The sequence below is a fragment of the Amycolatopsis sp. NPDC023774 genome (genome assembly GCF_040639695.1).
GTDB lineage: Bacteria > Actinomycetota > Actinomycetes > Mycobacteriales > Pseudonocardiaceae > Amycolatopsis.
Map to the genome: position 1 here is coordinate 1 of NZ_JBFAAJ010000021.1, position 56,621 is coordinate 56,621.

At 70.5% G+C, this 56,621-nt stretch carries 50 protein-coding genes, 1 tRNA gene and 2 pseudogenes; 28 read left to right on the top strand and 25 right to left on the bottom strand.

Annotation, left to right across the window (positions count from 1 at the left end; all coding sequences use genetic code 11):
• The first annotated feature begins 203 nt into the window (after positions 1-203).
• Positions 204-1,607, top strand: a complete 1,404-nt coding sequence (locus AB0F91_RS32310; protein ID WP_360603667.1) for a S28 family serine protease — start codon at positions 204-206, stop codon at positions 1,605-1,607.
• Positions 1,608-1,711: 104 nt separating this feature from the next.
• Positions 1,712-2,107, top strand: a complete 396-nt coding sequence (locus tag AB0F91_RS32315; RefSeq protein ID WP_360603669.1) for a VOC family protein — start codon at positions 1,712-1,714, stop codon at positions 2,105-2,107.
• A 63-nt stretch (positions 2,108-2,170) separates the two neighbouring features.
• Here AB0F91_RS32315 and AB0F91_RS32320 read toward each other — a convergent pair whose 3' ends face one another.
• The 3 genes from AB0F91_RS32320 to AB0F91_RS32330 form a co-directional block, all read right to left on the bottom strand.
• A complete protein-coding gene (locus AB0F91_RS32320) occupies positions 2,171-2,530 on the bottom strand; it encodes an MmcQ/YjbR family DNA-binding protein (RefSeq protein WP_360603671.1) in 360 nt (119 codons plus the stop codon).
• A gap of 124 nt (positions 2,531-2,654) precedes the next feature.
• Positions 2,655-4,814, bottom strand: coding sequence for an excinuclease ABC subunit UvrB (gene uvrB / locus AB0F91_RS32325; protein WP_360603673.1), 2,160 nt, complete (start codon positions 4,812-4,814; stop codon positions 2,655-2,657).
• A 432-nt stretch (positions 4,815-5,246) separates the two neighbouring features.
• On the bottom strand, positions 5,247-5,420 hold the full coding sequence (locus AB0F91_RS32330; protein WP_360603675.1) for a hypothetical protein: 174 nt from the start codon (positions 5,418-5,420) through the stop codon (positions 5,247-5,249).
• An 85-nt stretch (positions 5,421-5,505) separates the two neighbouring features.
• Here AB0F91_RS32330 and AB0F91_RS32335 point away from each other — a divergent pair, with 85 nt between their 5' ends.
• From AB0F91_RS32335 to AB0F91_RS32355, 5 genes and pseudogenes are all read left to right on the top strand, one after another.
• Positions 5,506-5,982: a hypothetical protein gene (locus AB0F91_RS32335; protein ID WP_360603677.1), complete on the top strand. Its 477-nt coding sequence runs from the start codon at positions 5,506-5,508 to the stop codon at positions 5,980-5,982.
• Between the two features lie 284 nt (positions 5,983-6,266).
• Entirely contained in the window at positions 6,267-6,785 is a 519-nt protein-coding gene (locus AB0F91_RS32340) for a DUF402 domain-containing protein (protein WP_360603679.1), read from the top strand.
• A 141-nt stretch (positions 6,786-6,926) separates the two neighbouring features.
• Positions 6,927-7,832, top strand: coding sequence for an ABC transporter ATP-binding protein (locus tag AB0F91_RS32345; protein ID WP_360603681.1), 906 nt, complete (start codon positions 6,927-6,929; stop codon positions 7,830-7,832).
• 25 nt (positions 7,833-7,857) lie between these two features.
• Complete coding sequence (locus AB0F91_RS32350; protein WP_360603683.1) at positions 7,858-8,583, top strand: ABC transporter permease; 726 nt, start codon at positions 7,858-7,860, stop codon at positions 8,581-8,583.
• Between the two features lie 89 nt (positions 8,584-8,672).
• A pseudogene (locus AB0F91_RS32355) lies at positions 8,673-9,027 on the top strand (glycosyl transferase, family 39); the annotation flags it as partial.
• Positions 9,028-9,069: 42 nt separating this feature from the next.
• Here AB0F91_RS32355 and AB0F91_RS32360 read toward each other — a convergent pair.
• Positions 9,070-9,273, bottom strand: coding sequence for a hypothetical protein (locus AB0F91_RS32360; protein ID WP_360603685.1), 204 nt, complete (start codon positions 9,271-9,273; stop codon positions 9,070-9,072).
• A 60-nt stretch (positions 9,274-9,333) separates the two neighbouring features.
• Here AB0F91_RS32360 and AB0F91_RS32365 point away from each other — a divergent pair, with 60 nt between their 5' ends.
• From AB0F91_RS32365 to AB0F91_RS32380, 4 genes are all read left to right on the top strand, one after another.
• Entirely contained in the window at positions 9,334-10,860 is a 1,527-nt protein-coding gene (locus AB0F91_RS32365; protein WP_360603687.1) for a glycosyltransferase family 39 protein, read from the top strand.
• Entirely contained in the window at positions 10,857-12,203 is a 1,347-nt protein-coding gene (locus AB0F91_RS32370) for a sensor histidine kinase (RefSeq protein ID WP_360603689.1), read from the top strand. Before AB0F91_RS32365 ends, AB0F91_RS32370 begins: the two co-directional genes overlap by 4 nt.
• Positions 12,200-12,826 carry a response regulator transcription factor gene (locus AB0F91_RS32375; protein ID WP_360603691.1) on the top strand — a complete coding sequence of 209 codons (627 nt, stop codon included), beginning with the start codon at positions 12,200-12,202 and terminating at the stop codon, positions 12,824-12,826. The genes AB0F91_RS32370 and AB0F91_RS32375 overlap by 4 nt, the downstream gene beginning before the upstream one ends.
• 166 nt (positions 12,827-12,992) lie before the next feature.
• Positions 12,993-13,151 carry a hypothetical protein gene (locus AB0F91_RS32380; RefSeq protein WP_360603693.1) on the top strand — a complete coding sequence of 53 codons (159 nt, stop codon included), beginning with the start codon at positions 12,993-12,995 and terminating at the stop codon, positions 13,149-13,151.
• A 4-nt stretch (positions 13,152-13,155) separates the two neighbouring features.
• Here the strand turns inward: AB0F91_RS32380 and thrS are convergent, their stop codons facing one another.
• Complete coding sequence (gene thrS / locus AB0F91_RS32385; RefSeq protein WP_360603695.1) at positions 13,156-14,364, bottom strand: threonine--tRNA ligase; 1,209 nt, start codon at positions 14,362-14,364, stop codon at positions 13,156-13,158.
• Between the two features lie 187 nt (positions 14,365-14,551).
• Positions 14,552-15,739 (bottom strand): dephospho-CoA kinase, encoded by a 1,188-nt coding sequence (gene coaE / locus AB0F91_RS32390; protein WP_360603697.1) that lies wholly within the window; start codon positions 15,737-15,739, stop codon positions 14,552-14,554.
• A gap of 215 nt (positions 15,740-15,954) precedes the next feature.
• On the opposite strand from coaE, the gene AB0F91_RS32395 reads away from it, so the two are divergent.
• Complete coding sequence (locus tag AB0F91_RS32395) at positions 15,955-16,170, top strand: hypothetical protein (protein ID WP_360603699.1); 216 nt, start codon at positions 15,955-15,957, stop codon at positions 16,168-16,170.
• Between the two features lie 41 nt (positions 16,171-16,211).
• On the opposite strand, the gene AB0F91_RS32400 is transcribed toward AB0F91_RS32395, so the two are convergent.
• Both AB0F91_RS32400 and AB0F91_RS32405 read right to left on the bottom strand, forming a co-directional pair.
• Positions 16,212-17,201, bottom strand: a complete 990-nt coding sequence (locus tag AB0F91_RS32400; RefSeq protein ID WP_360603701.1) for a DJ-1/PfpI family protein — start codon at positions 17,199-17,201, stop codon at positions 16,212-16,214.
• 18 nt (positions 17,202-17,219) lie between these two features.
• A complete protein-coding gene (locus AB0F91_RS32405) occupies positions 17,220-17,660 on the bottom strand; it encodes an OsmC family protein (RefSeq protein WP_360603703.1) in 441 nt (146 codons plus the stop codon).
• 224 nt (positions 17,661-17,884) lie between these two features.
• Between AB0F91_RS32405 and AB0F91_RS32410 the strand changes: the two genes are divergently transcribed.
• Positions 17,885-18,517, top strand: coding sequence for a TetR/AcrR family transcriptional regulator (locus AB0F91_RS32410; protein ID WP_360603705.1), 633 nt, complete (start codon positions 17,885-17,887; stop codon positions 18,515-18,517).
• A gap of 162 nt (positions 18,518-18,679) precedes the next feature.
• Here AB0F91_RS32410 and rpsA read toward each other — a convergent pair whose 3' ends face one another.
• Positions 18,680-20,182: a 30S ribosomal protein S1 gene (gene rpsA, locus AB0F91_RS32415; RefSeq protein WP_360603707.1), complete on the bottom strand. Its 1,503-nt coding sequence runs from the start codon at positions 20,180-20,182 to the stop codon at positions 18,680-18,682.
• Between the two features lie 303 nt (positions 20,183-20,485).
• Here rpsA and AB0F91_RS32420 point away from each other — a divergent pair, with 303 nt between their 5' ends.
• The 6 genes from AB0F91_RS32420 to AB0F91_RS32445 all read left to right on the top strand — a co-directional run bounded on the left by AB0F91_RS32420 (position 20,486) and on the right by AB0F91_RS32445 (position 26,736).
• Positions 20,486-21,349 carry a class I SAM-dependent methyltransferase gene (locus AB0F91_RS32420; protein ID WP_360603709.1) on the top strand — a complete coding sequence of 288 codons (864 nt, stop codon included), beginning with the start codon at positions 20,486-20,488 and terminating at the stop codon, positions 21,347-21,349.
• A gap of 19 nt (positions 21,350-21,368) precedes the next feature.
• Positions 21,369-22,286 carry a GNAT family N-acetyltransferase gene (locus AB0F91_RS32425; protein WP_360603711.1) on the top strand — a complete coding sequence of 306 codons (918 nt, stop codon included), beginning with the start codon at positions 21,369-21,371 and terminating at the stop codon, positions 22,284-22,286.
• A 137-nt stretch (positions 22,287-22,423) separates the two neighbouring features.
• Positions 22,424-23,140: an ABC transporter ATP-binding protein gene (locus tag AB0F91_RS32430; RefSeq protein WP_360603713.1), complete on the top strand. Its 717-nt coding sequence runs from the start codon at positions 22,424-22,426 to the stop codon at positions 23,138-23,140.
• Positions 23,141-23,166: 26 nt separating this feature from the next.
• Positions 23,167-25,062 (top strand): YhgE/Pip domain-containing protein, encoded by a 1,896-nt coding sequence (locus AB0F91_RS32435; protein WP_360603931.1) that lies wholly within the window; start codon positions 23,167-23,169, stop codon positions 25,060-25,062.
• The gene (locus AB0F91_RS32440) at positions 25,059-25,631 is read left to right on the top strand and encodes a TetR/AcrR family transcriptional regulator (RefSeq protein ID WP_360603715.1); all 573 of its coding nucleotides are present in this window, start codon (positions 25,059-25,061) and stop codon (positions 25,629-25,631) included. Before AB0F91_RS32435 ends, AB0F91_RS32440 begins: the two co-directional genes overlap by 4 nt.
• Positions 25,632-25,908: 277 nt before the next feature.
• A complete protein-coding gene (locus tag AB0F91_RS32445) occupies positions 25,909-26,736 on the top strand; it encodes a DUF72 domain-containing protein (RefSeq protein ID WP_360603933.1) in 828 nt (275 codons plus the stop codon).
• Between the two features lie 434 nt (positions 26,737-27,170).
• On the opposite strand, the gene AB0F91_RS32450 is transcribed toward AB0F91_RS32445, so the two are convergent.
• The 3 genes from AB0F91_RS32450 to polA all read right to left on the bottom strand — a co-directional run bounded on the left by AB0F91_RS32450 (position 27,171) and on the right by polA (position 31,217).
• Positions 27,171-27,668 (bottom strand): MarR family transcriptional regulator, encoded by a 498-nt coding sequence (locus AB0F91_RS32450; protein WP_360603717.1) that lies wholly within the window; start codon positions 27,666-27,668, stop codon positions 27,171-27,173.
• A 58-nt stretch (positions 27,669-27,726) separates the two neighbouring features.
• On the bottom strand, positions 27,727-28,281 hold the full coding sequence (locus AB0F91_RS32455) for an EF-hand domain-containing protein (RefSeq protein WP_360603719.1): 555 nt from the start codon (positions 28,279-28,281) through the stop codon (positions 27,727-27,729).
• 194 nt (positions 28,282-28,475) lie between these two features.
• A complete protein-coding gene (polA, locus tag AB0F91_RS32460; RefSeq protein ID WP_360603721.1) occupies positions 28,476-31,217 on the bottom strand; it encodes a DNA polymerase I in 2,742 nt (913 codons plus the stop codon).
• 62 nt (positions 31,218-31,279) lie between these two features.
• Between polA and AB0F91_RS32465 the strand changes: the two genes are divergently transcribed.
• Positions 31,280-31,717, top strand: a complete 438-nt coding sequence (locus AB0F91_RS32465) for a hotdog fold thioesterase (RefSeq protein ID WP_360603723.1) — start codon at positions 31,280-31,282, stop codon at positions 31,715-31,717.
• A 172-nt stretch (positions 31,718-31,889) separates the two neighbouring features.
• Here the strand turns inward: AB0F91_RS32465 and AB0F91_RS32470 are convergent, their stop codons facing one another.
• The 6 genes from AB0F91_RS32470 to AB0F91_RS32495 form a co-directional block, all read right to left on the bottom strand.
• The gene (locus AB0F91_RS32470) at positions 31,890-32,603 is read right to left on the bottom strand and encodes an ABC transporter ATP-binding protein (protein ID WP_360603725.1); all 714 of its coding nucleotides are present in this window, start codon (positions 32,601-32,603) and stop codon (positions 31,890-31,892) included.
• Positions 32,590-33,519: an ABC transporter ATP-binding protein gene (locus AB0F91_RS32475; RefSeq protein ID WP_360603727.1), complete on the bottom strand. Its 930-nt coding sequence runs from the start codon at positions 33,517-33,519 to the stop codon at positions 32,590-32,592. The genes AB0F91_RS32470 and AB0F91_RS32475 overlap by 14 nt, the downstream gene beginning before the upstream one ends.
• Positions 33,516-34,664, bottom strand: coding sequence for a branched-chain amino acid ABC transporter permease (locus tag AB0F91_RS32480; RefSeq protein ID WP_360603729.1), 1,149 nt, complete (start codon positions 34,662-34,664; stop codon positions 33,516-33,518). The genes AB0F91_RS32475 and AB0F91_RS32480 overlap by 4 nt, the downstream gene beginning before the upstream one ends.
• Positions 34,661-35,671: a branched-chain amino acid ABC transporter permease gene (locus AB0F91_RS32485; protein WP_360603731.1), complete on the bottom strand. Its 1,011-nt coding sequence runs from the start codon at positions 35,669-35,671 to the stop codon at positions 34,661-34,663. The genes AB0F91_RS32480 and AB0F91_RS32485 overlap by 4 nt, the downstream gene beginning before the upstream one ends.
• Before the next feature lie 93 nt (positions 35,672-35,764).
• Positions 35,765-36,943, bottom strand: coding sequence for a branched-chain amino acid ABC transporter substrate-binding protein (locus tag AB0F91_RS32490; protein ID WP_360603935.1), 1,179 nt, complete (start codon positions 36,941-36,943; stop codon positions 35,765-35,767).
• A 447-nt stretch (positions 36,944-37,390) separates the two neighbouring features.
• Positions 37,391-38,002: a response regulator gene (locus AB0F91_RS32495; RefSeq protein ID WP_220242049.1), complete on the bottom strand. Its 612-nt coding sequence runs from the start codon at positions 38,000-38,002 to the stop codon at positions 37,391-37,393.
• A 171-nt stretch (positions 38,003-38,173) separates the two neighbouring features.
• Here AB0F91_RS32495 and AB0F91_RS32500 point away from each other — a divergent pair.
• Positions 38,174-38,247 (top strand) — tRNA-Leu (locus AB0F91_RS32500).
• 815 nt (positions 38,248-39,062) lie between these two features.
• Here the strand turns inward: AB0F91_RS32500 and AB0F91_RS32505 are convergent.
• Positions 39,063-44,075, bottom strand: a complete 5,013-nt coding sequence (locus tag AB0F91_RS32505) for an AAA family ATPase (protein WP_360603733.1) — start codon at positions 44,073-44,075, stop codon at positions 39,063-39,065.
• Positions 44,076-44,306: 231 nt separating this feature from the next.
• Here AB0F91_RS32505 and AB0F91_RS32510 point away from each other — a divergent pair, with 231 nt between their 5' ends.
• The 3 genes from AB0F91_RS32510 (at position 44,307) to AB0F91_RS32520 (ending at position 46,099) form a co-directional block, all read left to right on the top strand.
• Positions 44,307-44,537: a hypothetical protein gene (locus AB0F91_RS32510; protein ID WP_360603735.1), complete on the top strand. Its 231-nt coding sequence runs from the start codon at positions 44,307-44,309 to the stop codon at positions 44,535-44,537.
• A 790-nt stretch (positions 44,538-45,327) separates the two neighbouring features.
• Positions 45,328-45,795, top strand: coding sequence for a GNAT family N-acetyltransferase (locus AB0F91_RS32515; RefSeq protein ID WP_360603737.1), 468 nt, complete (start codon positions 45,328-45,330; stop codon positions 45,793-45,795).
• A gap of 157 nt (positions 45,796-45,952) precedes the next feature.
• Positions 45,953-46,099, top strand: coding sequence for a hypothetical protein (locus AB0F91_RS32520; protein WP_360603739.1), 147 nt, complete (start codon positions 45,953-45,955; stop codon positions 46,097-46,099).
• 214 nt (positions 46,100-46,313) lie between these two features.
• Here AB0F91_RS32520 and AB0F91_RS32525 read toward each other — a convergent pair.
• Both AB0F91_RS32525 and AB0F91_RS32530 read right to left on the bottom strand, forming a co-directional pair.
• Positions 46,314-46,451 (bottom strand): annotated as a pseudogene (locus AB0F91_RS32525) (leucine zipper domain-containing protein); the annotation flags it as partial.
• Between the two features lie 280 nt (positions 46,452-46,731).
• Positions 46,732-47,592, bottom strand: coding sequence for an SDR family oxidoreductase (locus AB0F91_RS32530; protein WP_360603741.1), 861 nt, complete (start codon positions 47,590-47,592; stop codon positions 46,732-46,734).
• A gap of 88 nt (positions 47,593-47,680) precedes the next feature.
• On the opposite strand from AB0F91_RS32530, the gene AB0F91_RS32535 reads away from it, so the two are divergent.
• Together AB0F91_RS32535 and AB0F91_RS32540 are read left to right on the top strand one after the other, a co-directional pair.
• Positions 47,681-48,409 (top strand): TetR/AcrR family transcriptional regulator, encoded by a 729-nt coding sequence (locus AB0F91_RS32535; protein WP_360603743.1) that lies wholly within the window; start codon positions 47,681-47,683, stop codon positions 48,407-48,409.
• A 287-nt stretch (positions 48,410-48,696) separates the two neighbouring features.
• The gene (locus AB0F91_RS32540) at positions 48,697-48,888 is read left to right on the top strand and encodes a hypothetical protein (protein ID WP_360603745.1); all 192 of its coding nucleotides are present in this window, start codon (positions 48,697-48,699) and stop codon (positions 48,886-48,888) included.
• A gap of 33 nt (positions 48,889-48,921) precedes the next feature.
• On the opposite strand, the gene AB0F91_RS32545 is transcribed toward AB0F91_RS32540, so the two are convergent.
• Together AB0F91_RS32545 and AB0F91_RS32550 are read right to left on the bottom strand one after the other, a co-directional pair.
• Positions 48,922-49,821: an AraC family transcriptional regulator gene (locus AB0F91_RS32545; RefSeq protein ID WP_360603747.1), complete on the bottom strand. Its 900-nt coding sequence runs from the start codon at positions 49,819-49,821 to the stop codon at positions 48,922-48,924.
• Between the two features lie 189 nt (positions 49,822-50,010).
• Positions 50,011-50,769 carry an SDR family oxidoreductase gene (locus AB0F91_RS32550; protein ID WP_360603749.1) on the bottom strand — a complete coding sequence of 253 codons (759 nt, stop codon included), beginning with the start codon at positions 50,767-50,769 and terminating at the stop codon, positions 50,011-50,013.
• Between the two features lie 354 nt (positions 50,770-51,123).
• On the opposite strand from AB0F91_RS32550, the gene AB0F91_RS32555 reads away from it, so the two are divergent.
• Positions 51,124-51,585: a nitroreductase/quinone reductase family protein gene (locus tag AB0F91_RS32555; RefSeq protein WP_360603751.1), complete on the top strand. Its 462-nt coding sequence runs from the start codon at positions 51,124-51,126 to the stop codon at positions 51,583-51,585.
• A gap of 797 nt (positions 51,586-52,382) precedes the next feature.
• Here AB0F91_RS32555 and AB0F91_RS32560 read toward each other — a convergent pair.
• Together AB0F91_RS32560 and AB0F91_RS32565 are read right to left on the bottom strand one after the other, a co-directional pair.
• The gene (locus AB0F91_RS32560; protein ID WP_360603753.1) at positions 52,383-52,616 is read right to left on the bottom strand and encodes a DUF2180 family protein; all 234 of its coding nucleotides are present in this window, start codon (positions 52,614-52,616) and stop codon (positions 52,383-52,385) included.
• Between the two features lie 855 nt (positions 52,617-53,471).
• Entirely contained in the window at positions 53,472-54,980 is a 1,509-nt protein-coding gene (locus AB0F91_RS32565; RefSeq protein ID WP_360603755.1) for an MFS transporter, read from the bottom strand.
• Positions 54,981-55,079: 99 nt separating this feature from the next.
• Between AB0F91_RS32565 and AB0F91_RS32570 the strand changes: the two genes are divergently transcribed.
• A complete protein-coding gene (locus AB0F91_RS32570) occupies positions 55,080-56,165 on the top strand; it encodes a helix-turn-helix domain-containing protein (RefSeq protein ID WP_360603757.1) in 1,086 nt (361 codons plus the stop codon).
• The last annotated feature ends 456 nt before the right edge of the window (positions 56,166-56,621 follow it).

Here is a 56,621-nt window from a genome sequence, read left to right on the forward strand (position 1 = left end):
ACAACCCCAGGCCTTTCATCTGGACCAAGACCGCCGCTGAGATCCTCGAGTCACTCGCCAACTTCTGCCGACGAATTTCTGACGCAGGACACTAGTGCCGGCCCTACGGAAGGCGGCGCCCGACCGGATGGTGCGCCTTGCCGGGGGCGGCCGGGTCTGTGAGGATCCGGAAGTTGATCTCGGGGCCGTCGAGGGGGAACCACGTGCGCAGGCTGCTCACCGTCTTGTCCACCGCCGTGCTGGCGGCCGTGGGGCTCACGCCGGCCGTGAGTGCGGCCGGCGACGGGGACATCGCGGCCGCGCTGGCCACGATCCCGGGCCTCACGGTGGTGAAGGAGGACCCGGCGCCGGCGGGGTACCGGTTCTTCGAGCTCACGTTCATGCAGCCGGCCGACCACCGCCGCCCCGACGGGCCGAAGTTCGAGCAGCGGTACACACTGCTGCACCGCGACTTCGCCGCGCCGACGGTCGTGTTCACCAGCGGGTACAACGTGTCCCTGTCGCCGAACCGCTCCGAGCCGACGCGGATCGTGGACGGCAACCAGCTTTCGATGGAGTACCGCTACTTCACGCCTTCGCGGCCGCAGCCGGCGAACTGGTCGCGCGACCTCACGATCTGGCAGGCCGCGGCCGACGAGCACGATGCCGTGCAGGCGTTCAAGAAGATCTACCCGGGCAAGTGGCTCGCGACCGGCGGCAGCAAGGGCGGCATGACCGCCACGTACTTCCGCCGGTTCTTCCCGGACGACGTGAACGGCACGATCCCCTACGTCGCGCCCAACGACGTGATCGACCCGCTCGACAAGTACAACCACTTCCTCGCGACCGTCGGCGACCCCGCGTGCCGTGCGTCGCTCAAGGCGATCCAGCGCGACGCGCTGAAGCGGCGTGACGAGCTGGGTGTGTTGGCTGCGGACGAAGCTGCTCGCAAGGGCTACACGTTCACCACGGTGGGCTCGATCGACGAGTCGATGGAGATCTCGGTGATCGACTCGTACTTCGCGTTCTGGCAGTACCAGCCGGCGTCCGCGTGCGGGTCGATCCCGAAGCCGGGCGCACCGGCGGCCGACGTGTGGGCGTGGTTCGAGCAGGTGGAGAGCCTCAACACGTACTCCGACCAGGAGCTCGAGCCGTTCGTGCCGTACTACTACCAGGCCGCGGTGCAGCTGGGCTCGCCCGAGGCGTACGACAGCTACCTGCGCGACCTGCTGCGCTACCCGGGCACCGACGCGCCTTCGACGTTCGTGCCCGCGTCGGTGAAGCTGCCGCGCTTCGACCACCTGGCGATGCCGGACGTCGACTTCTGGGTGAAGGCGCACGGACGGCAGCTGCTGTTCGTGTACGGCTCCAACGACCCGTGGAGCGCCGAGCCCTTCGAGCTCGGGTACGGCTCGCGCGATTCCTACCGCTACTTCGTGCCGGGTGGCAACCACGATTCCACCATCGCGCAGCTACCGGCCGCGCAGGCCGCGGAGGCGACCGCGACGATCCGCCGCTGGGCCGGCCTGCCGGCCGCTTCTTCGCGGTCGCTGGCTTCGGTCGCGGCTCCGGCGGGGTTCCCGGACTTCGACGCGAACCAGGTCATGGCGGACCGCCCGCGCCTGTGAGTCCTTTGTGGATCTTGACGGTTCCGCTCTTCGCGTGACGGCGGGCGGGGGCGCGAGGGCGTAGTGTCGGGCGCGCCCTGTCGGCCCGGTCTGAGGAGGCAGCCATGCCCCGGCCCGTCCACTTCGAAATCCACGCCGGCGACCCGCAGCGCGCGGTCGCCTTCTACACCGCCGTGTTCGGCTGGAAGATCGAACAGTGGGGCGAGGTCCCGTACTGGATCGTCTCCACCGGCGACGGCGAAGGCATCGACGGCGGCCTCCTCCCCCGTCGCGGCACCGCCCCCGCCGAGGACGCCCCGGTCTCCGGCTTCGTCAACACGATCGAGGTCGCCGACGTCGACGCCACCATCGACGCCGTCGCCAAGGCGGGCGGCACCATGGCGCTGGCGAAGGACCCCGTCCCGGGCGTCGGCTGGCTCGCCTACTGCAAGGACACCGAGGGCAACATCTTCGGCGTGCTCCAGCCGGACGAGAACGCTCCCGCTCCCTCCCGCCCCTGACTGCCCGGCCTCTGACCGGCCCCGTCGTGACCGCGCAGACGTGAGCTCGCGGTCCTGATTCGCTCAGGGCCGGCGCGCCTCGGGCAGCTTCGCCCGCACAGCCGCATAGGAAGCGTCGAGCAGCTCCTTCAGCTCCTCGCCGGGCACCGCGGCTTCCCGGTGCGCGCCCAGATCCACGCGGTTCCAGCCGTAGCGACCGAGGTAGTCCAGCACGCTCACCGACTCCGGGTAGCGTTCCCGCAGCTCGGCCGCCTCCTCACGCGTGTCACCGCACTTGAGCCCGACTGAGCCCGGCCGCTCCAGCCCGATGAACGCGAAGGCCTTGCCCGCGACCTTCACCACGAGCACGTGCTCCCCGAAAAGGTAAGTCTCCACGGCCCCGGGCTTGCCCAGGCAGTGCTCGATCACCTCGTCGAGCCGCACCGCCGCTCACCTCCGTCCCGCCGCCGCGAGACCCGGCCTGAGCCGCCCCGCTGGCCGGGCTCCGCCGGACCGCGAAACTTCCCACGGCCCGCCGCATCCGGGGCCGCGGGCCGCGGGAGGGGCGTCAGCGGATGCCGGCCGCGTCCATGCCGCGCAGTTCCTTCTTCAAGTCCGACACCTCGTCGCGCAGGCGGGCGGCGAGCTCGAACTGGAGGTCGCGGGCGGCCTGCATCATCTGGTCGGTCATCTGCTGGATGAGGTCGGCCAGCTCGGCGCGCGGCATGCCCGACACGTCCTTGTCCACGAGCATGCCGGAGCTGCGCACGCGGTCGCCCTGCTCGGGTTTCTTGCCGCGCGAGGTGTTGCGGCCCGAGCCGCCGACGGCGACCGCCTGGTCGGAGTCGTCGGCTTCGCTGTAGACGCGGTCGAGGATGTCGGCGATCTTCTTGCGCAGCGGCTGTGGGTCGACGCCGCGTTCCTCGTTGTAGGCGACCTGTTTGGCGCGGCGGCGGTCGGTCTCGTCGATGGCGCGCTGCATCGAGTCGGTGATTTTGTCCGCGTACATGTGGACCTCACCGGACACGTTTCGCGCCGCGCGGCCGATCGTCTGGATCAGCGAAGTGCCGCTGCGCAGGAAGCCTTCCTTGTCCGCGTCGAGGATCGCCACCAGCGACACCTCCGGTAGGTCGAGGCCCTCGCGCAGCAGGTTGATGCCGACCAGCACGTCGAAGTCGCCCGCGCGCAGCTGGCGCAGCAGCTCGACGCGGCGCAGCGTGTCGACCTCCGAGTGCAGGTAGCGCACCCGGATGCCGAGCTCCAGCAGGTAGTCGGTGAGGTCCTCGGCCATCTTCTTGGTGAGCGTGGTGACCAGCACCCGCTCGTCCTTCTCGGCGCGCTCGCGGATCTCGTGCACCAAGTCGTCGATCTGGCCCTCCGTGGGCTTCACGACCACCTTCGGGTCGACCAGACCGGTCGGCCGGATGACCTGCTCGACGAACTCGCCGCCCGTCTGCCCCATCTCGTACGGCCCCGGCGTGGCCGACAGGTACACCGTCTGCCCGATGCGGTCGGAGAACTCCTCCCACGTCAGCGGCCGGTTGTCGACCGCGCTCGGCAGCCTGAACCCGTAGTCGACGAGGTTGCGCTTGCGCGACATGTCGCCCTCGAACATGCCGCCGATCTGCGGCACGGTCTGGTGCGACTCGTCGATCACGAGCAGGAAGTCGTCCGGGAAGTAGTCGATCAGCGTTGCGGGCGCGGACCCGGCCTCGCGGCCGTCGATGTGGCGCGAGTAGTTCTCGATGCCTGAGCAGAACCCGACCTGGCGCATCATCTCGATGTCGTAGGCCGTGCGCATGCGCAGCCGCTGCGCCTCCAGCAGCTTGCCCTGCTTCTCCAGCTCCGCGAGGCGCTGCTCTAGCTCCTCCTCGATACTCTTGATCGCCTTCTCCATACGCTCCGGCCCCGCGACGTAGTGCGTGGCCGGGAAGATCCGCACCTCGTCGACCTCGCGCACGATGTCGCCGGTGAGCGGGTGCAGGTAGTAGAGCTTCTCGATCTCGTCGCCGAAGAACTCGACCCGGATCGCCAGCTCCTCGTACGCCGGGATGATCTCCACCGTGTCGCCTCGCGCGCGGAAGGTGCCGCGCGCGAACGCGATGTCGTTGCGCGTGTACTGCACGTCGACCAGCGCGCGCAGCAGCACGTCGCGGTCCACCTGCGCGCCGACCGCGAGCTTGGTCGAGCGGTCGAGGTAGGACTGCGGGGTGCCGAGGCCGTAGATGCAGGACACGCTGGCCACCACGATCACGTCGCGGCGCGAGAGCAGGTTCATCGTGGCCGAGTGGCGCAGCCGCTCGACGTCGTCGTTGATCGACGAGTCCTTCTCGATGTAGGTGTCCGTCTGCGCGATGTACGCCTCGGGCTGGTAGTAGTCGTAGTAGCTGACGAAGTACTCGACCGCGTTGTTCGGGAAGAGCTCCCGCAGCTCGTTGGCCAGCTGCGCGGCCAGGGTCTTGTTCGGCGCCATGACCAGCGTGGGGCGCTGCACGCGCTCGATCAGCCACGCGGTGGTGGCCGACTTGCCCGTGCCCGTGGCGCCCAGCAGCACGACGTCCTTCTCGCCCGCCTTGATCCGGCGTTCGAGCTCGTCGATGGCCGCCGGCTGGTCGCCGGCGGGCGTGTACTCGCTGATCACTTCGAACCGGCCGCCGGAACGGGGGACGTCGGAAACCGGCCGGAAGTCGGACTGCGCGAGGACGGGGTGTTCGGTTGCGAAAGCCACGTCCACCAGAGTAGGCCGACTCCCCGACAGTTTTCAGCCGAGGCGCCACCACAAGCCCGCTGACCTGCGCCGGGATCGGGCCAGCAGCCGTCACAGCAGGCGCCGAGCAGCGCACACGGGTCGCAAGCGCAGTGGTTCTGCCGCACCTTCCCGCTCCACGGCCCCGGAAACGGGTCACGGCAGCAGAACTGGCAGCTGCAGCACATGTAGGTCGCGATCGCGCAGCCCTCGAAGAACCCCCGCGGCCGGGGCGGCACGGCGAACCTCGGCACCCAGCAGCCACCGCCGTCCCCGTCCTCGGGCCCCTCCCGAGCTTGCGCTTCTTCTTCGGGGGCTTCGGCGGAGGCGGGGCGGCCCCCACCCGGGCTGACCGCTCGGCCAGGAGCCGCCCGGGGAGGGCGGCAAGCCAGGCGGAACCGGTCCCGGCCCGAGTCATCCGGGAGGCGGCTCCTGCCGGTGCCCGAACCCCCGGTTCACGGCCTGGCGCAACTCGTGCACCAGCAGCGCGTGGACCAGCAGCGCGTGGACCAGCGCCGGCTGGGCGAACGACGCCGCCCGCATCGCGAGCTCGACCCCGAGCACCGCGTCCACGGCACCGCCGCGCATCGGCGAGCCCGGTTCCGGTGACGATCAGCGGGTTCCAGCTCCCCGCCGCGTCGTCCGCGGGCTGGTCCTCCACCGCGTCGAGCAGGTGCGCGACCCGCCCGAACAGCCGCCCGGCCTCGGCGAGCGGCGCCACGTTGCCGGGCCGCCCCGCCAGCACGGCCGTCTGCGCGAACGCCGCCGACGCGGCCGCCTCGGCCGGCTCGGTCACCAGCAGCAGCGAGTCGCCCGCGGTCACCTCGTGCTCCAGCGTGCCCTGCCGCGCCACAGCGTCCACCAGCACCGTCGGGTCGAAGCCAATGCGCGCGCCCTGCGCGGCCCACCGGGCCGCGACCCTCTTCGCCGGTGTTCGCGGCGCCGCCCGGCCGAACGCCCCATCGCCGTCGGCCACGTGGTCACCGACCTTGGCCGACGCGAGCACCAGCGACACCGCCGCGGCGAGCTGTGCCCTTCGCCTCGCGCGGCGGACGCCGAACGCGTCCCGCGCAACGCGCACGGCCCCGCGTTGCGGCGCCGGCCCGCGGCCTGTGCCTCCACGAGAGCGGAGATCACCAGCGAGTCGTAGTTCGTCACCACTCGCGCGAGGTGCCCGTGCCCGTCGCGCAACGCGAGGCAGAGCCGGCACAGGTGCGCGAGCCAGTCGGCGTGCAAGCGTGCGGACAGGCGGTGCCGGCAAGGCCGGATGATTCCGAACACGATCCCTCCCCAGGTCCGGGTCAACTTAAGCGGCGAACCGGACTTCCGGTGCGGAAGTGGCCGAGCCGTATCAACCCCGGCAACCGGGTGGATTTCGCGGACACCCGGCCGCGCGAACCGCTCCGGGCGCCCCGCGCCCGGCAGGATGGGCGGATGACCGACGTGCACCCGCCGAAGGTGGAGAGCTTCGACCCGGCCGCCGGCGTCAACGTGGACCCCAAGGGCATCGAACGGCAGGTGGAGGAGTTCCGGACCGAGCCGTTCGGGCTGTACCTCGCCCGCCCGGCGCCGGGGCGTGAGCAGTTCCGCTACCTGGAATCCTGGCTGCTGCCGGGCCTCGGCCTGCGCATCACCGACTTCTGGTTCAATCCCGGCCACGAACGCGACCAGACCTTCTACCTCGACGTGGTGCGCGTGCGCCGCGAAGGCACCCGGTGGTTCTCCACGGACCTCTACCTCGACCTCGTGCTCAAGGACAAGGTCGCCGTGCGGGTGATCGACTCCGATGAGCTGCTCGCCGCCGTCTCCGCGGGCCTGCTGCCTCAGGCCGAAGGCGAGTACGCGCTCGAAACCGCCTACGCCACCGTGGAAGGGCTGGCCGCGCACGGCTACGACCTCGCCGCTTGGCTGTCCACAAAGGACATCACCGCGACCTGGCGCCGGTACCCCTAGGGTTCCGGGCGTCCACCGATCGGCGGATGCCCGCCGCCTGGCGGTGGATGCCGGTTCTGGCCATTCCGGCGATCCGCCGCGCCACGTCCCCGCGGGACTCTTCTTCACGACGGAAGAAGAGCTCGAGAGGGGACGGCGGACATGCCGGTGATCGAGGTCCAGCACCTCCACAAGACCTACGGGGACAAAGTAGCGGTGGACGACGTGTCGTTCACCGTCGAGCGGGGCGAGACCTTCGGGCTCCTCGGCCCGAACGGGTCGGGCAAGACGACCACGGTCGAATGTCTGGAAGGCCTGCGCACGCCCGACGGCGGCACGTTGTCGGTGCTCGGGCTCGACCCGCGGCGCGACCGGCACGAGCTGCGCCAGCGCCTCGGCGTGCAGCTGCAGGCGAGCCGGCTGCCCGACCGGCTGCGCGTGGACGAGGCGCTGGAGCTGTACCCGTCCTTCTACCGCAAGCCGGCGCACACCGAGCGGCTGCTCGATCTGCTCGGGCTCACGCACCAGCGCGACACCGCCTACAAGAAGCTCTCGGGCGGGCAGCAGCAGCGCCTGTCGATCGCGCTCGCGCTCGTCGGCAGTCCCGAGATCGCGGTGCTCGACGAGCTCACCACGGGCCTGGACCCGCAGGCCCGGCGCGACACCTGGAACCTGGTCGAGGCGGTGCGCGACGAGGGCGTGACGGTCGTGCTCGTCACCCACTTCATGGCGGAGGCCGAGCGCCTCTGCGACCGGATCGCCGTGATCGACACGGGCCGCGTCGTCGCCATCGACACACCCGCCGGGCTCGTCCGCCAGGTCGGTGACGAGCAGCGCATCCGGTTCCGCCCGTCGGCGCCGGTCGACCTGGCCCAGCTCGCGGCGCTGCCCGACGTGCTCGAGGTCGAGCGCCACGGCTCGCAGCTCGTGGTCACGGGGCGCGCCACCGCGCTGCAGACCGTCACGTCGTTCCTGGCCCGCCACCAGGTGCTCGCGGGCGACCTGCGCGTGGACCAGGCGAACCTCGACGACGCCTTCGTCGCGCTGACCGGCCGGAAACTGGACTGAGGGACTCGAGGACATGCTCACGAAGATGACCGCCGTCGAGGCGAAGCTGTTCCTGCGCGACCCGGCGGCACCCGTCACCGTGGTCGGCATCCCGCTCGCGCTGCTGCTCGTGTTCGGCCTGATGCCGGGTTCGAGCAAGCCCAGCGCCGCGTTCGGCGGCCACGCGCCGCTGCCGACGCTGATCGCGCCGATGGCCGTGGCGATCCTCATCGCGATGCTCGCGGTGATGATGTTCCCGGCCGCTGTGGCCACCTACCGCGAGAAGGGCATGCTCAAGCGCCTTTCGGCCAGCCCGGTGCCGCCCGGGCGGCTGCTCGCCGCGCAATTGCTCGTGAACCTCGCCGCCGCCGCGGTCGCGATCCTGCTCGTCCTGGGGGTGGGCAGGATCGCGCTCGGCATGGCGTTGCCGGAGAACCTCGGCGGGTTCCTGCTCGTGATGGTGCTCGGCGCCCTGGCGCTGTTCTCCGTCGGGACGCTCATCGCGGCGCTCGCCCCGACCAACCGCGCGGCCAGCGGCATCGGCGCCGCGGCGTTCTTCCCGATGCTCGCGCTCGGCGGGGTCTGGGTGCCGAAGGAGCAGCTGCCTCCGGTGCTGCAGCACGTGGCCGACGTCCTGCCCCTCGGCGCGACCATCAACGGCCTGCGCGAGGCGGCTGCCGGGAACTCGCCCGAGCTGCTGCAGCTCGGTTCGCTCGTCGCCATCGCCGTGGTCTGCTCGGCGATCGCGGCCCGTACCTTTCGGTGGGAGTGACCGTGTCCGTGACGACGGTGCCGGCCGCGCAGCGCGTGGCCGCCCCGTTCGCCCGCGTCCCGGTGTTCGTGCTCGCCGGCCTGCTCGGCATGGCCTTGCTGCTCACCGCCGGCCGCTTCGGCTACCTGGGCGACGAGCTCTACTTCCTCGCCGCCGGCAAGCACCTGGCCTGGGGTTACGTGGACCAGCCGCCGATGCTGCCGTTGCCGGCGCGCGCCATGGACACGATCGCGCCCGGCTCGGTCTTCGTGCTGCGGCTCCCGGCGATGCTCGTGATGGTCGCGGCGGTGGTGTTCGCTGCCCTGTTCGCCCGCGAGCTCGGCGGCCGCGCGAAGGCCCAGGCCCTGCCCGCGGCCACGTGCGGTGAGCACGCACTTCATCGCGTCGGGCCACTACCTGGCCACCTCGACGCTGGACCCGTCCCTGTGGACCGTGCTGATCTGGTGGTCAGCTGTGCGTGTTCACTAGGTGCGGCCCGATCTGCTGTCACGGCTGCCGGCGCCCCGTGGCGAGCCACAGCGGCGTGTCGTCGGCGACGCTCGGCAGGGCCGTGCCGGTGCCGACCTTCCCGATCCGGCGCAGGTCGGTGAAGTGGCCGAGCAGCGGGCGGGGGTCCGCGCCGATGCGCGTGTGCCCGGCGCCACACACCAGCCGGTGGCGCCGGGCCCGGGGCCGTAGGGTGCCGCGCAACGGGCCCGACCGGCGACTGTGCCCGAACGACGACTGTGCCCGAACGACGACAGGAGCACGATGGAAGCCGTGACCACGGCAGGCGCACCCACCAGGCCGGGCACGGCCGTCGCCGGGTTCGCCCGGCGGCCGGTGGCGCTGCTCGCGGCCGGGACCGCGGCGGTCCTGCTGGCCACGGCCGGCCGGTACGGCTACTTCGGCGACGAGCTGTACTTCCTCGCCGCCGGCAAGCACCTGTCCTTCGGGTACGCCGACCAGCCCCCGGTGCTTCCGCTGCTCGCCGCGCTGATGGACGCGATCGCGCCGGGCTCGCTTGTCGTCTTCCGGCTGCCCGCGATCCTCGCCACGGCGGCCGGGGTCGTGGTGACGGCGCTGATCGCGCGGGAGCTCGGCGGTGGCCGCAAGGCCCAGACACGAGCTGCCGCCGCGTACGCGATCTGCGGACAGTTCGTGGGCAGCGGCCATTACCTCGCGACCTCCACCGTGGATCCGCTGCTGTGGACGCTGGTGCTGTGGCTGCTCGTCCGCTGGCTGCGGACCCGCGACGACAACCTCCTGCTGTGGCTGGGCCTGGTCACCGCCGTCGCGCTGAACGTCAAGTTCCTCCTCGGCGCGTTCTGGGCGATCACCGCCGTGACGGCGCTCGTCTTCGGCCCGCGCGAACTGCCGCGCCGGCCCAAGCTCTGGGCCGGCGCGGGGATCGCCGCGCTCGCGTGCGTGCCGACGCTGTTGTGGCAGTCGCTCAACGGTTGGCCGCAGCTGGGCATGGGCGACGCGGTCTCGCGCGAAGTCACCGAAGGCGGCGGCCGCACCGAGTTCCTGCCGGGCCTGCTCGCCGGCGCCGGGCTCGTGATCGGAGCCCTCGGCGTCTGCTACGGCCTCGCAGTGCTGCTCGCCGCGCGAAGCCTGCGGCCGTACCGGTTCCTCGGCTGGACGACGATCGGCGTGGTCGCGGTGTTCCTCGTCGCCAACGGCCGCTTCTACTACGCCGCCGGCATGTTCCCCATCCTCTGGGCCGCGGCGGCCGTGCACCTGCAGGACCGCCGGCCCGCCCTGTGGTGGCGCTGGGTGCCGACGTGGCCGGTGTTCGTGCTGTCGGCGCTCTACAGCCTCCCGTACGCGCTGCCGGTGTGGCCGGCGCAGTGGCTCGTGGAGCACCCCGACGCGCCACATCCCGCCTACGCGACCGAAGAAGTCGGCTGGCCGGACCTGGCGACCTCCGTCGCGGACGTCTACCGGCTGCTGCCATCCGGGCAGCGCTCGCACACCACCCTGGTGACCGCGGGCTACTGGCAGGCGGGCGCGCTCGACCGTTACGGGCCGGAAGCCGGTCTGCCGGAGGCATACAGCGGCAGCCGCGGCTTCTGGTACTTCGGGAGGCCGGCCGACGACGCAGACACCGTGTTGTTCGTGGGCGCCGACCCCGCCAAGCTCGCGCCGCACTTCCGCGACGCCCGAGTCGTCGGCTCGGTGCGGAACCGCCTGGGCGTGCTCAACGCGAGCGAGCACCTGCCGATCTGGCTGCTGACCGGCCGCACCGAAAGCTGGCCCGTGATCTGGCTCCAGGTGAAAGATCTGAAGGCATGAGGCCCGAAGACGCGCGGGACGTGAGGCTCGACTGGCGGGGCTCGCTCCTGGCACCCCGGTCACCGCGCGAAGGGGACCCCCCACTGCGGTGGCACTCGTGGTTCGACCGCACCGAGACGACCGCCCCGTTCGTGCTGCTGGCGATCCCCACGGTGCTGAGCCTGCTGCGGGTTGACCAGACGGGCGCCCACCGGCTCACCACGCTCGCGATCGCCGCAGGCGCCGCGGTGTGGCTCCTGTTGACCCACAAGCTGCCCGGCGCCCGGGTGCACGAGAACGCCGCCTTCGCGGCGCTGAGCTTCGCCGGCGTCGTGAGCTTCGGCTCGGCGCTCGAAGCGCGCGAGACCTACTTCCTGATCTTCATGGTCCACGGCTTCTTCGCGGCCATGCGCCTGCGGCCGTTGGTCTTGTCGCTCCTCGGGGTGGCCGTCACGTCGCTGCTCATCAACACCGTCGCCAACGGCGGCCCGATCGAGGCGCTGGCCACGGCCCCGGCGATCTGGGTGACGCTGGTGATCGTGCAGACGGCCGCGATCGGCGGCGGCGGTGCGGTGTTCGCGGCCGTCGGCAGGCAGAGCGCGGAACGCAAGCGGGCGCTCGACAAGCTCGCCGCCGCCGAGGCCGAAAACCGCGGCCTGCAACGGCAATTGCTCACGCAGGCGCGCGAAGCCGGCGTCCTCGACGAGCGCCAGCGGCTGAGCCAGGAGATCCACGACACGCTCGCGCAGGGCTTCACCGGGATCATCACGCAGCTCGAAGCCGCCGCCCAGGCCCGGGAAAATCCCGCCGAGTGGCAGCGGCACCTCGACACCGCGAAGGCGCTCGCGCGGGAGAACCTGACGGCGGCGCGGCGGTCCGTGCACGAGTTGCGGCCGGAGCCGCTGGAGTCGGCGACGCTGCCCGACGCGCTCGCCGAGGTGACCCGGCTGTGGAGCGAGCGCACCACCGTGTCCGCCACGTTCTCGACCACGGGCACGGCCGAGGCGCTGCACCCCGAGATCGAGGCGACACTGCTGCGGATCACGCAGGAAGCACTGTCCAATGTGGCCAAACATGCCCGGGCCGGCCGCGTGGGGCTCACGCTGTCGTACATGGGCGACGAGGTCACGCTCGACGTGGTCGACGACGGCGTCGGCTTCGATCCCGAAAACCCGCCCCCGAGCGAAGGCGGCTTCGGGCTGCCCGGCATGCGAAGGCGCGTGCAGCGGCTCGCGGGCACGCTGCACGTGGAGTCGGAACCCGGTGGCGGCACGGCGATCTCGGTGAACCTGCTCGCCGTACCGGCTGCCACACTGGGCGGGCTGAAGGACGGCGGGACCGACCACGAGAGGGCGTCAGCATGACCGTCAGGCTGCTCATCGCCGACGACCACCCGATCGTCCGCGACGGCCTGCGCGGCATCTTCACCGGCGAGCACGGCTTCGCAGTGCTGGGCGAGGCCGCGAACGGCGCCGAGGCCGTGGCCCTCGTGGTGTCGCTCAAGCCCGACGTGGTGCTGATGGACCTGCGCATGCCGGGCACCGACGGCGTCTCCGCCATCACGGAGCTCGCCCGCCTCGGCAACCCGGCGCGTGTGCTGGTGCTGACCACGTACGACACCGACTCCGATGTGCTGCCGGCCATCGAGGCCGGCGCCACGGGCTACCTGCTCAAGGACGCGCCGCGCGAGGAGCTGTTCCGTGCCGTACGCGCGGCCGCCCGGGGCGAGGCTGTGCTCTCCCCCGCCGTCGCGAGCCGGCTCATGGGGCAGATGCGCGCGCCGGCGAAGGAACCGCTGTCGCAGCGCGAGATCGAGGTGCTCACGCTCGTCGCGCGCGGGTCCACGAACAAGGACGCGGCGAAGAAGCTGTTCATCAGCGAGGCGACGGTGAAGACGCACCTGATCCACGCGTACGCGAAGCTCGGCGTGAAAGACCGGGCCGCCGCTGTGGCCGTGGCGTTCGAGCGCGGCCTGCTCGGCTCGTGACGTACCTCGGGCTGCCACTCACCGGCGCCCGACGTACGCATGGTCCTGCGTGGGGGGCATGACAGTCGAAGAACGCCATCCTGCGTGAGATCTCGCCGGTTTCCGGACCGGGTGATTTCGCGCGGCCGACCCCTCCGGCCCGTGCCGGAGGAGTCGGCCGCTCGAGGTGCGGGCGGAAGTCCTCACCGCCTGTCCGCGGCCTGGACTTCGGCACGGGGTTCCTGGCGGCTTCGAAGACCAGGCGGCGCGCAAGCCCGACTGCGCGGCGGGCGGCGCCGTCGCGAACGGCGTCGAGAGCCGGCTCGCCGCGAACCCGCTCGGCTGAGGCGTCACGGCCACAGCACCGCCCCCCGCGCCGCGACTCGCTCGGCGACCGCGACCACGAACTCCGCCGCCGGCAAGGGATCCAGCCGCCGGGCGTCCCGCAGCCGGAGCGCGACGAGGTCCGCCTCGGCCTCCCGGGCGCCGATCACCGCCTGGTAGGGCACGAGCCGATGGTCGCGGATCCGGGCACCGAGGCTCCCGCGATCGGGGCCGGCGAGCGCCACGCGCAGGCCGGCTTCCTGACCGCGCCGCACGAGCGCGTCCGCCTTCGGGAGCTCCGCGTCGGACACCGGCAGCACCACCACCTGCACCGGCGCGAGCCACGGCGGCAGGGCCCCGCCGTGCTCTTCGAGCAGCTGCGCCATCGCGCGTTCCAGGCTGCCGAGCAGGCTGCGGTGCACCAGCACCGGCCGGTGGACGGCGCCGTCGGGGCCGACGTATCCCAGGTCGAACCGCTCGGGCTGGTGAAAGTCCACCTGCACGGTGGAGAGGGTGGCCGAGCGCCCGGCGCTGTCGGTGACCTGGACGTCGACCTTCGGGCCGTAGAACGCCGCTTCACCCGGCGCCACGTCGTAGTCGAAGCCCTTGAGCGCCACGACGAGCAGCGCTTCGGCGCGCGCCCAGTGCTCGGCGGAGCCCACGTAGTCCCCCGAGCCGCCGGCGAGGGAGAGCCGGTAGCGCGCCGGGCGCAGCCCCAGGTCCGCGTGGACGCGGCGGATGAGCTCCAGCGCGCCGCGGGCCTCGTCGGCGACCTGCTCGAGACGGCAGAACAGGTGGGCGTCGTTGAGCTGGATCGCGCGCACGCGGCCCAGGCCGCCGAGCACCCCGGACAGCTCCGCGCGGTACATCCCGCCCAGCTCGGCGATCCGCAGCGGCAGCTCGCGGTGGCTGCGTGACCGGGAGCGGTAGATCAGCGCGTGGTGCGGGCACAGGCTGGGCCGCAGCACGAGCTGCTCGCCGCCGACGTCCAGCGGCGGGAACATGTCGTCGCGGTAGTGCGCCCAGTGCCCCGAAATCTCGTACAGCTCGCGTTTGCCGAGCACCGGCGAGTACACGTGGCGGTAGCCCGCGCGCCGCTCGACGTCGCGGACGTACTCCTCCAGCTCGTGCCGGACCACGGCACCGTCGGGCAGCAGGTAGGGCAGGCCGGCGCCGATCAGCGGGTCGGTGGCGAACAGGCCGAGCTCACGGCCGATCCTGCGGTGATCGGGCATCGGGGGTCTCCTCGTGGACGGCCGAGGCGGAAACCCCTGGGACACGACGAAGCCCCGGGGTGACCACCCCGGGGCTTGGTTCGCTCAGGTTTCAGCGCGCCGGGACGGTGTCCGGCGTCGTCGTGCTGACCGAGAGCTGCATGCCGGCGACGCTAACAGCGCCACCGCCGGCCGCGCACCCGGTTTTTCACGGCTGCCACGACGTCTGCCCGGCCCAGACCTCGGCGCGCGTGAACGCGTCGTTGATCCAGCCCTGCTTGGCGTCGGCGTAGTCCGCGACGGTGCCGTCGGCCGAGTGCTCGCGCGCGAGCTGCTCTTTCACCGCCGCGTACGCGTCACGCTCGGCCGGGTGCGCGCGGATCCAGTCGCGGAACAGCAGCGCGAGGCGCCACGCTGGGGTCTCGACGGTGCGGACGTGCAGGTTCACCGGGCGCTTCGGGTCGGCACCGACGTGAAGGCGCTTAGGCCACAGCGCGGCGGAGCCGTCCTGCGGATCGTCCCACCAGTCGCCCTCCAGCCGGGGGAAACCCGCGTCTGCCAGCGGTTCGGCGAGCGCGTCGGCGTCGGCCGGCGTGGGGACGGTGAGCTGCAGGTCCAGGACGTCCTTCGCGGGCAGCCCGGGCACGGCGGTGGACCCGATGTGGTCGGCGCGCAGCAGCCGTTCCCCCGCGATCTGCCGCAGGCGCGCGAGCCGGCGCTCCGCCTGCAGCGGCCACGTCGAATCGTAGGGCGCGATCACGGGCGACATCGGCGGGCGGGGCTTCCGCAGCCGCAGGTTGGCCTCGAACGGCACGAGCCGGTCGGCCCACAGCGCGTCGACCTCGGCGAGCACGGCGTCCTGCGCGCCGCCGTTGTCGAGCCAGACGTCGGCGACCGCGCGACGCTGCTCGTCGCTGGCCTGCGCGCGAATCCGCGCCCGCGCGTCGGCCTCCGCCATGCCGCGCGCCTCCACGAGCCGGCGCACACGGACCTCCACGGGCGCGTCGACGATCACCACGAGGTGGTACGCCGGCGCCAGGTTGCTCTCCACGAGCAGCGGGATGTCGTGGACGATCACGGCGTCGTCGGCGGCCTCGGCCATCAGCTCGGCCGTGCGCTTGCCGACGAGCGGGTGCACGATCCCGTTGAGGCGCTTGCGCGACACGTCGTCGGCGAACGCCTTCGCGGCCAGCGCCGGACGGTCGAGCGAGCCGTCGGCGGCGAGGATGTCCTCGCCGAACGCCTCCACCAAGGCCGCCAGCCCGGGCGTGCCCGGCTCCACGACTTCGCGCGCGATCCGGTCGGAATCCACGAGCACGGCGCCGTGCTCCGCGAACCGGTTCGCCACCGTCGATTTCCCCGCGCCGATCCCGCCCGTCAGACCCACTCGCAGCATGACCTCACCCTAGCCATCGCCGCCCGCCACTCGATCAGGGGACGTCAGAGCCCTGCACGTGCACTCGCACGGGTAAAGGCACACCCCAAGTCGAAAATCAAGAGCATTGTCCGGAACTGGCTGACTGATCCGGGTGACACGCCGGGCGGATACCCGGTTTTACCGGCGCGATTGCGTACCGTGCGCGGCGGAAGGGTCGCCCACACGGAGGAACGATGGCGGAAAAGCACGTCGGGAAGCACCGGCTCGGAACGCCGGGACTGGTGCACTGCGTCGGCTACCGCCCAGTGGCGGAAGCCCTCGCCGAATACCGGCGCACGTGGCTCAGCGCCCTCCTCGTACCCGCCCAGCACAGCTTCGCCGGCCTCCGCCGCCGCGCCCGCGCCGCGGCACTGGAACGCATCTGGGTTCCGGTCGTCACGACCTCTTAGCCGCTCGACAACGGTCCGGCCCCGCGATCACGGGCGCGTCCCTACCGGCCGGCGCCGGCCAACGCCGGGGTGCTCGTGGTCCGGAAGCGGGCCCGGTAGGCGCTCGGCGGCACCCCCAGTTCCCGCGTGAACACCCGGCGCAGCGTCTCCGCCGAGCCGAACCCCGTGCGGCGCGCGACCACGTCGAGCGGGTCCGTGCCCGTCTCCAGCAGCTGCCGGGCAGCCTCCAGGCGCGTGCTCTCCACGAACCGGGCGACCGAGGTGCCCATCTGGTCGCGGAACAGCCGCGTGAGGTGGCGAACGCTGACGCCCGCGTCGTCGGCGAGAAGCGACAGGCTGTGGTCGGCCGAAGGGTCGGCGGTGATGCGGTCCATGATCCCGCGCAGCAGGTCGTTGCGGGCGGGTTGGGCCGCGAGGCGGACGCTGAACTGTGACTGCCCACCGGGCCGTTGCAGGAACACCACGAGGTGCTTCGCGACGAGCCGCGCGGCCTCGGAGCCGAGATCCTCCTCCACGAGGGCGAGCGACAAGTCGATGCCGGAGGTGACGCCGGCCGAGGAGATCACCGAACCGTCGCGCACGAAGATCGCCTCGCAGTCCACCTCGACGCCCGGGTAGCGGCGCGCGAGCTGGTCGGCGAGCTCCCAGTGCGTGGCCGCTCGGCGGCCCTCCAGCAGTCCCGCGGCCGCGAGCGTGAAGGCGCCCGCGCACACCGACGCCGTGCGTCGCGCCTGCCGGGAGAGGCGGCGGACCTGGTCGAGCAGGTGCACGTCGGTCACGGTGATCTGCCAGTTCGGGCTACCCGGCACCACGAGCGTGCCACCCTCGACGTCGACGTCTTCGAGCGCCACGTCGGCACCCAGGCGCGTGCCGGTGGTGGTGCGCACGTCGGTGCCGCCCGGCGACGCGGTGAGCAGCTCGTAGTGCGCGCCGTGCTCGTTGGCCATCCCGAACACCTCGAGCGGCCCGGTCACATCCAGGAGCCGCACCGCGTCGTAGACGACCACGACGACCCGCTCGCTCCGCTCCATGGCGCGCACTCCGTTTCCTCAGACCAGCTTCGTCTGGACGTCGATCTCGTGCTCCAGCGTGCGGTGCACGGGGCACTTCTCCGCGATCTCCAGCAGGCGCGCGCGCTGCTCGTCATCGAGGTCGCCTTCGAGCTCGATCTCACGGCTGATGCGGCTGATCAGGCCGACCTCGGTCTCGCAGCGCTCGCAGTCGCGCGCGTGGATGCGGTCGTGGCGCAGCCGGACGCTCACGTTCGCCAGCGGGATGTTCTTGCGGTCCGCGTACATCCGCAGCGTGATCGCCGTGCAGGACCCGAGCGCGCCGAGCAGCAGGTCGTACGGAGTCGGGCCGCTGCCGTCGCCGCCGACCGACTCGGGCTCGTCCACGACGAGTTCGAAACCGCCCGCGGTCACGTGCTGGGTGAAGCGGCCTTCGCCTGCTTCAGTGACGACAACAGTGCCCGGTTCCGGCTCAGTCATCCGGTTTGCCTCCTGCTCGGGTTCTCGACGGTGCCGCTGCACCGCTGCAGCTCACCCAACGTCGCTTGTGGACGAAGTGATGCCCCGCCGTGGCGAGGTCCACAGGACGAAGATCCCACAGATCCGGCCGCATGGCGAAGTTCCCAAGCGAGCGTGAATATCGTATCTTCGGCAGGCGAAACGCGGACCTGTCCTGCGCGGCACGGGCGAAGGGGGTAAGGGTCGTGGCCACCCGCCATCTGTCGACGCAGCCTGCCGACCGGCACAACCGGAGCCGGTTCCTCGACGCCGCCCTCAACGTCCTCACCGACCGCGGTGTCGGCGGGCTCACCGTGCGCGGCGTGGCCGAGGCGGCCGGCACGTCCACGATCACCGTCTACACGCGCTTCGGCGGCCGCACCGGCCTGCTCGACGCACTGTACGAGCGCGCGTTCGACCTCCTGCGCGACGAGCTGCTCGACGTGCCGCCGGAGACCGACGACGGCGTCGCGGACCTGCTCGAGGTTGCGCTGGCCTACCGCCGCTTCGCGCTGGAGAGCCCGGCTCGCTACGCGATGATGTTCGAACGCTCGATCCACGGCTACGACCCGGACCCGGAGCTGCGCACAGCGGTGCTGCGGACGACGTTCGCGATGTTCGTCGGCAAGATTCGCCGCGTGAGCGATCCCGGCACGGACTCGCGCGAGTACGGCTATCTGTTGTGGACCGCCATGCACGGCCTCGTCAGTGTGGAGCTCACGGTCCACTCGCAGACGCCGCTGAGCGACTGGTTCATCGAGCCGACCGACGAAGCCAACGAGGGCATGTACCGCACCGGCGTGCTGTCGATGATCACCGGGCTCGGCCTCCACAGCTGACGCCGGCCACGCCACCGCACCGGCCGGGTTCCGCCTGACTCCGGGCGACGAGATGGTCCACTTCGAACACTCGGAGCGCCGACGAAAACACCGCGGCCCCGGTCCGAACTGGACCGGGGCCGCGGTGTCAGAGCTCAGTGGTGCTCAGCGATCAGGCGTGACTCAGCCCTGGCCGCCCGACAGCTTCTCGCGCAGAGCCGCGAGTTGCTCGTCGCTGGCCAGCGTGCCGCCGCTCTTGGCCTCGGCCGGAGCGGAGGTGTAGGTCTGGTCGCCCCCGCTGCCACCCTCGATGCCGGTGGCGGCGTCGGCAGCGGCTTCGGCGTCGGCCTCGGCAGCCTTCTTGACCTGCGCCATGTGGGCCTCGTAGCGCGTGTGGGCCTCGGCGTACTGCCGCTCCCACTCCTCGCGCTGCTTGTCGAAGCCTTCCTGCCACTCCTGGGTGTCCGGGTCGAAGCCTTCGGGGTAGATGTAGTTGCCCTCGGCGTCGTACTCGGCGGCCATGCCGTACTGGGTCGGGTCGAACTCGGTGTCCGGCGTGACGCCCTCGTTGGCCTGCTTCAGCGACAGCGAGATCCGACGGCGCTCGAGGTCGATGTCGATGACCTTGACCATGACGTCGCCGTTGACCTGGACGACCTGCTCCGGGATCTCCACGTGGCGCTCGGCCAGCTCGGAGATGTGCACCAGGCCCTCGATGCCCTCCTCGACGCGCACGAACGCACCGAACGGGACGAGCTTGGTGACCTTGCCCGGCACGATCTGGCCGATCGCGTGGGTACGGGCGAACTGGCGCCACGGGTCTTCCTGGGTCGCCTTCAGCGACAGGGACACGCGCTCGCGGTCCATGTCCACGTCGAGGACCTCGACGGTGACCTCCTGGCCGACCTCGACCACCTCGGACGGGTGGTCGATGTGCTTCCAGGACAGCTCGGAGACGTGCACGAGGCCGTCGACGCCACCCAGGTCCACAAAGGCACCGAAGTTGACGATGGACGAGACGACGCCCTTGCGGACCTGGCCCTTGGCGAGGTTGTTGAGGAACTCGCTGCGGACCTCGGACTGCGTCTGCTCGAGGTAGGCGCGGCGGGACAGGACCACGTTGTTGCGGTTCTTGTCCAGCTCGATGATCTTCGCCTCGAGCTCGCGGCCGACGTACGGCTGCAAGTCGCGCACGCGGCGCATCTCGACCAGCGAGGCGGGAAGGAAGCCGCGGAGGCCGATGTCCAGGATGAGACCACCCTTGACGACCTCGATGACGGTGCCCTTGACGGGCTCGTCCTTCTCCTTGAGCTCTTCGATCGTGCCCCAGGCGCGCTCGTACTGAGCACGCTTCTTGGACAGGATCAGGCGGCCTTCCTTGTCCTCCTTCTGGAGAACGAGAGCTTCGACCTCATCGCCGACGGAGACAACCTCAGCCGGGTCGACATCGTGCTTGATGGAAAGCTCGCGCGAGGGGATGACGCCCTCGGTCTTGTAGCCGATGTCGAGCAGGACCTCGTCGCGGTCGACCTTGACGATCGTGCCCTCGACGATGTCGCCATCGTTGAAGTACTTGATGGTCTTGTCGATAGCCGCGAGGAAGTCTTCCTCCGACCCGATGTCGTTGATGGCGACCTGCGGGGCCCCGATGGGGGCGGTCGGGGCGGTGGCGGTGTCGGTGGTCATTAGGCGGGTTGCTCCGGTGGATGGGATCGTAGGGTGTCCAGTTGGCGGCGCGATGGGGCGTGAGACGGGAACATGCGACGACCCCCACGAGCAACGTCCACCAGTGAACGACCGCGGCATGACCCGCAAACGGTGCGCTCCCCCGGCAAGTGAAGACCCAGGCAGCGCGAACCCACTGCGCTAACACGTATCGTACGCGGGCCCCGGTAGGGCACACAATCAGGGTCCCTACAGCTCCCGGTACCGTTGAGCCAACGTTTCGGCCGGTGCCGGCATTCCCCGTCATTCCCGGAAGGACCCAGCATGTCCGACCACTCGGCAGCCCCCGCGGCGGACACAGCCGACCGCCACGCGCACGCCGAGCTGCAGCTCGGCACGGCCGGCGTCGCGTATCGCGCGGTCGGCGGCGGCGAGGCGGCCGCGGCGAACCTCGCCTGGTGGGACGCCGACGCCGACGATTACCAGGCCACCCACGGCGAGTTCCTCGGCGACGCCGACTTCGTCTGGTGCCCGGAGGGCGTGCGCGAAGAGGACGTGCGGCTGCTCGGCGACGTCCGCGGCCGGCGGGTGCTGGAGGTCGGCTGCGGCCAGGCGGCGTGCTCGCGCTGGCTCGCCTCGGCGGGCGCCGACGTCGTGGCGACCGACCTGTCCGGCGGGATGCTGCGCCACGCGCGCGAGGGCAACGAGCGCACCGGCGTCGCCGTGCCCCTGGTCCAGGCCAACGCCGAGTTCCTGCCGTTCGCGTCGGGCAGCTTCGACGCCGCGTGCTCCGCGTTCGGCGCGCTGCCCTTCGTGCCCTCACTCGCGACGGTGTTCGCCGAGGTGCACCGCGTGCTGCGGCCCGGCTCGCCGTGGGTGTTCTCGGTGACCCACCCGATGCGGTGGATCTTCCCGGACGACCCGGGCCCGCTGGGGCTCACCGTCACCCAGCCGTACTTCGACCGCACGCCGTACGTGGAAGTCGACGACGACGGCGAGGCCACCTACGTCGAATACCACCGCACGCTCGGCGACTACGTGCGCGCGCTGGCCGCCGGCGGCTTCGCGCTCGAGGACCTGCTGGAGCCCGAGTGGCCCGAGGGCCACACGCGCACGTGGGGCCAGTGGAGCCCGTTGCGCGGCAAGCTCTTCCCCGGCACGGCGATCTTCCGCACGCGCCGCTCCTGAGCGACTACGCTGCGCCTTCGTGGCCACCACCGAACCCGCGGCGCGGTTCGCCGCGCACGACCCGCTGCTGCCGCCGCCCGCGCCGTCGGTCAACGACACTGCCGGCGAGCGCGTCAGCGCGGTGACGGGGGCGGGCGCACGCGTGTCCGGGATCGTGCAGCGCCACCGCCACGGACCTGGCGACACTCCCCTGCTGTGGTCGGCCGCGCAGGTGTGGCAGCTGTTCCCCGACGCGGACACCGCCGGCACCGAGGGGTTCGACCTCCTGCTGGGCGAGCTGCGGTCCCTCGTGGACACCGAGCCCGCCGACGCAGACTCCGCGTGCGTCGTGAACTGGCCGAGCCGTGACGCGGAGGCGATCCGGGCGTTCCTCGACCACGGGCTCGCCCCGATGTCCGCGCTCGCCGTGCGGAGGGATCCGCCACCACTCGCGGCCGCGGACACCGACGGGATCGCCGTGCGCCTGGCCGGGCCGGGCGACTTCGACACCGTGCTCCGGCTGTGCGCGGCCACGTTCGACTACACCGGACTGGTGGCGCACCGCCGCCGGGACCAGACCACGGAGCTGCTCGCGCCCGCGTTGCGCCGCGCGCTCGACGAACCGGCCACCTGGCTCGCGGAAGCCGGCGGCCGTCCGGTGGCTCTGGCCCAGTGCGCGTGGGTGGACTCGGCGCCGGGCACCGAGGCGGCCGAGCTCCTGCCGCCAGGGCTGTGGGCGTACGTGAACAACGTCGTGACCGCGCCCGGCCACCGCGGCGGCGGGATCGGGCGGGTCCTCATGGACCACGTGCACCGCGAGCTGCTGCGTCCCGGCACGGTCGGCGCATACCTCTACTACAACCCGATGAACCCCCTCTCCTCGGTGTTCTGGCACCGCCAGGGCTACCGTCCACTGTGGACGTCGTGGGAAGCGCACCCGGCGACCGCGCTGCGCTGACCAGGACCGCTCACCGGGACGCCACCCCGGTCGGGTGACGTGCGACCACCCGCCTTGCCGCCCGTTGATCATGTGCGTTAGTTTTTGCACTGACCAGTCAGTTCAAATCTGGTCAACGGAGAAATGGGAGTATCGCCGTGCAGGTACGAGCCGATCGGGTGTCCTTGGAGGGGCCCCACGGCACACTGTTGCCGCCCACCTCGCTGACCGTCGAGGACGGCTGCGTGACGCTGGTCCACGGCGAGCCCGGCGTCGGGATCACCGCGCTGGGCCTCGCGCTGGCCGGCCGCGTCAAGCCGAGCACCGGCACGGTCACGGCCGACGTCCCGGGCCTGCTGCGCGACCTCGTCGCCGTGGTCGACGCCCCGGGCGTGAGCGAGCCCGACGAGGCGCTGTCGCTGCGCGTGGTCGCCGGTGAGGAGCTCGCGCTGGCGCACCGGCCGGCAGGCAAGGAGCACGTGGCGCGCTGGCTCACCGAGCACGACGCCGCCCCCTTCGCCGGTACCCGCTTCGAGAACCTCGAGCCCGCGTTGCGCACCCGGCTGCTCGCCGAGCTGGCCGCGGAGCGCGCCGGCGTACGCGTGCTCGTGCTCGACGCTCCCGACCGGCACACGAGTCTCGTCGAGACGTGGACCGCGGTCGCCGAGGAGCACGCGAAGCGCGGCCTCGCCGTCGCCGTGCTCGCCGCGACGACGCCCGCGTCCGCCCTCCCCTACCCGCCGGCCCGCATCGGGTCGACCGACCAGCCCGAGCCGGTGCGCCTGCTCGCCCTGGCCGAAGATCCCGCTGCCGAAGAACCCGCCGTCGAAGAGCCCGTCGCTGAACACGTCAGCGCTGAAGGAGATCCGGCATGACCGCCCCCGACAAGCGCGCCGGTGGCCTGAACGCCTTCTGCATCGCCCTCAACGAGCTGCGCCGCCTCTCGGCCGGCACGCTGCCCAAACTGGCGATGGCCGCGCTCGTACTGGTGCCGCTGCTCTACGCGTCCTTCTACCTGTACGCGAACTACGACCCGTACGGCCGCCTCGACAAGCTGCCCGCAGCCGTGTTCACCAGCGACGCCGGCGCGAAGGACTCGACGGGTGCCACGCGCAACGTCGGGCGGGAGGTGACCGACGAGCTCCTGAAGTCCGGCACCTTCCAGTGGCACGAAGTGTCCGAAAAGGACGCCCGCGACGGCGTGCGCGACGACAAGTACTCGTTCGCCATCGGCATCCCGCGCGACTTCTCCACCGCGCTGCTGTCGTCGGGCAACTTCACGCCGCAGCAGGCCACGATCACGCTGACCACCAACGACGCCAACAACTACCTCGCGGGCACCATCGCGAAGCAGGTGGCCGACCAGGTGCGCAAAACCATCGCCCAGAAGGTGGGCGGCGAGGCGGCCGACCGGTTCCTCGTCGGCTTCTCCACGATCTACGGCAAGATCTCCGACGCCGCCAACGGCGCGAAACAGCTCGCCGACGGCGCCGCGCAGCTGCAGACCGGCCAGCACCAGCTCGCCGACGGCGCGAGCCGGCTTGCCACCGGTTCGGGCACACTCGCGACCGGGCTGAACACGCTGAAGACGAGCACCGCGCAGCTCCCGAACCAGACGCAGCAGCTCGCGACCGGCGCCGGCCAGGTCGCCGACGGCAACCAGCAGGTGGCCGACGCCGCCTCGCTCGCCGCGTCCGCCTCCACCGACATCCAGGGCAAGCTGGACGGCTACCGGGCGCAGCTGAACAGCGATCTGCACGACGCGGGCCTGTCCGACGCCCAGGTCAACGGCATCCTGGCGCGGCTCGACCAGCTGCGCTCGCCCGTCGACCAGGCGAACACCAAGATCCAGTCGGCCGCCGGTGATCTCGCCAAGCTCGCCGGCGGCGCCCGTCAGGTTTCGGACGGCGCGCACCAGCTCGCCTCGGCCACGCCACAGCTGACCAGCGGGATCGCGCAGGCGTCCGACGGTGCCGACCAGCTGCGCGACGGCGCGGCGAAGCTCGACGACGGGGAGAAGACCGCCGTCACGGGCACCGACCAGCTCGCGAGCGGCGCGCACCAGCTGCACGACGGGCTGTCCTCCGGCCTGTCGCAGATCCCGAACCCGGACGACCCGACGCGCACCGCCACGGCGAACACCATCGCCGACCCGGTCGCGGTCACAGCCAACGGCGTCGCTTCGGCGGGCACGTACGGCGCGGGGCTGGCCCCGTTCTTCATCTCGCTGGCCACGTGGATCGGCGCGTTCGTGCTGTTCCTGCTCATCCGGCCGCTGTCCACCCGGGCCCTTACCGCGGGCGCCGCGCCGCTGCGGGTCGCGCTCGGCGGCTGGCTGTCGTCGGCCGTGCTCGGCATCGCGCAAGTGATCGTGCTGTTCGCCGCGGTGACGTGGCTGGTCGGCATCCACATCGCGCACCCGTTGGGCGCGATCGGGTTCGCGATCCTCGTCTCACTGGCGTTCACGTCGGTGGTGCACGCGCTCAACGCGTTCTTCGGCGCCGTCGGCAAGTTCCTCGGGCTGGTGCTGCTGGTGCTGCAGCTGGTGAGCGCGGGCGGCACGTTCCCGTGGCAGACGATCCCCGACGCGCTCTACCCGCTGCACGTCGTGCTGCCGATGGGCTACGCCATCGACGGCTTCCGGCACCTGCTCTACTCCGGTGCGTCGCTGCAGATCCTCGGTGACGTCGGGGTGCTGCTGGCCTACCTCGTCGGCGGGATCGTGCTGTCGACCCTGGCGGCTCGCAAGCACCGGGTCTGGACGGTGTCCGCGCTCAAGCCCGAGCTCAGCCTGTGAGGGAGACGACCAAGCGGAAGCTCTTCGAGGCGACCCTGCGGCTTTCGGCCAGCAGGGGCCTCGTGGGGCTGACGGTGGACGAGATCGCGACCGAAGCCGGAGTCGCCAAGGGCACGGTGTACTACAACTTCGGGTCGAAGGACGGGCTGGTCGACAGCCTGCTCCGCTTCGGCGTCGACCTGCTGGCCGGGCGCCTGCGCGCGGCCGTAACGGACGACGAGCCGCTCGACGTGATCGAGGCGCAGGTCGACACGACGCTGCAGTTCATCGCCGAGTACCCGGGGTTCTCGCAGATCGTGGTGAGTGAGCTGTGGCGCACGCCGGGCCAGTGGCACGACACGCTGGCGCTACTGCGCGAGGAGATCATCTCGATCGTGAAGGCGCAGCTGCACCGCCTCGACGAAGCCGGCCGGCTGCCCGCGGGCGTCGCGATCGAGACCGCGGCGGCGGGCCTGTTCGGGACGATGCTGGTCGTCGCACTCGACTGGCAGGTTTTCCAGCCCACCCGCACCCGGGCCGACGTGCGCGACTCGGTGATGGTGCTGATCCGGGGCCTCGGCCGCGGCTGAGACCCCGGACTGTTCTTTCGCGCCGGGTCAGCCGCAGTTGGCGCAGCAGCCGCAGCCCTTGCCGGTGCACGCGGCGCAGCAGCCGTGGCGCATGACGAACTTGAAGAGCCGCTTGATCATCTCTCGGTCCTCCGCTATCGATCGACACCTGTGCATGTCACGCTAAGTGAGCCGGCCGTGACGCGGGTACCGCTGACCGGGCGGGTGAGGTGGGTGAATCACCTCACCGTGGTGTCCCCACTAGGGTGGCGGCGTGAAACTCCACGTCGGCTGCGCGATGTGGACGCACGCGCCCTGGCAGGGCCGGCTCCTGCCACACCCCCTGGCACCTCGCGAGCGCCTCCGCGCGTACGCGACGTGGTGCAACGCCGTCGAAGGCAACACGACGTTCTACGCCACGCCGTCCCGCGCCACGGTCGAGACCTGGGCCGAGCAGACGTCCGCCGATTTCCGCTTCGTGCTCAAGCTGCCGAAGCCGATCACGCACGAACGCGGCCTCGGCGACGCCGACGCGGTGCTGGCCACCTTCCTCGCCGCGATCGAGCCACTGGGCGAGCGCGCCCACACCCTGTGGCTCCAGCTCCCGCCGTCGTTCTCGCCGGAGGCACTCGGCACCCTCGCGGGTTTCCTGCGGCGCTTGCCCCGCGAGTACCGCTACGCCGTCGAGGTTCGCGACCGCGCCTTCTTCGACGACGCGCGCGCCGCCCAGGCCCTGGAACGCGTCCTCGCCGGCGCCGGCGCCGAGTGGATCACCTTCGACACGACGGTGTTGTTCTCCCGGCCACCGACGTCCGGAGCCGAGCAAGAGGCGTGGCTCAAGAAACCCCGCATGCCCCGGCGGATCCGCGCCCTCACCGCCAACCCCGTCGTCCGCTACATCGGCCGCGACGATCCCGACGAGACGGCCACCGGCTGGCGCCCCTGGGCCGACGCCGTGGCGCACTGGCTGCGCGAAGGCCGCTCCCCCACGGTCTTCCTCCACACCCCGGACAACGCCGACGCGCTGCCGCTCGCCCGCCGCTTCCACGAGGAGGTGCGGGTGCGCGTGCCCGAGGTGGAACCCCTGGCCGAGCCGATGCCGGTGGGGCCGCCGACGTTGTTCTGAGCCGGACTGTCCACACCGGACCTTCGGTCTCCCGCCACGCCGGCATCGTCGCGGCGCCACCCGAGCTTGATCTCGAGCTGCCCCGCCACCCTGGTCTTCGCGATGACGGCGTCCGCCTCGGCGCTGAGTTCGCCCCGAACTTGAGCTCCACCGCGTCGGGCCGCGTCGTCTCCCGGAACCGGCCCGAGCGCCGCGGCCGCCGCGTCACGCACGCTCGCCAGCCGTCTCGAACGGTTCCCGCGTAGGGCACCCTGCCGGCCGAGGTGCCGAGACGCAGGTCCACCGCGGGACTACCCCGGACCCGGCGCCCGAGGCACCCGGCACGGCCTCGACGGGGATCATCCACGCGACGTGGTCGCCTTCGGCGGCGAACCGGCGGCCCGCCAGAGCCCCGTCGCCCGCTGCAGGAAGCGGACCATCCCGGGCCGGCGCACTCACGCGTTCGGCGCCCTCCGCGGGGCTTCCTGGACCGTCAGTGGGCCGGACCTTCCGCGGCTTTCCGCGACGGAGCGGAGCTCGCGGGCGAGGCGTTGGGCGGCGAGGCCGAAGAAGGCGCTGTCGAACTCGGTCGCGACGGCCGCGGCATCGGCGGCCAGGTCGCGGCCCGCCGGGGTGAGGGAGACACGGACGGCGCGGGCGTCGCGTTCGTGAGCGGTGCGGGTGAGCAGGCCACGGACCTCCAGCGCCCGTAGGACTTTCGACGTCATCATGCGGTCGGCGCCGGCGTGTTCGGCCACTTCCTGCTGGGTGGCGGGGCCGACGGTGCGCTCGAGTCGAGCGGCTGCGGACAGCAGGAGGAACTGCGTGGGCGTGAGGCCCAGCGGGCGCAGGCGGACGTCGAGCGCGGCGCGCCAGGCCAGAGCCGCCTGGTGGAGCCAGAAGCCGGCACCGGAAGCGGCGCCGTCCTCCGTGAGGTCGGCGGTCTCGTACATCGTGTCTCCCCGTCCGCGAGCCGCGGCCGCCGCAGGTGCGGCCGCGGTCCGCGGGTCGTCAGCGGGCGCCCAGCGGCAGGTCGAACCGGCCGAACACCCAGGTGCCCGGGGCGGCGGCGTTGTCGCCGGCCCAGAACTCGACCCAGTGCTCGGTGAACTCGTCGGCCGTGAGGTAGCCGTCGCCGTTGAGGTCCAGCACCGGGAAGACGGTGTCGGTGTCGGTGGCCGTGCCGTTCCAGGTCTGGATGAGCCGGCGGTACTCCTCGCGCGAGATGCGCTCGTCGCCGTTCTCGTCGATGGCCTCGAACATCGCGGCGGCTGTGCCGCGCACCGAGTCGGGCATGTCCCGCAGCTGGTCCACCACGAGCAGGACCTCGTCGAGCGTCACCTTCTCGTCGCGGTCGATGTCGGACGCGGCGAGCAGCGTGGTCCACCAGCCCATCATGATCTCGCTCAGGCGCGCCGCCTGGGGCGAGTCGGGAGCGAGGCCGCGCGCCTTCGTCCAGCGATCGGTGAGCGCCTGGAAGTCGGCCTCGGTGAGGAATCCGTCGCCGTCGACGTCCATCGCCCCGAACACCGTGGAGGTCTTGCGTCTCTGCAGTTCACTCGCCATCGTTCGCCGTCCTTTCGCCGATCCCCCTTGGCCGGGGACCCCGTGGGCGAAGCTCAGCGTTGTCGCGACTCAAGATCACCTGCACCGGCACCCGGGTTCTCCCACTGCCCGACCCGGTGATTTCGTTAGTGACGCGAAGTAACCAAAAAGGCTCCCTCCCACGAGGAAGGAGCCTTTCTGGCCCGTTCGGAGTCCTAGTGCGCCGCTTCGTTCCACGAACGGCCGTAGCCGACGGAAACCTCCAGCGGCACAGCGAGGTCGTACGCCGACCCCATGCCCTCGCGCACGAGCTTCTCGACCTCGGCGCGCTCGCCCTCGGCGACCTCCAGCACGAGCTCGTCGTGCACCTGCAGCAGCACGCGGCTGCGCAGCTTCGCCTCGACCAGGGCGCGGTGCACGTTGAGCATCGCGACCTTGATGATGTCGGCCGCGCTGCCCTGGATCGGCGCGTTGAGCGCCATCCGCTCCGCCATCTCGCGACGCTGGCGGTTGTCGCTGTTGAGGTCGGGCAGGTAGCGGCGGCGGCCGAAGATCGTCTCGGTGTAGCCCGTCTTCGCGGCTTCACCGACCACGGACTGCAGGTAGTCGCGCACGCCGCCGAAGCGGTTGAAGTACGCCTCCATCTGCGACTTCGCGTCCTCGGTCGAGATCCGCAGCTGCTGCGAAAGCCCGTAGGCCGACAGCCCGTAAGCCAAGCCGTAGGACATCGCCTTGACGCGGTAGCGCTGCTCCGCCGTGATCTCCTCCGCAGGCACGGAGAAGGCGCGCGACGCGACGAACGTGTGCAGGTCCTCGCCGCTGTTGAAGGCCTCGATCAGGCCGTCGTCCTTCGACAGGTGCGCCATGATCCGCATCTCGATCTGGCTGTAGTCCGCGGTCATGAGCTCGACGTAGCCCTCGCCGACCACGAACGCGTCGCGGATGCGCCGGCCCTCTTCCGTGCGCACCGGGATGTTCTGCAGGTTCGGGTCGACCGACGACAGGCGCCCGGTGGCCGCGATCGTCTGCTGCAGCGTGGTGTGGATGCGCCCGTCGTCGGCCACCGACTTGATCAGGCCCTCGACGGTGGTGCGCAGCCGCGTGGCGTCGCGGTGCTCCAGCATGTGCTGCAGGAACGGGTGCTCGGTCTTCTCGAACAGGCTCTGCAGCGCCTCGGCGTCGGTGGTGTATCCGGTTTTGGTGCGCTTGGTCTTCGGCATGCCGAGCTCGTCGAACAACACGACCTGAAGCTGCTTCGGCGAACCCAGGTTGATCTGCTTGCCGATCACCTTGTACGCCTCTTCGGCGGCCTGCGTGACGCGGTTGAGGTAGTGGGCCTCCAGCTCGGTGAGCTGCTCCACGTCCACGGCGATGCCCGCGGCCTCCAGCTCGGTGATGACCTCGAGCAGCGGCAGCTCCAGCTCGGCGAGCAGCTTCGCCCCGCCGAGTTCCTCGAGCTCTTTGCCGAGCGCGCCGGCGAGTTCGAAGATCGCGCGGGCCTTCACCAGCTCCTCGGAGACCTCCTTCTGCTCCAGGCCCTCGGCGCCGCCGTCGAGCAGCGACAGCTGGCCGTCGCCCTCGGCGGCCTCGGAGCGCAGCTCGCGGTGCAGGTAGCGCAGCGCCAGGTCGTCGAGTTCGAAGGTCCGCTGGCCGGGCCGCACGAGGTACGCCGCGAGCGCGGTGTCGAGCACCAGCCCCGCGAGCGTCCAGCCGCGGGCGCGCACCGCGTGCAGCGCCACCTTCAGGTCGTGGCCGATCTTGCGGATCTTCTCGTCGGCCAGCCACGCGGCCAGCGCGGAGTCGTCGGCCTCGTCCATCGCCGTGACGTCGACGTACGCGCCTTCGCCGTCGGCGCACGCGAAGGCCAGCGCCCGCAGGTCCGAACGAATCGACGTGCCCGTGGCGCGGAAGGCCAGCGCCACCGGCTCGCCCTCGCCGGCGTGCGCGGCGAGCCAGGCGCCGAGCGCGCCGGGCGCGAGCGCGGCACCGGAGACCTCGAAGCCCTCCTCTGCCTCCGGCTCGGCGCTGCTGAGCGTGGCGAAGAGCCGGTCGCGCAGCACGCGGAACTCCAGCTCGTCGAACAGGCGGTGCACCGCGTCGCGGTCCCACGGCCGCAGCTCCAGCTGGTCGGGCACCAGGTCGAGCGGCACGTCGCGCACCAGCTCGGTGAGCCGGCGGTTGAGGGCGACCGACGTCAGGTTCTCGCGCAACGCGTCGCCGACCTTGCCCTTGACCTCGTCGACGCGGTCGATGAGGTCGGCCAGCGTGCCGAACTGCCGGATCCACTTCGCCGCCGTCTTCTCCCCCACCCCGGGGATGCCGGGCAGGTTGTCCGACGGGTCGCCCCGCAGCGCCGCGAAGTCGGGGTACTGGGTTGGGGTGAGGCCGTACTTCTCCTCCACCGCGTCGGGCGTGAAGCGGACCAGGTCCGACACGCCGCGCTTCGGGTAGAGCACGGTGACGTGCTCGTTGACCAGCTGCAGCGCGTCGCGGTCGCCGGTACAGATCAGCACCTCGAAGTTCTCCGCGCCGGCCTGCGTGGTGAGCGTGGCGATGATGTCGTCGGCCTCGAAGTTCTCCTTGACCAGGGACGGGATGCCCAGCACGTCGAGCACCTCCTTGACCAGGTCGACCTGGCCGCGGAACTCGTCGGGCGTGGTGGTGCGGTTGGCCTTGTAGTCGGCGAACGTCTCCGACCGGAAGGTCTTGCGCGAGAGGTCGAAGGCCACCGCGAGGTGCGTGGGTTCCTCGTCGCGCAGGAGGTTGATGAGCATCGAGGTGAACCCGAACACCGCGTTGGTGACCTGGCCGGTCTTGGTCTTGAAGTTCTCCGCCGGCAGCGCGAAGAAGGCGCGGTAGGCCATCGAATGACCGTCGATGAGCAGCAGGCGGGGCCGCTCGGCCGTGGTCGTGGCTGCTGTGGCGTTCGCTACGGTTCGGTTCTCACTCGGGCTCACGGGAGCGAGTCTAAGGCGAAGGTCCGACACTCTTACGTGTCGCATAGGTTGAGGAGCATTGCGTGACCGAGCAGGCCGGCGACTTGGCGCTGGAAACCCGTGCGGGGATCGACCCCGCGGCCGCCGACCAGCAGCTGAACGACAAGATCGGGCTGAAGATCCTCGAGGCCACGCCCGAGCGCGTCGTCGGCACGATCCCGGTCGAGGGCAACCTCCAGCCCTACGGCCTGCTGCACGGCGGAGCCAACGCCACCGTCGCCGAGGCGCTCGGCTCGATCCTCGCCGCGCTCAACGCGGGAACCGACCGCGCCGCCATGGGCCTGGAGCTGTCCTGCACGCACCACCGCGCCGTGCGCTCCGGCACGGTCACCGGCGTCGCCACCCCGCTGCACGTCGGGCGCGGCACGATCACTGCGGAGATCGTGCTCACCGACGACGAGGGCCGGCGCACCTGCACCGCCCGCCTCACCTGCGTGGTACGGGACCGCCCGCCGGCCTGAGCCGGCGGGCGTCGACCATCGCGAGCGACGGCTGAACCACGGCGCGAGATCGCGCCGGTTTTGGACTGAACGATTTCGCCCGGCCGCACGGGCCGGGCGAAATCGGGAGGGAAGAAACCGGCTTGAGGCGATCTCACCGCCTCGGCGGAGCCGAGGCGATTCGACACAGCGCTCAGCCGACGCCGAGGTAGGCCTCCTTGATGCTGGTGTCGGCCAGCAGTTCCTTCCCGGTGCCGGACTTGGTGATGCGCCCGGTCTCCAGCACGTACGCGCGGTGCGCCCGCGAAAGCGCCTGCTGCGCGTTCTGCTCCACCAGCAGCACCGTGGTGCCCTGGCGGTTGATCTCGGTGATGATCCGGAAGATCTGCTGGATGAACTGCGGCGCGAGCCCCATCGACGGCTCGTCGAGCAGCAGCAGCCGCGGCTTCGCCATCAGGGCGCGCCCGATGGCGAGCATCTGCTGCTCGCCGCCGGACATCGTGCCGCCCATCTGGGTCTTGCGTTCCGCGAGCCGCGGGAACAGCTCGAAGACGCGGTCGAAGTCCGGCTGCAGGTTCTTCCGGTCCTTGCGCGCATACGCTCCCATGTCGAGGTTCTCGAGCACCGTCATGCCGGGGAAGATCCCCCGGCCTTCGGGCGACTGCGAAATCCCGCGGACCACGCGCAAGTCACCGCGCAGCCGTGAGATGTCCTCGCCGTCGAAGCGGATCGCGCCACCCGAGATCGGCCGGATCCCGGAGATGGCCCGCATCGTGGTGGACTTGCCCGCGCCGTTGGCCCCGATCAGCGTGACGATCTCGCCCTCGTCGACCGTGATGGTCAGGTCGGACACGGCCTGGATCCGTCCGTAGTGGACGGAGACCTCGGACAGCTCAAGCAACGTCATCGTCGGGCACCCCCAGGTAGGCGGCGATCACTGCGGGGTTCTGCCGGATCTCGGCGGGCATCCCTTCCGCGATCTTCTTGCCGAACTCCAGCACCACGATCCGGTCGGTCACGCCCATGACCAGCTTCATGTCGTGTTCGATCAGCAGGACGGTGTAACCGTCGTCGCGGATCGTCCGGATCAGCCCCATGAGCTCTTCCTTCTCCGCCGGGTTGAACCCGGCGGCCGGCTCGTCGAGGCACAGCAGTTTCGGCTCGGTCGCGAGCGCCCGCGCGATCTCCAGGCGCCGCTGGTAGCCGTACGGCAGGTTCTTCGCGCGGTCGGCCGCTCGGTCGGCGATGCCGACGAACTCCAGTAGCGCCATGCCCTTCTCGATCGCCTGCTTCTCCTCGCGGTGGTGGCGAGGTGTGCGGAGCAGAGCGCCGACGAGGCTGGTCTTGTGGCGGGCGTCGGTGCCGACCACCACGTTTTCCAGCGCCGTCATCTCGGAGAAGAGCCGGATGTTCTGGAACGTGCGCGCGATGCCGAGCTGCGTGATGGCGTGGCGAGAGGCCTTGCCCAGCGGCTTGTCCTCCAGCAGCACCTGGCCCGAGGTCGGCCGGTAGACGCCGGTCATCGCGTTGAAGCACGTGGTCTTGCCGGCACCGTTGGGCCCGATCAGGCCCAGGATCTCGCCGCGGCGGATGTCGAACGACACGCCGTCGAGCGCCACGAGACCGCCGAAGCGCACGGTGACGTCGTCCACCTTCAGCAGCGTCTGCCCGACCGCGACGTCGATTTCACGGTCCGCTGCGACGACCTCGGCGACCTCCGCCTCGTGCTCGGCGAGCTGCTCCGCGCTCATCTGGGCGACCTCCGCCACGAGGCCGCCCTCGGCCGGAACCTCGGGGCCCGTGCCGTTGCCAGGGGCGGTCATGCCTTCTCTCCCGGGGTGTCGGAGGCCAGCGAGCCGTCGCTGCTGACCTGCTCGCCGCGGCCGAGCAGCCGCTGGTACGCCTGCCTGCCGTAGGTGAGCAGCCGTTGCCGCGCACCGAGCAGGCCCTGCGGGCGAAAGATCATCAGGATGATCAGCGCGAGGCCGAAGATCAGGTACTTGTACTCGGCGATCGCCTGGAACCGCAACGGGATGTACGCCACCACGATCGCGCCCAGCAGCACCCCGACCTTGTTGCCCGCGCCGCCGAGGATCACCGCGGCCAGAAACAGCATCGACGTGACGACGTCGAACTTCTGGTTGTTCACGAAGCCCAGCTGCCCGGCGTAGAGCGCGCCGGACAGACCGCCGACCGCCGCACCGGACACGAACGCCCAGATCTTGAACTTGTAGGTCGGCAGGCCCATGATCTCGGCGGCGTCCTCGTCGTCGCGGATCGCGACCCAGGCCCGGCCGACGCGGCTGCGTTCCAGGTTCCCGACCAGGAACAGGACGATGATGATGACCGTGACGCAGAGCCAGTACCACGGTGTGCCGTCGGAGTTGTTGAACAACGCGGTGCCGTCGGCGTTGGTGCCCGGTGGATGTCCCACCGACTGGAACCCGCGGTTGCCGCGCAACGGGTCGACGTTGTCCGCCAGCAGGCGCACGATCTCACCGAACCCGAGCGTGACGATCGCCAGGTAGTCCCCGCGTAGCCGCAGGGTCGGTGTCCCGAGGATCACGCCGAAGATCATCGTGACCACCATGGCGATCGGGAGCACGATGAGGAACGGCAGCTTGTGCAGCGTCGAGTCGGGGCTCGTGAACAGCGCCATCACGTACGCGCCGACCGCGAAAAAGCCGACGTACCCGAGGTCCAGCAGGCCGGCCTGACCGACCACGATGTTGAGGCCGATGGCGACGAGCGCGTAACGGGACACCTCGAACATCGCGATCGGGAAGTCGTAACCCGGCTGCGTGGTGATGATCGGGGGGTTCAGCACGGGCAGCAGGTAGACGAGCGCCACCAGCGGCACGAGCACGAGCCACTGCTGCACGCGCGGCAGGTTGTTCCACCAGTCCGAGATCGGCCGCTTGCGCCTCACCGGAGCGGGCGCAGCCGGTGGTGTCGAAGTCACCGTCATACCCGTGCCTTTCCGAGCGATTCACCGAGGATACCGGTCGGGCGGACCATCAGGATCAGCACGAGGAGCACGAACGCGACGACGTCGCGCCACTCCCCGCCGAACAGCGTCTGGCCGTAGTTCTCGACGACCCCCAGCAGCAGGCCGCCGAGCAGCGCGCCGCGCAGGTTGCCGATGCCGCCCAGCACCGCGGCGGTGAACGCCTTGATACCGAGGATGAAGCCGCCTTGGTACGAAGCACCCTGCGGGATCTTCATCATGTAGAACAGCGCCGCCGCGCCGGCGAGCAGGCCGCCGATGAGGAACGTGAGCGTGATGACGCGTTCCTTGTTCACGCCCATGAGCGTCGCGGTGTCCGGGTCCTGCGCCACCGCGCGGATGCCGCGGCCGAACTTGGTCCGGTTGACAAACTGGTCCGCGGCGATCATCAGCAGGATCGACGCGACGATGGTGATGATCGTGACGTTGGTGACGGCGGCGCCGAAGATCTGGAACACCGGTTCGTTGCGCACCAAGCGGATGCCCTGCTCGGCGTTGCCGCCGCGCCAGATGAAGAGGATCTGCTGCAGCACGAAGGAAGCGCCGATCGCGGTGATCAGGAAGACCAGCTTCGGCGCTCCGCGTTTCCTCAGTGGACGGTAGGCCACGCGTTCGAGGAGCACCGCGGTGCCACCGGACACGGCCATCGCCGCCAGCAAGGCCACCAGCAGGAACCCGATCAGCTCGATGACCGACAACTCGGGCGTGACGCCGGGCCGGAAACCGAGGCCGAAGAAGGTGAACCACACCGCGTAGGCGCCGTAGATGAACACCTCGGAGTGGGCGAAGTTGATGAGTTTCAGGACGCCGTAGACGAGGGTGTAGCCCAGCGCCACGAGCGCGTAGATGCTGCCGTAGGCAAGACCGTCGATCGTGTTGGCCCAGAACTGGTCTACGAAGCCTTTCACGTCGAAGGTGATCCAGCTGTCGCCCTGTGCCAGGACGAACGAGCTCAGGTCGTGGGTCATCGACACACTAGTTCTCCATGTGGGTCCGGGGTGCGGGCCCGGCGGGATCGAGCCGCCGGACACGCACCCCGGTAACTGGAACGGAAGGTGGTGCTACTTGATCTCGGTGTTGCGGACGATCTTCCCGTTTTCCACCTTGTAGGTCCACACGGTGGTCGCCGCGAGCTCACCCTTGTCGTTCCACTTGAAGTGCTTCGTGAGGCCCTGACCGTCGTAGGTCTTGACGAAGTCGAGCAGAGCGGAACGCGTGGTCTTGCCGCCGTCGATGCCCTTCAGCAGGATCGTGGCGAGGTCGTAGGCCTCGGGCGAGTAGGTGCCCGGGTCCTTGCCCGCAGCGGCCTTGTACGCGTCGGTGAACTTGGTGAACTGGTCCGCCGGCACGCACGGGCAGGTGAAGTACGCGTTGGCGGCGGCGTCACCGGCGCCCTTGACGAACTCGTCGTCCTTCACGCCGTCCGGGCCCACGAACTTCGCGGTGACGCCGGCGTCGTTCAGCTGCTGCGCGAACGGAGCGGCTTCCTGGTAGTAGCCGGAGTAGAACACCGCATCCGGGGCGGCGGCCTTGACCTTGTTGACCACGGCCGAGAAGTCGGTTTGCTTGCTCTTGACCTTGTCCTCGCACGCCAGCGCACTGCCGAGGGCCTGCTTGGTCGTCGCGGCGAGCCCGGTGCCGTACTCGGAGTCGTCCTCGATGACGCAGACCTTCTTGGCGGCGAGCTCACCCGTCATGAACTTTGCGGCGGCCGGGCCCTGGCTGTTGTCGTTGCCGAGGCCGCGGAAGAAGGTCTTCCAGCCGTTTTCACTCAGCGTGGGGGCGGTGGCCGACGGGGTCACGGTGACGAGACCGGCGGTGTTGAAGATGTTGCCCGCCGCCTTGGACTCACCCGAGAACGGGAGGCCCACCACGCCGATGATCCCCGGCGTGTTCACGATCTGGGTCACGATGCCGGGCGCCTTGTCGGGCGTGCCCTCGGTGTCGAACTGCTCCAGCTTGACCTGGCAGCCCGGGTTCGCCTTGTTGTGCTGGTCGACCGCGAGCTTCGCACCGTTGAGGATGTTGATGCCGAGCGCCGCGTTGTTGCCGTTGATGGTGCCGGCATAGGCGATGGAGGTGGGCGAACACTGCGCCTTGCCGTCGCCCGCCGGGTCGGCGGCGTCGGCGGCGGCCGACGGGGCCGCGGCCTGGGGCGCGCTGCTGTCGGATCCGCCGGATCCGCTGTCGGTACGCGCCGCGCATGCGCTCAGGGAGATGGCCCCCGCAGCCGCCAGCACGAAGATTTTCGTGAGTCGTGCTCTCTGCACTCTTCCTCCAAATGCCAACCGACCGTTCCAAGCGAACGGCTCGTCCCTGCGTGGGACCTGACTGGCCGCTGAAAGTAGCCGCCCCATGAGGTGTTGCACAGAGTTACACACTGTCTTGTATCCACATCGTGACGGTCGTCACCGGCAGTAATGGTCATTTACCACTCAATTGTCGCAATATGACAATCGACTGATGACACTGAGTACTCGAATGCCCCTCAATCGGAGACTTGACCAGCAGCCCGAATGATGTAGGCAGTCTAGGGGCTCCCCTTGCCCGGTGAAGCGGCGCCACGCCATGATCGGACTCGAAGGTAACAAATGTGCCCTCCCGGACCGCGAAGCGCGACCGGAGACCACACCAGAACGGGCGCGACCCCCTGGTCGCGCCCGTTCTGCCACTCGGATGGGTGAGGATTAGCCGATGCTCTCCACCACGGCCTCGGCCACCGCTTTCATCGTCGTGCGGCGGTCCATCGCGGTGCGCTGTATCCACCGGAACGCATCCGGCTCGGTGAGGCCCTGACGGCTCATCAGCAGGCCCTTCGCCCGGTCGATGACCTTGCGGGTCTCGAGCCGGTCGGTGAGGCCCGCGACTTCCGCCTCCAGCGCCTGCAGCTCGGAGAAGCGGCTCACGGCCAGCTCGATGGCCGGCACGAGGTCACGCTTCGCGAACGGCTTGACCAGGTACGCCATCGTGCCCGCGTCGCGAGCCCGCTCGACGAGGTCGCGCTGGCTGAACGCGGTGAGGATGACGACGGGCGCGATGCGGTCGCTCGTGATCTTGGCAGCCGCCTCGATGCCGTCGAGCTTCGGCATCTTGACGTCGAGGATGACGAGGTCGGGCTTGAGGTCGGTGGCCAGGTTGATGGCTTCTTCGCCATCGCCGGCCTCGCCGACCACCTCGTAGCCCTCCTCACGCAGCATCTCGACCAGGTCGAGCCTGATGAGCGCCTCGTCCTCGGCGACGAGCACCCGACGCTGCGGCACGGTGGCGGCACCGTTGGCCTCGGTAGCCTGTTCGGTCACCGGGGTCCTCCTGAAGGCTCGGCGGGACGGTTGACTCGCGGTGACCCGCGAAAGGTCAGCCTACCGGGAACGATCCAGTTCCCAAGATGGCGTTCACCACGAAGTGGCGACCACGACACCCCGCCCCGCCACACGCGCGTCACGGGTGATCGCGTAAAGTTCCCCGCGCTCGCCCCCGTAGCCCAACTGGCAGAGGCAACGGATTCAAAACCCGTCCAGTGTGAGTTCGAATCTCACCGGGGGCACGCACTCCGACCAGCACAGACCGGCCCCGCGACCAGCGAAAACTGGTGCGGGGCCGACCTCGTTGTGTCCGGCTGTGCCGGGCGATATCGGGCCCTCGACGGGCATCCACCCCCAATACGCCCCGAACCTTCGAACACCCCGCGTTCACTCGGATGTACCATGGTCCGCGTTCCAGTCCAGCACTCGCTCGATCCGCTGGTGCGCCTCCGACTCCAGGCGATCACCGCGGCGTAGGTCCGGTGAAGCACCGCCACCGAGTGCCCCGCCCACTCTGCGCGTTGGACCGACGGCGCACCCACAGCGAGCCAGGTCGACACGCACGCGTGCCGAAGGTCGTACGGCCGCCGCGCCAACGGCGAGGCGTACTCGGCTTCCGAGGACGCAGCCTTCCGCGCGTTGTCCCAAACCCGCGAGACCGTCGACAACGCGACGTCGCCGCCGGTGAGATTGCGGAAGAGCCGTCCGTCCGAAGCCGTGCCGACGGTCTTCAGGTGATCGTGCAGGATCGCCGTCAGCGGCGGCGACGACGGCGCCGGCCGCACTTCTCCTTCGGCTCGTTGCTTGAGTTGGCGGCGGCGGTCACGCCGCTCCCCCGAGTCTGTCCAGGCAGCTCCACGCCGACAGCATCCGACGACCACGAGGCGCGTCATCAATGCTGCGTCTGCATTCCCAGCTGGGTCGGGCGCACGTCGAAGGGCAACTGCCCGCTCGGCGTCGTGGTGCTTGGCGACGGTCAAGTAGTGATGAAGCAGGACCTGCCGGGACCGTTCGCACCCCGACCTGACAGCGGGAAGCCCCGACCTTGCGGCTCAGGTCATCTTCGGGGGTCCCGGGCCTTGTGGGCGTGTGACAGCGGGAGTTCGGCATGCAGGGTGGTGCCTGCGCCGGGCGCGCTGTGCACCACCAGTCGGCCGCCGAGTGCTTCCGCCCGGTCTTTGAGTCCGACGAGGCCGGTGCCGCGGGTGAGGTCGGCGCCGCCGCGGCCGTCATCGCAGACGCAGACGCGTAGGACGTCGCCGGTCTCCTGGTCGGTGGTGTCGACCGTGACGCCGATGGTGGTGGCGTGCGCGTGTTTGGCGGTGTTGGTCAGGGCTTCGGCAACCAGGTAGTAGGCGGCGATCTCGAGTTGTTCGGGTAGCCGCCGCGGGATGGTCACGTCCAGCTCGACCGGGACCGACGAGCGGCGGGCCAAGGCTTTGAGTGCCGAGTGCAGCCCGCCGTCGGCGAGGATGGCCGGGTGGATGCCGCGGGCGAGCTCGCGCAGTTCGTCGAGCGCGGTGATGGCTTCGGTGGCGAGGTTGTCCAGCTGGGCCCGGAGCTCATTGGCATCGAGAGGTGCTGATGCTTGTGCCGTGCGGGCGTGGAGAGCGAGGGAGACCAGCCGTTGTTGCGCGCCGTCGTGAAGATCACGCTCGATGCGCCGGCGGGTCTGGTCGGCGGTGGTGACGACGCGGGCGCGTGAGGTGGTCAGCTCGGCGTAGAGCTGCGCGTTGTCCAGCGACACAGCCAGTTGCCCGGCGATGAGGCTGACCGCGTCGAGCCGCTCGGCAGTGAACGCGGCGCGGATGAGCCGGTTCTCCAGCAGCAACACCGCCCGCAGGCTGCCGCGGCTGAGGATGGGCACGGCCAGGAGGGAGCAGCGGTCGAGGTCGGAGAAGTAGGGGTCACGGGCGAAGCGGTCGTCCTCGGTGGCGTCGGCGACCAGCACCGATTCGCCGAGGCGTTGGACATAGCGCAGCACAGACAGCGGGACCATGGGTCCCCCGGCGGCGCTCGGGGCGGTGCGTGCGATCTGAGTGATGTCTTGGAACTGGGTGGTGCCGGTGTCGCTGTCGGGAGCGGGGAGCAGCCAGTCGTCGCGTTCGGGGTTCCACAGCAGCAGCTGCACACCGGTGGCGCCGGTCAGCGCGCTGAGGACCTCGACGACGCGGGTGCGCAGGCGTTCGATGCTGGTCTCGGAGCTCAGTGCCTGGGAGGCGGCCAGGATGCCCAGCAGGTCCAGGGTGCCGGTGGTGACCGGGCCTGTTTGCTGCGACAGATGAGCGGGCTGGTCTCCGCTCAGCCCAGTGGTCGCGTCGGAGGGTGGCCGCAGTCTGGGGTAGGCCCAGTCGAGTTGGTCGACCTTCGCGCTCGCACCCCAGGCGGCATAGGTCTGGCGGGCCTGGGCGAGCAGCTCACCACCGACGCGGTCCAGGCCGTGGGCCAGATAGAAGCGGGCTGCGCGTTCGGTGATCAACGCCCGGTGCCAGGGCCGAGCACGACCGGCGACCTCGCGGCGGGCGGCGTCGAACGCCAGCTCGGCGGTCCGGTAATCCCCCACCACCCACGCCCGCTCGGCCTCCAGCCACCGCTGCAGATGCAGGAAGTTGTCCGGCGCGGCTGCGGCACGTGCAGCCAGCCACCGCGTCGTCTCGTCCAGCTCGGCCAGCAGAGCGGCGCGCTCGTCACCGGCCGTGTTGCGGGCTTGCCCGGCCAGGGCCAACCCACGCAGCAGGCGGGCCACGGCGGTCGAGTAGTGGCCCAGGATGGCCGGTAGTAGCGGCATCGCCGCCGCGGTGTGCTGTGCCAAGCCGGATGGATCGCCGAAGACGGCGGCGGCGAGCGCCCGGCTGAGATGCGCGTACAAAAGCGCCATCGGATTGTCGGCGTACCTGTCGGTGGGATCCGCCGTACCAATCGCGTCCGAGCTTCCGCCACACAGCACACCGGCCAGCCATCGGTGACCGTCGAGCACCTGGCCGATCTGTTCGTTGCCGGTGCGCCGTGCAAAGGCGACGCCCGCCTCCAGCTGCTCGACGAGGTGGTCGAGGGTTGGCGGGCAGTCGAGCAAGAAGTACTCGATCGAGTGATAGGTGTAGCCGGCGTACGCCAGGTCGCCACCTGCGATCAGCCCCTCGCGGGCACGCAGCATGGCGTGGAGACCGTTTTCGAGGGGCTCGAACCAGCAACTGAGGATGGCGAAGTAGTAGTGCGCGTACGAGGTCTCGGGCTCATAGCCGCGGGCTTCGCCCCACGCCAGGAGCCGCCCCAACGCCCGATATCCGGCGCTGTCGCCGCGCTGTACCACGGTGTAGTAAGAGGCGAAGCAGGCGGGGCAGACCAGGGTACGTCCGGGTCCGTGCTCGAGCCAGATCCGCAGGGCTTCCAGGCTCAGCCAGGCGAGCCTGGTGTGGTCGGCGAGGAAAGAGACCGGCGGCAGGGTCGCGTCGAGCAGGCGGGTCGCAGCGAGCAGCGTGCGGTCGGTGATCTCCGGCCGAACCAGATCCTCGGCGGTGTCGGTTTCCAGCCACCGGTACAGGTACTCGTACTGGTGGTCGAGATCGGCGGCGAGCTGGTCGGCGGCCGGGATGGTGATGCCGCACGCGCGCAACGACTTCAGGCCCAGATCGATCGCCTCTGTGAAGCGTTTGCGGTGGGTCAGGCTGCGCACCTGCACCGCTGTCGCGTCGGCGCGTCGGACCGTGCTGGGACACAGCCGCTCGATCGTGTGGTACTCCGCGTCCGCCTCGTCCAGTCGCCCGAGGCTGTACAGGGCGGCGTGGCGGCCGATGTGCACCTGGATCAGCGTGGCAGTCTCCCCCGGGCCGATCAGCCGCAGCGCGGCGACCAGCAGCGCGTTCACCAGCGTGTACTCGCCGATCAACGCCGCTTGGTCGGCGGCGCGGCGCAGCAGCCCCACCACCAGTCGGCGCTCCGCAGCCTCGACGACGGCGTCGATCACCGGCAGGTACTGCTCGGCCGCCACCGCGAACAGCTCCGGCACCCCGGCCAGTCGCCGCGCGATCGCCAGCTGCAGGGCACTTCGCCGCAGAGGCTCCAGCCCACTCAGGATGACCTCACGGGTGCGGTCGTGGCGAAACCGGACGGCCTCCTGCGGTCCCGGCTCGACCACCAGGACACCCTCGTCGAGAGCGGGCGCCAACTGCTTGTCCACCACGCCCGCCTCTGTGGCGGTGGCGATCTGCAGCAGACTCACCTGGGCTCGCCCGCCCAGACACGCCATCGCCTCGACCAGCGCCCGCGAGGACGGCGGCATCGCCGCGACCCGCGCCGCCAGCAGCCCGGCCACCTCGGACCGGCCCAGCCGAGCCCGCACCGCCGCGTCGTCCCACCGCCACCCGACGGCGGTCGCCGCCAGCACCCCCTCCCTGTGCAGCGCATTGAGCAGCTCCACCGTCTCGTACGGGTTGCCGGACGTGCGCTCGCTGATCATCTCGGCCAGTCCCGCCGCGGTGGCGCGATCCGCGTGCAGCGTCTCCGCCATCATGGTGACCAGACTCGGCACCGCCAAATTGTCCAACCCCAGCCAGCGCACGCCGACCTGCTCGCGCCACCGCGACAGCAGCGCGGTCAGCGCATGCGCCGAGTCCACTTCCACGTCACGATAGGCACCGACCAGCAACAGGCCTTCGACCGGTTCCTCGGACAGCACGAGATCGACGAAGCCGAGCGGGGTGCGCCCACCCCACTGCAAGTCATCGAGGAACACCACCACCGGCCGGTTCCGCGACGCGACCGCCCGCAGCCCCTGCACACCTGCTTGCTGCGTGCGCGCCTGCGCGGTCAACGGATCCCCCGCATCCGGCGGCACCCCCAGCAGCACCGCGAACTCCGGCACCACCGCGCTCAACAGACCCGCGGTCGCCCCGACCGAATCGACGATCCGTTCACGAATCGCGGCGAGCACATCCTCCGGCTCGGCCAGCAACAGCCGACCCAACGCCCGGAACGCCTGAAAACCCGCGTTGAACTCGACATCCCGCCGGTACTGGTCGAACTTGCCGGCCACGAACCAGCCGTCCCGGCCCGTCACCACCGGCCGCAGCTGATCGACCAACGCCGTCTTGCCCACCCCCGGCGCCCCACCGACCAGCACACCCTGACAGCGGCCGGCCAGCGCCTCCTCGAACGCCGCCTCCAGCGCTGCCACCTCGGCATCGCGTCCCACCAGCCGTGAGGGTGACAGCAGCCGCTGCGGAACGTCGTGCTCGCCGATGTGCACCCGAGCCGCCGGATGGGCCTGGACGTCGCGGACCTGGTACAGGTCGTGGGCCAGGCCCTCGGCGGACTGGTAGCGGTGGTCGGGCTCCTTCTCCAACAGACGCATCACGATCTCGGACAGCAGACCGGGCACCGCCGGGTTCAGCCGGGCCGGCGATACCGGCACTCGCGCCAGGTGATCGTGGGTCAGGCGCAGCGGGTCACCGGTGCCGAACGGCGGCCGGCCTGTGGCCAGCTCGTAGAGCGTCGCGCCCAACGCGTACAGGTCCGCGCGCTGGTCCACCGACCGGCCTGTGCGCCCGGTCTGCTCGGGGGCGAGGTAGGCGAGCGTCCCGACGATCTCGCTGTGGTGGGCGAACTCGGGACGGATCTCGGCAACGGACATGGCCAACGCGAAATCCACCAGGCACGGGTCCCCGTCCCCGGAGACGACGATGTTGGCCGGGGTGATGTCGCGGTGCAGCACTCCGCGGCAGTGCATTCCCGCGACCGCTTCGGCCAGCTTGCCGGCCAGCCGGATCACCTCATCGACGGCCAGTGGCTCTGTCGGCCCGGCCAGGGTGGTGTCACCGGCGTCCACCAGCACGATCGATCCCGGGTACCGCGGCGCGTCCACCAGTTGCGCAACCCCGTCGACACCGCGCAGCCGCTCCAGGATCGCCACCTCGTGCCGCAAACGCCGCTGCGCGTCCGGCCCGAGCGGCTCCTTGCAGACGACGGCGACGCCCCCCGGCAGGGACACGCGGGTCACCCGAGTGCGCGCGCTCTGCTGCAGAAGGACCGCGTCGGGCGGATCCCGGGCCGGCAGGGCCCTGCCTGTCCCCATCCACAGTGTCTACGCTTTACCCCCTGCTTGCACAAGTTCCTGCCCATCGCGGCACGTCCCTCAGGACAAGAGCCAAGCTGGTGACGGATACCGCTCACCAGTGACAGATAAAGATCACCGTCACAAGCATCGGGCCCGACGAGCGCGTCGGCAGACCTGGTCGTGCCACGCCTCAACCGACGGGGACGCCGAATCGATTAGACGGGCCACTCACGACCGGGCTGGCCGTCGATGGCTCGGAACGTCGTCGATTCGCTAGAAGTCGGCTCGAACACGGACGACGGACAGGCGGTGACGGTACCGCCCGAGTTCGAACGCGCGGTCCGCGCGCGCCTCGACAACCACACCAGGCTCGGCCGGCCAGAAGCTGAAGTCTTCGCTGCCGGGCAGGCCAGCGATGATCCCGGACGCCCGCTGCGGGCCGCCCTCGGCAAGCCGGAGCTTTCCCGACCAGCGACGTGAGCGCCGACCGCGACAGCGTCGTCGACAGCCCCACCGCACGCACCCGCCCTTGGCGCTCAGCCTGCCCGAGCACGAGCGCCGTCGGCCGGGACGGGCTACTGGTCACGCCGAGCACGAGGGCGTCGACGTCGTCGTAGTACCTGACCTTGTTGCTGTGCTCACAGAAGCGATACACCCAGGCACCGACAGTGCCGACCCTCGCAGACGGCCCGACTCTCGTTACCACCCGTTCGGCCCAGCCAACGCGAGCTCGAACGACCTGCCACCCCAATACGCCCCCAAACTCAGGCCGACCAGGCCATCTGTGCAGGTCATCCGGGGTTTCCGGGCCGGATTCAAAACCCCTTTGAATCTCACCGGGGGCACCACGGCCCACCAGCACAAATCGGCCCCTGACCAGGCGCAACCCGGTCAGGGGCCGATCTTGTGTCAAATCGGTGGCGCGCGACGGCGACCGGCAAAGTACGGCTACGTGCGGTCTCTTCGCGGTCTACATCTTCCTCGGCCGGTGGGCCCAATAGTCGCGGTCCGCGCCCGGCCTTTACTGGACGGCACTTGCGGCGCGCTGGGCGTACCTAACCGTCCCCGCGCTCGTCCGTATCGCCGCGCTCACCCGTCGGCCCCGCGGCGACGACACGGCCACGCTGATCATCACCATCGGCTCGGCCCTGCTCGGCGCCGGCGCGAAGACCAACGACCCCGATGCGGAACCGAGACCCGTACGTCACCCCTCCCTCGCATGAGAATGTCGGGTGGCACGACTGGCGGGTCCCGGACCGATAATGGCCAGGTGAGCGCACACGTCGAGCTGCGTGAGATCACCGACGATAACCGCGACGCGGTATGCGCCGTACATGTCCGGCCGGACCAGAAGAAGTTCGTCGCATCGGTGAAGAAGTCGCTGAAGGAAGCACGCAAGAAACCACAGTTGTCCCCGTGGTATCGCGCTGTGTACGCGGACAACGTGCCCGTCGGTTTCGTCATGCTGAACTGGGCGGTGCCGCCAGGTACGCGCGGCGTGGTCGGCTCGTACGTCCTGTGGCGGCTGCTCGTCGGAGCGCAGTTCCAACGCCGCGGCTACGGGCGCGACGCGCTGGCCCAGGTCATCGAACTGGTCAGGGCGGACGGCGGCACCGAACTGTTCACCAGTTACCAACCGGGAAAGGGTGAACCGTGGCCGTTCTACCGGGGCTTCGGCTTCCAGCCGACCGGTGAGATCGACGACGGCGAGATCGTCCTGCGGTGCGCGCTGACCTGATCCGCCAACCGCGGCACCGAAGGGGTGCCGGACAACCTCGGGATTGGACCGGCGATGACGCAGTAACCGGCCCCTGACCAGGCGCAACCCGATCAGGGGCCGATCTTTGTGTCGTCCGGCGGCGCCTTTAGCGGACCAGGAAAGTATGGCTACCCGCGTGGACTATTCGCGGTCCACGTTCGTCGCGGCGGAAAGGGCCGGCGCCTACTCGTCCTCGACCATGCCGAGGGTGGCGATCTTCGCCGGGATACCCGTCCAGTCCTGCGAGCACCTCGGCGTACACCTCGTGCAGCACAGCAGCTGAGTGTCCTGCCCAGGCAACCACCTGCGCGGACTGCACGCCGGCCGCCAGCCATGTCGACACACACGCGTGCCGCAGGTCGTACGGCCGACGCGCCGGCGGCGATCGATACTCCTCCTCGGACAGCGCCGTTTTGCGGGCCTTGTCCCAGACCCGCGCCAGCGTCGACTCCGCGACGTCTCCACCGTCGAGGCCGGCGTCGACTTCGGGTGCGCTAGCGCCGGACCCACTTGTGAGCAGTGGTGCGGGAGATACCCATTTCATCTGCAACATGCGCCGCAGGGCGGCCGCCTCGACCCCGCTCGATCAGGAGGCGTCGGGCGTGGATCGTGAGCCGGACATGGGGGTGTGACACGAAGACCGCATCAGGGCGGTGTCACGCGCAGGCGGGTCGGCGCGTGTGGGCTATGGCGCACTGCGGCTGTGTACCGGCGCGAGGGAAGGAGTCCAGCTCCGGTGCGACGTCCGCGATCAGCACGGGGCGGATCTGACCCCGGAGACGTGGCCGGCGGGGCGGATGACCGCGCCCCTGACGCCCGCCCGTTGGTCCGGGGCGTCAGGGGCGCGTGTTTCACAGGATGACGACGGCGCGTTCGCCGGATGCGGGCCCACGCCTTCTGCGCGCCCAACAGGGTCTATTCGGCCCAGGCACGCTCCAGCAGGGCGCCGAAGGTGGCGGGCTCTCGCCCGATCAGCTCGGCCAAGGTCGAGTCGACGGCGGCGAACTCGCCATTCCGCGCCGCCGCGAAGATGCTCAGCATCAGGTCGGCGATCGGTGCCGGGGCGCCGTGCGCCAGCGCCTGCTCGCGGAAGGCGTCGTCGAAGACGACGGTGCGGGTGAAGGGCCTTCCGATGGCCTGGGACGCGATCTCGGCGACGGTGCTGAAGTCGAGCGCCGCCGAGCCGGTGAGCGGCGGGGTGGGCCCCTCGAAGCGGCCCTCCTCGGCGAGGATCGCCGCGGTGGCCTCGGCGAGGTCGTCGTGGCCGGTCCAGGCGACGGGGCCGTCGGCGGGGAGGGCGATGTCGCCGGTGTGGCGGGCGGGCTCCAGGAACTGCACGGCGCTGGCCGCGTAGAAGCCGTTGCGCAGGGCGGTCCAGGGCAGGCCTGTGGCGCGCAGCAGGTCCTCGGTTCGGGCGTGGTCGCGGCATGCCTGGAAGCGGGAGTCGTGCGCGGCGCCCATCTGGCTGGTGTAGAGGATGCGGCCGACGCCTGCCTTCACGGCGGCGTCGATGGCGGCGCGATGGCCAGTGACGCACTCCTCGCCCGTGCGGTCGAGGGAGACGAGGAGCAGCTGCTCGGCCCCCTCGAAGGCATGCACGAGCGAGGCGGGGTCGTCGAAGCTGCCCTGCCGGACACGAACGCCGCGGTCGGCGAGGTCTCGGGCCTTGCGGGGGTCGCGGACGCTGACGCCGACGCGGTCGGCGGGGACGCGCTCCAGGAGGCGTTCGACGGCGCGGCGGCCGAGCTTTCCCGTGGCTCCGGTCACGATGATCACTAGGTTCTCCCGATGCTGTTTCCAGTGGAATCATTTCGATGTTAACGCTGTAATATCGATGGAACCACATCTTCGATATCATCGGTTCATGGCTACGCGCGGTACCACCGGCAGCTCTCGTCAGCGCATCGTCGAGGCGACCGTCGAGCTACTGGAGAACGGCGGCCCCGACGCGGTGAGCACCCGGGTGGTCGCCGCCGCGGCCGGAATGCAGCCGCCGGCGATCTACCGCCTCTTCGGCGACAAGGAGGGGCTCCTCGAGGCCGTCGCCGAGCACGGCTACGCGCAGTTCCTGGAGAGCAAGCGTGCGCAGCTCGACCCCGACCCGCAGGACGCGGTGGAGGACCTGCGCCGCGGCTGGGACATGGTCGTGGAGTTCGGGATCTCCCGCCCCGAGCTGTTCGCGGTGATGAACAGGGCCACCAGCCGGGGGGCGGACATGGCACACCGCGCGGGCCTGGAGATCCTCCACGGCCGCGTGCGTCGACTGGCGGCCGGGGGGTGGCTGCGGGTCGACGAGGAGCTGGCCGCCCAGATCATCCAGGCCACCGGCCGAGGCGCGGTCACCACCTGGCACTCCACCCCGGCAGAGCGCCGCAATCCGGCGCTGCTGACCACCCTCCGCGAGGCCATGGTCGCCGCCATCACCCGCGCCGAACCGACGGTCCCCGCCGCGGAGACCGGCCCCGCCGCGGCAGCCCGCGCGCTGCGCGCCGCTCTCCCCGACGATGCCGATGTCTTGAGCGACGCCGAACAGCACCTGCTGCGCGAGTGGCTCACCCGCCTGGCAGCGGACAGTGGCGCTCCGCATGCCTGACAGCGCGTCAGGATCCCTCGTGCAGGTCGGACCTCCCGAGGAGAGATCGTTCGATGAAGCGGCGTCCATCGAGAAGGACCGCGGGCGGCCACACGGCTCCGGCCGGCTTCCCCCCTGTCCCTGACGCGCCGCCAACTTCGACCACGTCTCCACCGCCCACTGTCAACAACGCTCGTGGTCGATACAGCGGCGCACGAAGATCGCCCCGAGCGGCTGCCCCACCGCGCCGGCCCCACGAGTCGAACGACCAATACCGGCACCTGGTCCGCGACCACGGTGTCATCCCCATGATCGCCCGCAGCGGCGCCGAGCACGGCTCTGGCCTGGACACCCTCCGCCGGCTGGCCCAACGCACCTTCGCCTGGCTCAACGGCTTCCCCCGCGTACGCATCCGCACCGAACGCCGAGCCGATGTCCACCAAGCCATCATCAGCCTGGCCTGCTCTGTCATCTGCCTCCGCAAACTCGTTCTGAACTGATCCCCAGCGGTGGCGCGAACGCGGCGGCTGGTTTCAGGGCAGCGCCGTGGCAAGTTCTGGGGACGGCGTGCGGAGTTGGGTGTCTTTGCTCGGCGGTGTGCCGAACATGCGGCGGTATTCGCGGCTGAACTGAGAGGGGCTGTCGTAGCCGACACTGAGGCCCACACCGGTGATGTCTGAGGGGCGACTGGCGAGCAGCAGCCTGGCTTCTTGCAGGCGGATGCGTTTCTGGAACTGGATGGGGCTCATCCCCGTGACGGTCTGAAAGTTGCGGTGAAACGCGGAAACGCTCATGCCGGCGATTTCCGCCAGGTCCTCCACGCGAAAGGCGGTGGCGTAGCTCTCCCGGATATGACGCACGGCGCGGTTGATGTGGGCCAGCCCGCTGTCGGCGAGACCGAGCTGGCGGATGGCGGCTCCCTGCTCGCCACGCAGGAGATACCAGAGTATTTCCCGCTTGACCATGGGAGCGAGGATCTTGCGGTCCGCAGGCTGCTCCAGCAGCCGCAGCAGGCGCACGATGGCGTCCAGCAGCAGAGGCGAAGCCGCGGAGACGGCAATGCCGGGTGATGCGGCGCGTGGGGTGGCCGGCAGGTCTCGGGCGTCGGCTTCCAGGAGGAGTTCGGCAATGGCCGAGGGAGCGAGAGTCATGCCGAAGCCGAGGGTGGGCTGCCCGGTGTCGAGGACATGGCCCGTGACGGGGAGGTCGGCAGAGGCGACCAGGTAATCGCCGGGCCGGTACTCGTAGAGGCGCTCGCCCAGGGCGAGGCGTTTGCCGCCCTGGGCGAGGACTGCGAGCACAGTCCCGGACATCCCGGCCGCCGAAGCGTGGGGATGGGTGAATTTGCAGACCTGGATGCCGTCGATCTCCGTGCTCATGTCGGGCCGTGCATGTCGGTCGAGAAGCGCACGCATTTCGTGCAGGGCAGACATCTGTTCAGTCTTGCACGAAACTCCACACGGAACCGCTAATCCGGCAGGACTGGGCACGCTTTCGTGAGTCCGCAGGTGCCCCGCCAGGCAGGACGGCCTGTTTGCGGCAGTCTCGGCTCCTCACCCAGCGACCCGTGGGCGGCGCGTGTGGACGAGAGGGCCTTGGCGTGGGCTCACCGCGGGAGCGGTTCAAAGGTTCTGGCCTCCGGAGACTTCGAGGTCCTGGGCGGTGATCCACCGGCCTTCCTCGGAGACCAGCATGGCGATGACCATGCCGATGTCATCGGGCTCGCCGACGCGGCCGAGCGTGAAGGTTTTCGCCAGTTCCGGGATGATCTCAGGGTTCTTGCTGAACGCGTCGTCGGCGAAGCGGGTGACGGTGGCTCCGGGGGCGACCGAGTTCACGCGGATGCCACGGGGGCCGAATTCCTTGGCCATGTAGCGGGTGAGCACGGCCACGGCGCCCTTGAGAGCCGCGTAGACGGAGTATCCCGGCGCGGTCACCTGGGGCAGCGTGGAGTTGCTGGTCAGGTTGACGATGGCGCCGCCGTCGGCGAGGAGCGGCAGCAGGGCCTGGGTGAGGAAGAAGGGCCCCTTGAAAAGGCCGTTCGTGAGCCGGTCGAAGTCCTCCTCGCGGGTGTCCTCGATCATCGCCATGCCGGCGAAGCCGGCGTTGTTGACCAGGTGGTCGAAGGAGTGCCGCTGGAAGGTCTCGCGCAGCACCTCGGCAACGGCCTCCCGGAAGGGGGTGAATCCCGCTGTGTCGCCGAGATCCAGGTGCAGCGCCACGGCAGTGCCGCCCTGCTGCTCGATCCGCGCGACGGTGTCCTTGGCACCCTGTTCGTTGGAGCTGTAGGTCAGGATCACGCCGGTACCGCGCCGGGCGATCTGCAGGGCGGCGCTCTGGCCGATGCCGGAGCTTGCACCGGTGACGACGGCCACCTTCATGTTGTGCCTCCTGGGCCTTGAGGATTCGTCGGAATCCGTGGGGAGTGGGTCCCTTCCAGGAGACCCGCTGTGCCGGGCCCGCGAAAAGAATGATCCTCTACGGCTCTTGCCTGATCCTCTTGGCTGGACGCCGCAGGACCGTGTCAGCCGTGCCAGCCGCTGCCGCGGTGCAGGGGTGCGTCGGCCTTTGCGTGACTGCCGGCTTTCGGCCGCCGGCGGACTCGTCGCAGTGGTGCGCCCTGTGCGTGGGCAGGATCGTACAAGTATTCGCCAGGATGTCCCTAGCAGGCGGACCGGCGTGACGGTTGTCTTGCCCCCAGTCGTTTCCACGACGCACGAGTGAGGCAGCCGACCATGACCGACATCGTGGGAAGAAGCTACGACGTGGGCGCGGTCAGGCGCGCTCTGGCCATCGGCCCGGGCTCGCCGCGCGAGGCACGCACCATCGACATCACCACCCTCGGCCGACGCACCGGCCGCCCGAGGCGCATCGAGATCTGGTTCCACCGGGTCGGCGGCCACTGGAACCTCAGCGGGATGCCGGTGCCCCGAAGCTGGCACGCAAACCTGTCAGCACACCCGCACTTCACCTTCCACCTCAAGAACGGCGTCCGGGTGGACCTGCCGGCCACGGCGGTGCCGGTGGAGGACCCCGCGGTGCGCCATCGCGTCCTGTCCGCTGTGGTCGCCCTGCAGGACAAGCCCGGTTTGCAGATGCGAGGCACCCAGCGTCAGCGCCTGGAGGACTGGCTCGAGCACAGCCCGCTGATCGAGATCGTCTTCGACGACGAACGACTGCGCCCGCCGCTCAGCTGACCGCCCCGGGCGACCGCGACGACTGCCGCGAGTTCTCCCTTTCTCGTGGTCAAGCTCCCGCAGGGGGCAGGCGCAGGTTCGGGGCGGCGGTAGTGGGTGCCGCTGCGCAGCATCGCGCAGCGCCCGAGCTGGCGACGTTGCGCCGTCTCGGCGTTGCCGTCGGTGCCGTCGGCTCGCGCCGGGGCGGGGTCGCCATCTACTTCGTGGCATTTGACCTGCCGGCGGCGGGCGTAGACGACTTGTGGTCATGCCGGATCAGCGCCGACGGGCCCGGCTTGAACAACTCTGCGCATCGGCGGCACCACCGCTGCAGTCGGCGCCGAGCACGACTGACCGGGATGCCGCGATGGCGCGTGGATGCGGCCGGAGGCCGGCGCCGTGGGCATCGAAGGAGCAGCCGGGAGGCTCGTCGACGCGCCCTATCGCCAGGGTCATACCGACGGATGGGTGCGGGTCCGCCAGATGACTCTCGTTGACGCGCTGGTGGTCGGCGTCGCTGGGAGTGCGGGGCGGCCGGTCGAGGTCGTGCCGGCACGACGTGATGAGGGCGGGTGTCTGCGCCGGATCGGGCTGTCAGTGCCGTTGGCGCCCGTTCGTTGCGGGGAGAGGTCAGCCGGCACGTCACGCCCACCGGCACTGACAGCCACCGGTTCGTGTGTCGACGGGTGCGTTCGGCCGTGGCAAACCTCGCGCGTGGGGACGTCAACCTGTCGGGGCTTTCTTGACACGTGGGAACGGCGGGAGCCGCTGGTGTCCGGTCGCACGCCAGCGGCTCCCTCGTCGTGACATGGCGACACTTACCGCTCGATCACACTTGCCTTGTACCGGTTCCGGGTGGGAGTGACCCGGGGCTCGCTGCAGTGTGCGCAGGCGATCATGCGCCGGGCCCGGCGAGCTACCGCGACGCCCGGCGCCGAGGCCGGCAACGTCTGGATGGCCGCGTGCACAAGGCAGGTGGCCGCGCCGCAGTGCACACAGACACCGATGGCCGGTTCGCTCATGCTTTGTGTCGCGCAGTCGATGCAGATCATGGTTCTCCTTGGAAAGCGGCGGGGAAGCCACGATAAGCAGGCCTGCGCCGGATAACGGTGTTCTCGTTGCCGGGTAAGTTCGACATCACATTGCCGGCGGCGTCGGCGAGGCCGAGCGCGCCGAGGTTCGCGGGGCGGGCCGGCTCACGCACCGCAGCCATCCGGGTGTGCGGCAATGACCGCCAGAAGTGGCTGCGGCCTGCCCGGCGGCAGCCGACTACGGGACCTGGCGGGCTGATTGACAAGGCCACGAAGGACAACCGGCCCGCCAGGCCGCGCCGATCGAAGAGATCCGCCCGCTGGTGGCGAGCCGCCTGGATGCCGTGTGGCGCGACTCTTCACCGGGCCGCGCGGCGGTCGGAATCACGACGCCGATTCCGCGGGACACCACCCATGGGGACGAGGTCGTCCCCAAATGGGGATCGATCGGACGGGGATCTGTCCCCGAGATGGCCCCCACACGGCACGTTGTACATCAACTTCAGTGGTCGAGGGTGCTCAGCAAAAGGGTCCGCGACCAGCGGTCATTCCGCTCACGGGGTACGGCCCCGGCGACACGGTCCCCATGGTGGGCGGCCGGACAGACCTGGGACCCGGAGATGAGCGAAGCGCCATGATCGACAGTCATGGCAGATGGTGGCTATAAGCCATTGTCGGACATACTTTCACTGGCGAAAGTCGTCGTCATTTATGCCTGTTGACCACACTTCTCGTCATCGAACTGTGACCATTTCTTGCGGTGAGTCAATTTACCGGAGGGCGCGCATGCGTCCCTGGAGCGGTGCTGCGGAGTTCGCGGGGTAACTGGTGGCTTTCGATTCCCTCCAGCCGTCGATGCCGTCGGAGTAGCGGCGGTCAACCCAGTTGCGGATAGTCACACTCGACGCTCCGGCACCCGCAGCCGCCTGGGTCGCTGTGGCATCTGGTGCGCGAGCCGGGGCGGATGCGCCGCCGTCTGGGTTGTGTTCGCAGGCGGTCTCGTTGTCGTGGCTCGCGAACAAGAGCTGATGGAACTGACTGGGCGCCAGGCTGGAGGGGCGACGGGCAGACTCCGAGCGTTACGAGGAGCTGCCGGCGTTGGGCCGCGCGCCCGGTGACGTGCCTGGCCCGAGCCTTGGTGTCATCAGACAGGCGGATATCGCCCTGTCTCGGTTCAGTCGGCGCCGCCGATCTTCTGACCGGTGGCAACGGCGGAGGCGGCGAGGAGCGTGGCAGCGGCGAGGCTGCCCCAGAGGGGGCGGCCGAGCCGTGAGAGGCGAGAGCGGTGATGACCGCCAGGGAGAAGGCGAGGCCGAAGCCCGAGGAGAGCTGGAAGCGGGCGAGGGCGCGTCCCAGGACCGGGGCGGGAGCGAGGGCGGTGACGAGCGCGGTGGCGCTGCCGGCGTAGCTGATCTCGCCAATGGAGCAGACCACGGACACGGCGGCGATGGCCGGCGCACCCCAGCCGTGTTCCAGTGAGGTGGCCGCGAGGAAGCCGAGGTAGGACGCGGCGAGGACCACGCCGGCGAGCGGCAGCACCGTCCGCCGGGAGAAGCGGGACAGCAGGACGGTGACCGGAACCTGCAGGGTGACCACCAGCACCGTGTTCGCCACGAAGATGGCGGCCGACCACACCGGGGAGGCGTGCAGCTGTGTCACCAGGGCCAGGGGAAGCGCGATTTCGGGGACGTTGAGGCAGAAGACGTAGACCACGTTGGCGGCCAGCAGTGCACGCGTTGCAGGCGCGGGCCGGTCGTCCCCGGCTCTGGGCGGGGTGGTGGCCGGGTGCGTACGGAGGTGGACCGACCACGCCAAGGCCGCCGCGGCGAGATAAGCGAGCGCGGTGACGGCTGCCAGCGCCTGCAACGCGGTGGTGCCGCCCGTGAGGCTCGCGGTGGCGAGGAGGGCGCCCACGCCCAGGGCGGCGTTGCGCAGCGCGCGGCCTCCCGCAAGCGCCGCGTCCCGTTCCCGGCCGCGGGAGACCGTGGCCACGAGAGCGGCGTGGGCGGCCGGCCAGGCCTGGTTGCCGATACCGAGGAAGAGCGCCGCCGTCGCGAACAGCCAGACGTGCTCCGCGGGGGCGGCCGGCAGCAGGGCCACGCCCAGCACGCGCACCAGCATCGACGCTGCCACGACCGTGCTGCGGGCGCCCCGGTCCAGCCATCGGCCGCCCGCGGGCAGGCACACCAAACCCGCGACGGCGCCGACCGTCATGGCAATGCCGGTGACCGACACGGAGAGCCTGAGCACCGTCACCCCGTAAAGCAGCAGAAACGGCCGCAGCAAGCTGGTGCCGAGCGCGTCCACGGCCAGGGCGACGGCGTAGCGGGGGCCGCCGGAGGCACGCACGAGGGCGCGCGGCCGGATCTTGGTGCTGGTTCCCATGGCGTCCACGGTGCGCTCGGCTGCCGGGCCCACCGCGTCGGTTGACGGACACCGTCAACCGACGCGGTCGTCGGCCATCCGACCGGCGAGAATGCGGGGATGACGTTGAGGATCGACATCGGCGGCCTGCCGTCCGGCAGGCTGCGGTTCGCTGCCTCCCCGTTGGCCGAGCTGACCGCGATGCTGCACGTGCTGGCCGAACCCGGGCATCACCCGCGGCTCGCCGGCTGGGCCGGAGACGTCTGGGGCGGGCTGCGGCCGGAGCTGGCCGAGCGGCTCAGGGAGCCCGAGTTCCTCTGGCGTTCCTCACGAGCCGACTTCCTGGTCCCCGCCCGTCCCCTGCCGACCCTCGCCGAGGAGCTGGACGAGGTGGACCGGATCGACGACGAAACCTATGTGACCGCCGCGCTCAACACGACGTGCGGCAGCAACCGGGTCCACTTTGCTGCGCCGTCACCGCTCGCCGACGCGACCGCGCGCGAGCGGGCCCTGGACATCGCCCAGGCCCGTGGCGCGCTCCAAGAGGCCTTCGCGGAACGGCTGCTCACGGACCCCGCAGCCGTGCGGGCTCGGGTGCGGCGCACCCTCGAACAGTGCGCCGAGGCCTTCTTCGACGCCGCCTGGGCGGGCGTCACCGGGCAACTCGCAGCCGACGCGCGCCTGAAGAACGACCTGCTGAAGCGCCGGGGCATCGGGGCCGCACTCGCATCGGTCTCCGGCGCCATCACCCTGGCACCGGACGGCAACTGCATCGTCGTGGACAAGCTCCAGGACAACGCGACCGCTTGCCACGGCACCGGCGTGACCTTCCTCCCCAGCGTCTTCGGCCGCCCGCACCTGGTGGCGGTCCACGCACCGGGGTGGCAGCCGGTGGTGCAGTACCCCGTCGCCGAGGCGAGTCCGTCGCCGCCGGTTTCGCTGGAAACGGTCACGCTCCGGCTGGAGGCACTCGCCCATCCGGTACGGCTGCGGCTGCTGCGCACCCTGGCCCGCGGCCCGCACACCACCGGTGAGCTGGCCCATGCCTGGGAACTTTCACCCCCGGAGGTTTCCCGCCACCTCGCCGTCCTGCGTCGCGCGGGACTGCTCACGACCCGCCGGCACGGTCGTTATGTCCGATACACCCTCAATCTGCCCGACCTGACGGCGCTGGGGGCCGACCTGCTGGCGGCTGTCCTGCGCTGAGTGGCTTCGGTCTGCCAGGTTCCCCGCTTCTTCGTGGCCGAGGGCGGCACGCGGTAGCTCGCGCGCTGCCGCCGGATGAAACCGTGCGCGATGGCATGGGTTTCGCCCCTGCATCCCGACGAAGACGGCCGTCCGCGAGCCACGGGAAGTGAGCGCGTCCCGCCGGGGCCGGGCGCGGTCAACTGCCGAGGAGACGGTTCCCGAGGGCGGTCAGCATGCCCCACCGCGCGATGCGGCCGGACGGGAACCTCGAATACAGGGCCCGCGCTTGCTGGTCGTCACGTGCGTCGGGGCCGGCAACTGCGCGACCTGCACCCGGCTCGGCAGCCTCGTCGTCTGCAGCAGCCGCGGCGTACCGCTGTGGTCGAGAACACCGACGGCCGCGGTGGCACGACGGCACGAGCTACGCCTGGAGCCCGGCACGGTGGCGTTCGGCTGCCGGGCCCCGGCGTGCGT

What these genes read in the sequence shown, in the direction of transcription:
- AB0F91_RS32550 (WP_360603749.1), bottom strand. Translation starts at nt 50,769, where the DNA reads ATGAAGGTGGCCGTCGTCACCGGTGCAAGCTCCGGCATCGGCCAGAGC.
- AB0F91_RS32560 (WP_360603753.1), bottom strand. Translation starts at nt 52,616, where the DNA reads ATGATCTGCATCGACTGCGCGACACAAAGCATGAGCGAACCGGCCATC.
- AB0F91_RS32565 (WP_360603755.1), bottom strand. Translation starts at nt 54,980, where the DNA reads ATGGGAACCAGCACCAAGATCCGGCCGCGCGCCCTCGTGCGTGCCTCC.
- AB0F91_RS32345 (WP_360603681.1), top strand. Translation starts at nt 6,927, where the DNA reads ATGCCGGTGATCGAGGTCCAGCACCTCCACAAGACCTACGGGGACAAA.
- AB0F91_RS32555 (WP_360603751.1), top strand. Translation starts at nt 51,124, where the DNA reads ATGACCGACATCGTGGGAAGAAGCTACGACGTGGGCGCGGTCAGGCGC.
- AB0F91_RS32570 (WP_360603757.1), top strand. Translation starts at nt 55,080, where the DNA reads ATGACGTTGAGGATCGACATCGGCGGCCTGCCGTCCGGCAGGCTGCGG.
- AB0F91_RS32535 (WP_360603743.1), top strand. Translation starts at nt 47,681, where the DNA reads ATGGCTACGCGCGGTACCACCGGCAGCTCTCGTCAGCGCATCGTCGAG.
- AB0F91_RS32330 (WP_360603675.1), bottom strand. Translation starts at nt 5,420, where the DNA reads ATGCGCGGCGGTGCCGTGGACGCGGTGCTCGGGGTCGAGCTCGCGATG.
- AB0F91_RS32370 (WP_360603689.1), top strand. Translation starts at nt 10,857, where the DNA reads ATGAGGCCCGAAGACGCGCGGGACGTGAGGCTCGACTGGCGGGGCTCG.
- AB0F91_RS32480 (WP_360603729.1), bottom strand. Translation starts at nt 34,664, where the DNA reads ATGACGGTGACTTCGACACCACCGGCTGCGCCCGCTCCGGTGAGGCGC.
- AB0F91_RS32375 (WP_360603691.1), top strand. Translation starts at nt 12,200, where the DNA reads ATGACCGTCAGGCTGCTCATCGCCGACGACCACCCGATCGTCCGCGAC.
- AB0F91_RS32545 (WP_360603747.1), bottom strand. Translation starts at nt 49,821, where the DNA reads ATGTCTGCCCTGCACGAAATGCGTGCGCTTCTCGACCGACATGCACGG.
- AB0F91_RS32420 (WP_360603709.1), top strand. Translation starts at nt 20,486, where the DNA reads ATGTCCGACCACTCGGCAGCCCCCGCGGCGGACACAGCCGACCGCCAC.
- AB0F91_RS32510 (WP_360603735.1), top strand. Translation starts at nt 44,307, where the DNA reads ATGGCTCGGAACGTCGTCGATTCGCTAGAAGTCGGCTCGAACACGGAC.
- AB0F91_RS32400 (WP_360603701.1), bottom strand. Translation starts at nt 17,201, where the DNA reads ATGGAGCGGAGCGAGCGGGTCGTCGTGGTCGTCTACGACGCGGTGCGG.
- AB0F91_RS32405 (WP_360603703.1), bottom strand. Translation starts at nt 17,660, where the DNA reads ATGACTGAGCCGGAACCGGGCACTGTTGTCGTCACTGAAGCAGGCGAA.
- AB0F91_RS32540 (WP_360603745.1), top strand. Translation starts at nt 48,697, where the DNA reads ATGATCGCCCGCAGCGGCGCCGAGCACGGCTCTGGCCTGGACACCCTC.
- AB0F91_RS32455 (WP_360603719.1), bottom strand. Translation starts at nt 28,281, where the DNA reads ATGGCGAGTGAACTGCAGAGACGCAAGACCTCCACGGTGTTCGGGGCG.
- rpsA (WP_360603707.1), bottom strand. Translation starts at nt 20,182, where the DNA reads ATGACCACCGACACCGCCACCGCCCCGACCGCCCCCATCGGGGCCCCG.
- coaE (WP_360603697.1), bottom strand. Translation starts at nt 15,739, where the DNA reads ATGCTGCGAGTGGGTCTGACGGGCGGGATCGGCGCGGGGAAATCGACG.
- AB0F91_RS32450 (WP_360603717.1), bottom strand. Translation starts at nt 27,668, where the DNA reads ATGTACGAGACCGCCGACCTCACGGAGGACGGCGCCGCTTCCGGTGCC.
- AB0F91_RS32350 (WP_360603683.1), top strand. Translation starts at nt 7,858, where the DNA reads ATGACCGCCGTCGAGGCGAAGCTGTTCCTGCGCGACCCGGCGGCACCC.
- AB0F91_RS32315 (WP_360603669.1), top strand. Translation starts at nt 1,712, where the DNA reads ATGCCCCGGCCCGTCCACTTCGAAATCCACGCCGGCGACCCGCAGCGC.
- AB0F91_RS32475 (WP_360603727.1), bottom strand. Translation starts at nt 33,519, where the DNA reads ATGACCGCCCCTGGCAACGGCACGGGCCCCGAGGTTCCGGCCGAGGGC.
- AB0F91_RS32340 (WP_360603679.1), top strand. Translation starts at nt 6,267, where the DNA reads ATGACCGACGTGCACCCGCCGAAGGTGGAGAGCTTCGACCCGGCCGCC.
- AB0F91_RS32505 (WP_360603733.1), bottom strand. Translation starts at nt 44,075, where the DNA reads ATGGGGACAGGCAGGGCCCTGCCGGCCCGGGATCCGCCCGACGCGGTC.
- AB0F91_RS32445 (WP_360603933.1), top strand. Translation starts at nt 25,909, where the DNA reads ATGTGGACGCACGCGCCCTGGCAGGGCCGGCTCCTGCCACACCCCCTG.
- AB0F91_RS32470 (WP_360603725.1), bottom strand. Translation starts at nt 32,603, where the DNA reads ATGACGTTGCTTGAGCTGTCCGAGGTCTCCGTCCACTACGGACGGATC.
- AB0F91_RS32485 (WP_360603731.1), bottom strand. Translation starts at nt 35,671, where the DNA reads ATGACCCACGACCTGAGCTCGTTCGTCCTGGCACAGGGCGACAGCTGG.
- thrS (WP_360603695.1), bottom strand. Translation starts at nt 14,364, where the DNA reads ATGCCCGATCACCGCAGGATCGGCCGTGAGCTCGGCCTGTTCGCCACC.
- AB0F91_RS32365 (WP_360603687.1), top strand. Translation starts at nt 9,334, where the DNA reads ATGGAAGCCGTGACCACGGCAGGCGCACCCACCAGGCCGGGCACGGCC.
- AB0F91_RS32395 (WP_360603699.1), top strand. Translation starts at nt 15,955, where the DNA reads ATGGCGGAAAAGCACGTCGGGAAGCACCGGCTCGGAACGCCGGGACTG.